Annotated in this window: 60 protein-coding genes (1 of these 60 cut by a window edge); 36 read left to right on the top strand and 24 right to left on the bottom strand. The window is 73.2% G+C overall.

The features are described 5' to 3' along the window. The 3 genes in view from EV383_RS17565 to EV383_RS17555 are tightly spaced (at most 1 nt apart) and all read left to right on the top strand, a layout consistent with a single transcriptional unit that may run on beyond the window. On the top strand, positions 1-282 hold the 3' portion of the coding sequence (locus EV383_RS17565; RefSeq protein WP_130290917.1) for an enoyl-CoA hydratase-related protein. It extends 525 nt beyond the left edge of the window; only the last 282 of its 807 coding nucleotides appear in the window; the start codon falls outside the window, past its left edge; the stop codon is at positions 280-282. Further along, the gene (locus EV383_RS17560) at positions 279-1,514 is read left to right on the top strand and encodes an acyl-CoA dehydrogenase family protein (protein WP_130290916.1); all 1,236 of its coding nucleotides are present in this window, start codon (positions 279-281) and stop codon (positions 1,512-1,514) included. Before EV383_RS17565 ends, EV383_RS17560 begins: the two co-directional genes overlap by 4 nt. Position 1,515: 1 nt before the next feature. Beyond that, positions 1,516-2,628, top strand: coding sequence for an acyl-CoA dehydrogenase family protein (locus EV383_RS17555; protein WP_130290915.1), 1,113 nt, complete (start codon positions 1,516-1,518; stop codon positions 2,626-2,628). Between the two features lie 94 nt (positions 2,629-2,722). Here EV383_RS17555 and EV383_RS17550 read toward each other — a convergent pair whose 3' ends face one another. Continuing rightward, positions 2,723-3,541 carry a class II aldolase/adducin family protein gene (locus tag EV383_RS17550; RefSeq protein WP_130290914.1) on the bottom strand — a complete coding sequence of 273 codons (819 nt, stop codon included), beginning with the start codon at positions 3,539-3,541 and terminating at the stop codon, positions 2,723-2,725. Positions 3,542-3,687: 146 nt separating this feature from the next. Between EV383_RS17550 and EV383_RS17545 the strand changes: the two genes are divergently transcribed. Continuing rightward, a complete protein-coding gene (locus EV383_RS17545) occupies positions 3,688-3,915 on the top strand; it encodes a hypothetical protein (RefSeq protein WP_130290913.1) in 228 nt (75 codons plus the stop codon). A 6-nt stretch (positions 3,916-3,921) separates the two neighbouring features. Here the strand turns inward: EV383_RS17545 and EV383_RS17540 are convergent, their stop codons facing one another. Both EV383_RS17540 and EV383_RS17535 read right to left on the bottom strand, forming a co-directional pair. Beyond that, the gene (locus tag EV383_RS17540) at positions 3,922-5,013 is read right to left on the bottom strand and encodes a methyltransferase domain-containing protein (RefSeq protein ID WP_130290912.1); all 1,092 of its coding nucleotides are present in this window, start codon (positions 5,011-5,013) and stop codon (positions 3,922-3,924) included. 151 nt (positions 5,014-5,164) lie between these two features. After that, positions 5,165-5,668 (bottom strand): MarR family winged helix-turn-helix transcriptional regulator, encoded by a 504-nt coding sequence (locus tag EV383_RS17535; RefSeq protein ID WP_130290911.1) that lies wholly within the window; start codon positions 5,666-5,668, stop codon positions 5,165-5,167. Between the two features lie 84 nt (positions 5,669-5,752). Here EV383_RS17535 and EV383_RS17530 point away from each other — a divergent pair, with 84 nt between their 5' ends. Beyond that, positions 5,753-7,579, top strand: coding sequence for an ABC transporter ATP-binding protein (locus tag EV383_RS17530; protein ID WP_130290910.1), 1,827 nt, complete (start codon positions 5,753-5,755; stop codon positions 7,577-7,579). Here the strand turns inward: EV383_RS17530 and EV383_RS17525 are convergent. Both EV383_RS17525 and EV383_RS17520 read right to left on the bottom strand, forming a co-directional pair. Further along, a complete protein-coding gene (locus EV383_RS17525) occupies positions 7,543-7,743 on the bottom strand; it encodes a hypothetical protein (RefSeq protein ID WP_130290909.1) in 201 nt (66 codons plus the stop codon). The two genes, EV383_RS17530 and EV383_RS17525, sit on opposite strands and share 37 nt — an antisense overlap. Next, positions 7,740-8,519: an IclR family transcriptional regulator gene (locus EV383_RS17520; protein WP_130290908.1), complete on the bottom strand. Its 780-nt coding sequence runs from the start codon at positions 8,517-8,519 to the stop codon at positions 7,740-7,742. Before EV383_RS17520 ends, EV383_RS17525 begins: the two co-directional genes overlap by 4 nt. Before the next feature lie 203 nt (positions 8,520-8,722). Between EV383_RS17520 and EV383_RS17515 the strand changes: the two genes are divergently transcribed. The 5 genes from EV383_RS17515 to EV383_RS17495 all read left to right on the top strand — a co-directional run bounded on the left by EV383_RS17515 (position 8,723) and on the right by EV383_RS17495 (position 14,960). Beyond that, positions 8,723-10,222, top strand: a complete 1,500-nt coding sequence (locus tag EV383_RS17515) for a long-chain-fatty-acid--CoA ligase (RefSeq protein WP_130290907.1) — start codon at positions 8,723-8,725, stop codon at positions 10,220-10,222. Between the two features lie 34 nt (positions 10,223-10,256). Then, the gene (locus EV383_RS17510; RefSeq protein WP_130290906.1) at positions 10,257-11,957 is read left to right on the top strand and encodes a PHA/PHB synthase family protein; all 1,701 of its coding nucleotides are present in this window, start codon (positions 10,257-10,259) and stop codon (positions 11,955-11,957) included. Next, entirely contained in the window at positions 11,954-12,826 is an 873-nt protein-coding gene (locus EV383_RS17505; protein WP_242623161.1) for an alpha/beta fold hydrolase, read from the top strand. The genes EV383_RS17510 and EV383_RS17505 overlap by 4 nt, the downstream gene beginning before the upstream one ends. After that, positions 12,823-14,025 (top strand): PucR family transcriptional regulator, encoded by a 1,203-nt coding sequence (locus EV383_RS17500; protein ID WP_130290905.1) that lies wholly within the window; start codon positions 12,823-12,825, stop codon positions 14,023-14,025. The genes EV383_RS17505 and EV383_RS17500 overlap by 4 nt, the downstream gene beginning before the upstream one ends. A gap of 71 nt (positions 14,026-14,096) precedes the next feature. Beyond that, positions 14,097-14,960 (top strand): NAD(P)-dependent oxidoreductase, encoded by an 864-nt coding sequence (locus EV383_RS17495; protein WP_130290904.1) that lies wholly within the window; start codon positions 14,097-14,099, stop codon positions 14,958-14,960. A 10-nt stretch (positions 14,961-14,970) separates the two neighbouring features. Here EV383_RS17495 and EV383_RS17490 read toward each other — a convergent pair whose 3' ends face one another. Both EV383_RS17490 and EV383_RS17485 read right to left on the bottom strand, forming a co-directional pair. Next, positions 14,971-15,372, bottom strand: coding sequence for a hypothetical protein (locus EV383_RS17490; protein ID WP_130290903.1), 402 nt, complete (start codon positions 15,370-15,372; stop codon positions 14,971-14,973). 108 nt (positions 15,373-15,480) lie between these two features. Then, positions 15,481-15,825 carry a hypothetical protein gene (locus tag EV383_RS17485; RefSeq protein ID WP_130290902.1) on the bottom strand — a complete coding sequence of 115 codons (345 nt, stop codon included), beginning with the start codon at positions 15,823-15,825 and terminating at the stop codon, positions 15,481-15,483. Between the two features lie 96 nt (positions 15,826-15,921). On the opposite strand from EV383_RS17485, the gene EV383_RS17480 reads away from it, so the two are divergent. Then, positions 15,922-16,719 carry a hypothetical protein gene (locus EV383_RS17480; RefSeq protein WP_130290901.1) on the top strand — a complete coding sequence of 266 codons (798 nt, stop codon included), beginning with the start codon at positions 15,922-15,924 and terminating at the stop codon, positions 16,717-16,719. A 57-nt stretch (positions 16,720-16,776) separates the two neighbouring features. On the opposite strand, the gene EV383_RS17475 is transcribed toward EV383_RS17480, so the two are convergent. From EV383_RS17475 to EV383_RS17460, 4 genes are read right to left on the bottom strand one after another with little or no spacing between them, the layout of a single operon-like run. Beyond that, a complete protein-coding gene (locus tag EV383_RS17475; protein WP_130290900.1) occupies positions 16,777-18,012 on the bottom strand; it encodes an acyl-CoA dehydrogenase family protein in 1,236 nt (411 codons plus the stop codon). After that, a complete protein-coding gene (locus EV383_RS17470) occupies positions 18,009-18,968 on the bottom strand; it encodes a 3-hydroxyacyl-CoA dehydrogenase NAD-binding domain-containing protein (RefSeq protein ID WP_130290899.1) in 960 nt (319 codons plus the stop codon). Before EV383_RS17470 ends, EV383_RS17475 begins: the two co-directional genes overlap by 4 nt. After that, positions 18,965-19,705: an acetoacetate decarboxylase gene (locus tag EV383_RS17465; protein WP_130290898.1), complete on the bottom strand. Its 741-nt coding sequence runs from the start codon at positions 19,703-19,705 to the stop codon at positions 18,965-18,967. The genes EV383_RS17470 and EV383_RS17465 overlap by 4 nt, the downstream gene beginning before the upstream one ends. Beyond that, the gene (locus EV383_RS17460; protein ID WP_130290897.1) at positions 19,702-20,913 is read right to left on the bottom strand and encodes a CaiB/BaiF CoA transferase family protein; all 1,212 of its coding nucleotides are present in this window, start codon (positions 20,911-20,913) and stop codon (positions 19,702-19,704) included. Before EV383_RS17460 ends, EV383_RS17465 begins: the two co-directional genes overlap by 4 nt. 125 nt (positions 20,914-21,038) lie before the next feature. Here EV383_RS17460 and EV383_RS17455 point away from each other — a divergent pair, with 125 nt between their 5' ends. After that, positions 21,039-21,719 (top strand): IclR family transcriptional regulator, encoded by a 681-nt coding sequence (locus EV383_RS17455; RefSeq protein ID WP_165438383.1) that lies wholly within the window; start codon positions 21,039-21,041, stop codon positions 21,717-21,719. 7 nt (positions 21,720-21,726) lie between these two features. Here the strand turns inward: EV383_RS17455 and EV383_RS17450 are convergent, their stop codons facing one another. Further along, complete coding sequence (locus tag EV383_RS17450) at positions 21,727-22,677, bottom strand: TIGR03557 family F420-dependent LLM class oxidoreductase (protein ID WP_130290895.1); 951 nt, start codon at positions 22,675-22,677, stop codon at positions 21,727-21,729. 131 nt (positions 22,678-22,808) lie between these two features. Here EV383_RS17450 and EV383_RS17445 point away from each other — a divergent pair, with 131 nt between their 5' ends. The 6 genes from EV383_RS17445 to EV383_RS17420 all read left to right on the top strand — a co-directional run bounded on the left by EV383_RS17445 (position 22,809) and on the right by EV383_RS17420 (position 27,449). After that, entirely contained in the window at positions 22,809-23,465 is a 657-nt protein-coding gene (locus EV383_RS17445; RefSeq protein WP_130290894.1) for an ANTAR domain-containing protein, read from the top strand. 61 nt (positions 23,466-23,526) lie between these two features. Continuing rightward, on the top strand, positions 23,527-24,561 hold the full coding sequence (locus tag EV383_RS17440) for a methylenetetrahydrofolate reductase (protein ID WP_165438382.1): 1,035 nt from the start codon (positions 23,527-23,529) through the stop codon (positions 24,559-24,561). 44 nt (positions 24,562-24,605) lie between these two features. Continuing rightward, positions 24,606-25,373: a class I SAM-dependent methyltransferase gene (locus tag EV383_RS17435; RefSeq protein ID WP_130290893.1), complete on the top strand. Its 768-nt coding sequence runs from the start codon at positions 24,606-24,608 to the stop codon at positions 25,371-25,373. A 46-nt stretch (positions 25,374-25,419) separates the two neighbouring features. Further along, positions 25,420-25,899 carry an SRPBCC family protein gene (locus EV383_RS17430; protein ID WP_207223565.1) on the top strand — a complete coding sequence of 160 codons (480 nt, stop codon included), beginning with the start codon at positions 25,420-25,422 and terminating at the stop codon, positions 25,897-25,899. Between the two features lie 124 nt (positions 25,900-26,023). Further along, a complete protein-coding gene (locus EV383_RS17425; RefSeq protein WP_130290891.1) occupies positions 26,024-26,320 on the top strand; it encodes a hypothetical protein in 297 nt (98 codons plus the stop codon). A 58-nt stretch (positions 26,321-26,378) separates the two neighbouring features. Further along, the gene (locus tag EV383_RS17420; protein ID WP_130290890.1) at positions 26,379-27,449 is read left to right on the top strand and encodes a maleylacetate reductase; all 1,071 of its coding nucleotides are present in this window, start codon (positions 26,379-26,381) and stop codon (positions 27,447-27,449) included. Positions 27,450-27,758: 309 nt separating this feature from the next. Here EV383_RS17420 and EV383_RS17415 read toward each other — a convergent pair whose 3' ends face one another. Beyond that, positions 27,759-28,235, bottom strand: coding sequence for a nucleoside deaminase (locus tag EV383_RS17415; RefSeq protein WP_130290889.1), 477 nt, complete (start codon positions 28,233-28,235; stop codon positions 27,759-27,761). A gap of 108 nt (positions 28,236-28,343) precedes the next feature. On the opposite strand from EV383_RS17415, the gene EV383_RS17410 reads away from it, so the two are divergent. Together EV383_RS17410 and EV383_RS17405 are read left to right on the top strand one after the other, a co-directional pair. After that, complete coding sequence (locus EV383_RS17410) at positions 28,344-28,577, top strand: hypothetical protein (RefSeq protein WP_130290888.1); 234 nt, start codon at positions 28,344-28,346, stop codon at positions 28,575-28,577. A gap of 22 nt (positions 28,578-28,599) precedes the next feature. Beyond that, positions 28,600-29,088: a MarR family winged helix-turn-helix transcriptional regulator gene (locus EV383_RS17405; RefSeq protein ID WP_130290887.1), complete on the top strand. Its 489-nt coding sequence runs from the start codon at positions 28,600-28,602 to the stop codon at positions 29,086-29,088. 24 nt (positions 29,089-29,112) lie between these two features. Here the strand turns inward: EV383_RS17405 and EV383_RS17400 are convergent, their stop codons facing one another. After that, positions 29,113-29,673, bottom strand: a complete 561-nt coding sequence (locus EV383_RS17400; protein WP_130290886.1) for a DUF6197 family protein — start codon at positions 29,671-29,673, stop codon at positions 29,113-29,115. Between the two features lie 139 nt (positions 29,674-29,812). Between EV383_RS17400 and EV383_RS17395 the strand changes: the two genes are divergently transcribed. From EV383_RS17395 to crcB (EV383_RS17375), 5 genes are read left to right on the top strand one after another with little or no spacing between them, the layout of a single operon-like run. After that, the gene (locus EV383_RS17395) at positions 29,813-30,292 is read left to right on the top strand and encodes a MarR family winged helix-turn-helix transcriptional regulator (protein ID WP_207223564.1); all 480 of its coding nucleotides are present in this window, start codon (positions 29,813-29,815) and stop codon (positions 30,290-30,292) included. Continuing rightward, positions 30,289-31,611: an MFS transporter gene (locus tag EV383_RS17390; RefSeq protein ID WP_130290885.1), complete on the top strand. Its 1,323-nt coding sequence runs from the start codon at positions 30,289-30,291 to the stop codon at positions 31,609-31,611. The genes EV383_RS17395 and EV383_RS17390 overlap by 4 nt, the downstream gene beginning before the upstream one ends. After that, positions 31,595-31,945 (top strand): cupin domain-containing protein, encoded by a 351-nt coding sequence (locus EV383_RS17385; protein WP_130290884.1) that lies wholly within the window; start codon positions 31,595-31,597, stop codon positions 31,943-31,945. Before EV383_RS17390 ends, EV383_RS17385 begins: the two co-directional genes overlap by 17 nt. A gap of 11 nt (positions 31,946-31,956) precedes the next feature. After that, complete coding sequence (gene crcB, locus EV383_RS17380) at positions 31,957-32,382, top strand: fluoride efflux transporter CrcB (protein ID WP_130290883.1); 426 nt, start codon at positions 31,957-31,959, stop codon at positions 32,380-32,382. Further along, on the top strand, positions 32,379-32,744 hold the full coding sequence (crcB, locus tag EV383_RS17375) for a fluoride efflux transporter CrcB (RefSeq protein ID WP_130290882.1): 366 nt from the start codon (positions 32,379-32,381) through the stop codon (positions 32,742-32,744). The genes crcB (EV383_RS17380) and crcB (EV383_RS17375) overlap by 4 nt, the downstream gene beginning before the upstream one ends. 3 nt (positions 32,745-32,747) lie before the next feature. Here the strand turns inward: crcB (EV383_RS17375) and EV383_RS17370 are convergent, their stop codons facing one another. Genes EV383_RS17370 through EV383_RS17360 form a run of 3 tightly spaced genes read right to left on the bottom strand, consistent with a single transcriptional unit; the run spans position 32,748 to position 35,075 of the window. Further along, entirely contained in the window at positions 32,748-33,713 is a 966-nt protein-coding gene (locus EV383_RS17370) for an NAD(P)-dependent oxidoreductase (protein WP_130290881.1), read from the bottom strand. A gap of 4 nt (positions 33,714-33,717) precedes the next feature. Further along, entirely contained in the window at positions 33,718-34,566 is an 849-nt protein-coding gene (locus EV383_RS17365; protein ID WP_130290880.1) for an alpha/beta fold hydrolase, read from the bottom strand. After that, entirely contained in the window at positions 34,563-35,075 is a 513-nt protein-coding gene (locus tag EV383_RS17360; RefSeq protein ID WP_130290879.1) for a mycothiol transferase, read from the bottom strand. Before EV383_RS17360 ends, EV383_RS17365 begins: the two co-directional genes overlap by 4 nt. A 206-nt stretch (positions 35,076-35,281) precedes the next feature. Here EV383_RS17360 and EV383_RS17355 point away from each other — a divergent pair, with 206 nt between their 5' ends. Continuing rightward, on the top strand, positions 35,282-37,552 hold the full coding sequence (locus EV383_RS17355; protein ID WP_130290878.1) for a molybdopterin-dependent oxidoreductase: 2,271 nt from the start codon (positions 35,282-35,284) through the stop codon (positions 37,550-37,552). Between the two features lie 111 nt (positions 37,553-37,663). Here EV383_RS17355 and EV383_RS17350 read toward each other — a convergent pair whose 3' ends face one another. The 3 genes from EV383_RS17350 to EV383_RS17340 form a co-directional block, all read right to left on the bottom strand. Beyond that, entirely contained in the window at positions 37,664-38,092 is a 429-nt protein-coding gene (locus EV383_RS17350) for a DoxX family protein (RefSeq protein WP_130290877.1), read from the bottom strand. An 86-nt stretch (positions 38,093-38,178) separates the two neighbouring features. Next, positions 38,179-39,567 carry a sugar porter family MFS transporter gene (locus tag EV383_RS17345; protein WP_130290876.1) on the bottom strand — a complete coding sequence of 463 codons (1,389 nt, stop codon included), beginning with the start codon at positions 39,565-39,567 and terminating at the stop codon, positions 38,179-38,181. 100 nt (positions 39,568-39,667) lie between these two features. Then, positions 39,668-40,255 carry an O-methyltransferase gene (locus tag EV383_RS17340; protein WP_130290875.1) on the bottom strand — a complete coding sequence of 196 codons (588 nt, stop codon included), beginning with the start codon at positions 40,253-40,255 and terminating at the stop codon, positions 39,668-39,670. 140 nt (positions 40,256-40,395) lie between these two features. Between EV383_RS17340 and EV383_RS17335 the strand changes: the two genes are divergently transcribed. Together EV383_RS17335 and EV383_RS17330 are read left to right on the top strand one after the other, a co-directional pair. Further along, positions 40,396-41,028, top strand: a complete 633-nt coding sequence (locus tag EV383_RS17335; RefSeq protein ID WP_130290874.1) for a TetR/AcrR family transcriptional regulator — start codon at positions 40,396-40,398, stop codon at positions 41,026-41,028. Continuing rightward, entirely contained in the window at positions 41,025-42,185 is a 1,161-nt protein-coding gene (locus tag EV383_RS17330; protein ID WP_130290873.1) for an acyltransferase family protein, read from the top strand. The genes EV383_RS17335 and EV383_RS17330 overlap by 4 nt, the downstream gene beginning before the upstream one ends. A 48-nt stretch (positions 42,186-42,233) precedes the next feature. Here the strand turns inward: EV383_RS17330 and EV383_RS17325 are convergent, their stop codons facing one another. Together EV383_RS17325 and EV383_RS17320 are read right to left on the bottom strand one after the other, a co-directional pair. Continuing rightward, complete coding sequence (locus EV383_RS17325) at positions 42,234-43,409, bottom strand: CaiB/BaiF CoA transferase family protein (protein ID WP_242623160.1); 1,176 nt, start codon at positions 43,407-43,409, stop codon at positions 42,234-42,236. A 109-nt stretch (positions 43,410-43,518) separates the two neighbouring features. After that, entirely contained in the window at positions 43,519-44,352 is an 834-nt protein-coding gene (locus EV383_RS17320) for a hydroxypyruvate isomerase family protein (protein WP_341273738.1), read from the bottom strand. A gap of 100 nt (positions 44,353-44,452) precedes the next feature. Here EV383_RS17320 and EV383_RS17315 point away from each other — a divergent pair, with 100 nt between their 5' ends. Beyond that, positions 44,453-44,653, top strand: coding sequence for a hypothetical protein (locus EV383_RS17315; protein WP_130290870.1), 201 nt, complete (start codon positions 44,453-44,455; stop codon positions 44,651-44,653). Positions 44,654-44,670: 17 nt separating this feature from the next. Here EV383_RS17315 and EV383_RS17310 read toward each other — a convergent pair whose 3' ends face one another. Then, on the bottom strand, positions 44,671-45,240 hold the full coding sequence (locus tag EV383_RS17310; protein ID WP_207223563.1) for a Chromate resistance protein ChrB: 570 nt from the start codon (positions 45,238-45,240) through the stop codon (positions 44,671-44,673). 515 nt (positions 45,241-45,755) lie between these two features. Between EV383_RS17310 and EV383_RS17305 the strand changes: the two genes are divergently transcribed. The 7 genes from EV383_RS17305 to EV383_RS17275 all read left to right on the top strand — a co-directional run bounded on the left by EV383_RS17305 (position 45,756) and on the right by EV383_RS17275 (position 54,173). After that, positions 45,756-47,216, top strand: coding sequence for a bifunctional type I 3-dehydroquinate dehydratase/shikimate dehydrogenase (locus EV383_RS17305; RefSeq protein WP_165438381.1), 1,461 nt, complete (start codon positions 45,756-45,758; stop codon positions 47,214-47,216). Positions 47,217-47,253: 37 nt separating this feature from the next. Beyond that, positions 47,254-48,474: an acyl-CoA dehydrogenase family protein gene (locus EV383_RS17300; RefSeq protein ID WP_207223562.1), complete on the top strand. Its 1,221-nt coding sequence runs from the start codon at positions 47,254-47,256 to the stop codon at positions 48,472-48,474. A 77-nt stretch (positions 48,475-48,551) separates the two neighbouring features. Then, on the top strand, positions 48,552-49,892 hold the full coding sequence (locus EV383_RS17295) for an MFS transporter (RefSeq protein WP_130290868.1): 1,341 nt from the start codon (positions 48,552-48,554) through the stop codon (positions 49,890-49,892). A 489-nt stretch (positions 49,893-50,381) separates the two neighbouring features. Further along, on the top strand, positions 50,382-51,245 hold the full coding sequence (locus EV383_RS17290) for an ABC transporter substrate-binding protein (RefSeq protein WP_165438380.1): 864 nt from the start codon (positions 50,382-50,384) through the stop codon (positions 51,243-51,245). 28 nt (positions 51,246-51,273) lie between these two features. After that, on the top strand, positions 51,274-52,269 hold the full coding sequence (locus EV383_RS17285) for a FecCD family ABC transporter permease (protein ID WP_130290866.1): 996 nt from the start codon (positions 51,274-51,276) through the stop codon (positions 52,267-52,269). A gap of 12 nt (positions 52,270-52,281) precedes the next feature. After that, the gene (locus tag EV383_RS17280) at positions 52,282-53,337 is read left to right on the top strand and encodes a FecCD family ABC transporter permease (protein ID WP_207223561.1); all 1,056 of its coding nucleotides are present in this window, start codon (positions 52,282-52,284) and stop codon (positions 53,335-53,337) included. A 38-nt stretch (positions 53,338-53,375) separates the two neighbouring features. Next, the gene (locus tag EV383_RS17275) at positions 53,376-54,173 is read left to right on the top strand and encodes an ABC transporter ATP-binding protein (protein WP_130290864.1); all 798 of its coding nucleotides are present in this window, start codon (positions 53,376-53,378) and stop codon (positions 54,171-54,173) included. A gap of 55 nt (positions 54,174-54,228) precedes the next feature. On the opposite strand, the gene EV383_RS17270 is transcribed toward EV383_RS17275, so the two are convergent. Continuing rightward, entirely contained in the window at positions 54,229-54,624 is a 396-nt protein-coding gene (locus EV383_RS17270) for a YchJ family protein (RefSeq protein ID WP_130290863.1), read from the bottom strand. Positions 54,625-54,663: the final 39 nt, after the last annotated feature.

The raw sequence follows: 54,663 nt of genomic DNA, 5'->3' as shown, positions 1-54,663 counted from the left end.
GTCACGTGGCTGGTCGGGGCCGACGAGGTCGACGCGTTCGTCGACGACGTCGCGGCCCGTCTGGCGGCCGGCCCGCCGATCGCGCTGGCCGAGACGAAGGCGCTGCTGGAGAGCGGCTCGTCGTCGACGATGCGCGAGGCGTTGACCGCGGAGGCGCGGGCACAGACGATCAACCGCGGGACGGACGCACCCGCGGCGTTCCGCGCGTTCGTCGATCGGACGGAACCGGACTTCACCGGCACCTGGGTCGCGAACGGTCAGGACGCACGGAGGGACGCATGACCACGACTGCCGAGGACCGGCTGCAGGACTACCGGCGGACCCTGCGGGGCTGGCTGGGCGAGCACGTACCGGCGAACCCGACCGGCGACGTCGAGGAGGCCAAGGCGTTCCAGGCCGCCCTCTACGACGCCGGCTACTCCGGGATCACCTGGCCGAAGGACTCCGGTGGGCAGGGTCTCGGGCAGGCCGAGCAGCAGATCTTCGCCGAGGAGGCCGCGGCGTTCGAGATGCCGGTGCGCCCCTTCCTGATCAGCATGGGGATGTGCGGGCCGACGATCGTCGACCTCGGCACCGACGAGCAGAAGCGCCGCTACCTGCCGCCGCTGCTGCGCGGCGAGGAGATCTGGTGCCAGCTGTTCTCCGAGCCCGGCGCCGGCTCCGACGTCGCCAGCCTGCAGTGCAAGGCCGTCCCCGACGGTGACGGCTGGGTCCTGACCGGGCAGAAGGTCTGGACGTCGAACGCGCAGTGGGCCGACTACGGCGCGATCCTCGCCCGCACCGATCCCGACCGGCCCAAGCACGGCGGCATCACGATGTTCGTCGTGGACATGCGCGCCCCCGGGGTGACCGTGCGCCCGCTCGTCGACATGACCGGCGGCGCCCCGTTCAACGAGGTCTACCTCGACGCCGTCCGGGTCGGCCCCGGGGACGTCCTGGGCGAGGTCAACGGTGGCTGGTCGGCCGCGGTGACCATGCTTGGCCACGAGCGCGTGACGATCTCCGGGCTGCGCCAGAAGCGCAGCAACGGACTGACCTTCGACTCCCTCGCCGAACTGGGCCGACGCCACGGCGCCGATCCCGTCGCCCGGGACCGTCTCGCGGACCTCTACGCCCACCAGCGCGTCCTCGAGCTGTTCAACGCCCGGATGCGTCAGGAGACCGTCGCCGGTGCCGCCCCCGGGTCACGGGGATCGGTCGGCAAGCTCGCCGGGGCGATGCTGCTGCGCCGCGCGGTGGACACCGCCGGGCACCTGGCCGGCGCGAACATGGTGGCCTGGGAGGACGGCGACGCGGGAGCAGAGAGCGTCGAGCTGGGCATCAACTCCACCCCGGCGTCGAACATCGCCGGCGGGACGAACGAGATCCAGCGCGGCATCATCGGCGACCGGATCCTGGGCCTGCCGCGCGAGCCGCAGGTCGACCGGGGCGTCGCGTTCCGCGAGCTCAAGGTCGGCACCCAGACATCGGCAGCAGGGGCGACTGCCGAGCAGGCGGAGAAGGGCGTGAGCTGACGTGGACCTGGTCCTGACCTCCGAGCAGGCGGAGCTGCGCGCCGCGGTGCGCGACCTGCTCACCGACCACGCCGACTCGGCGAAGGTCCGCAAGGCCATGGACGGCGACACCGGGTACGACGCCGACCTGTGGCGCCGTCTCGGCACCGACCTCGGCGTCCTGGGTCTGGCCGTCCCGGAGGAGCTGGGCGGCGCCGGCGCCGGGCACGTCGAGCGGTCGGTGCTGGCCGCCGAGCTCGGGCGCGCGCTCGTCCCGTCGCCGTTCCTCGCCTCGGCCGTGTTCGCCCTGGACACGTTGCTGGCCCTGCCCGCCCAGCCGGCCCGTGACGAGCTGGTCCCGGCGCTGGCGTCGGGGGAGCGGATCGCCACGCTCGCCGTCGCCGAGGACGGGTCCGGTGTGTTCGACCCGGGCGCGGCCGCGACCCGGGCGACGCGCTCCGGCGACGGCTGGACGCTCGACGGCCGCAAGACCCCGGTGCTGTCCGGGGAGGCCGCCGACGTGCTCGTCGTGCACGCCGTCACCGACGACGGCCCGGCGCTTTTCCTGGTCGACGGCACCGCCGAGGGGCTGACGCGGACCCGTCTGGCCTCGATCGACCCGACCCGGCGCCTGGCCCGGATCGACCTCGCCGGCACCCCCGCGACCCGCCTCGACGGCGACGCGGCCGCGGCGCTGTCCGCGGCCGGGGACCGGGGCGCGGTCGCGCTGGCCGCGGAGCAGACCGCGGGGATCCGGCGGGCGATGGAGCTGACCGTCGAGTACGCGAAGGTCCGCGTGCAGTTCGGACGCCCGATCGGCTCCTACCAGGCTGTCAAGCACGGGTGCGCGGACATGTACGCGGCGTGGGAGCAGTCCGAGTCGGCCGTGCGCTACGCCGCCTGGGCCGCCGACCACGACGCCGACGCCCTCCCGCTGGCCGCCGCGGTCGCCGCCGTCTACGTCGGGCCGCGGTACTTCGAGGTCGCGACCGGGATGGTCCAGTACCACGGCGGCGTCGGCTACACGTGGGAGCACGACGCGCACCTGTTCTACAAGCGCGCCAAGTCCGACGAGCTCCTCCTGGGCACTCCCGGCGCCCAACGGGCCCACCTGGCCGACCTGCTGAACATCTGACACGTCCTCGCAACGGAAACGGTGCCCTCGCACGCGTCATGTCGCGTGCGAGGGCACCGTTTCGGGTGCGGGACGACCCCGCGGGGGCGGACCGTCAGTCGAACAGGTCCGGGTCGGTCCGGACGATCTCGTCCCACAGCGGCTGGAAGGAGAACCAGCCGGCGAACGGGCTACCGGTCTGCTCGCGGGTGAAGTCGGCGTTCGCGTGGTCGATCAGCGTCGGCGTGCCGGCGGCCTCGGCGAGGAGCTGGGCCTGGCAGTTGCGCTCGGTCATGATGAACCACCACGCGGCCTCGGCGACCGTGTCACCGACGGTGAAGATGCCGTGGTTCTGGTGGAACGCCATCCGGTAGTCGCCCAGGCCCTTGGCCAGCGCGGCACCGGACTCCCGGTCGACGACGACCGCGCCCGCGCCGTCGGCGACGACGGTGTGGTTGTTGTAGAGCGCGCACGCGTCCTGGGTGATCGGGTCGAGCGTGCGGCCCAGCGACGACCAGGCCTTGCCGTGCACCGAGTGCGCGTGGCAGGCGGCGACGACGTCGGGACGGGCCTCGTGCACCGCGGAGTGGATGACGAACCCGGCCCGGTTCACCGGCTTGTTCCCGTGCCGGACGATCCCCTCGTGGTCGACCAGGAGCAGGTCGGACACGCGGATGTGACGGAACGACATGCCGAACGGGTTGACCCAGAACAGGTCCGGGTCCTCCGGGTCGCGGACGGTGATGTGCCCGGCGATCCCCTCGCCGAAGCCGAACTTGCCGAAGATCCGGAACGCGCCCGCGAGCTGCTGCTTGCGGTGCAGGCGCTCCTCGGCGCCGGTCTGGAAGGTGGGCGGCTTCGGCAGGGAGATCCCCTCCTGCGTCGGCTCGAAGGACGGCATGGAGGACTGCTCGGGCTTCGTGGGTGCGGCCATCATTCGACCGTGCGCCGCAGCGCCTTCGTCGTCAAGTGGAGAAGTTCGGCGAACCTTCCGGGCGCGGAGGGCGAATACTGGGGAGACGGCGGGCGCGCCGCCGGTCCTCGGCGGCGCACGGACCACCGTGGGCGTGAGGTACGGACATGAGCACCGAGACGAACACCGGATGGTTCGCCGGCGACCTGACGGGCGAGCAGCGGCCCCTGTGGTGGGGCGCGGTCTGCGCGAGCGGGCTGGTCGCGGTCGGGTCACCCACCGCGCTGCAGGTGCTCTGGCTGGTCGTGGTCGCGGCGAGTGCCGCGGCCGGGCCCCGGGCGTCGAAGGCGCTCCGCGAGGCCCGTGAGCAGCAGCAACGCCGTCAGGCCGGCTGACCGGAGCTACGGCCGTCGCGTGACGTAGATCAGGTTCAGACCCTGCCCGGGTGCCGGGTGCGCGACGACGTCGCCGAACCCGGCCTCGCCCAGCATCTGCCGCGCCAGAGACTCGCCCCACGCCGCGCCCAGCCCCGCGCCGCCGGAGGCGAGCGACACCGTCATGCAGTGCAGCGTGCTGATCGAGTAGATCCACGGCGCGAACGGGTTGCCGACGTTCTCGGCCAGATCGCTCGACGCCGCCATGTCGATCATGATGAACGAGCCGCCCGGAGCCAGCGCGTCGTGCACCCCGCGCAGGACGGCGGCCGGGTCGGCCTGGTCGTGCACGGCGTCGATCGCGAACACGACGTCGAACGGCCGCTCGGGCTTCAGTGAGGAGGCGTCGGCGACCTCGAACGTCACGTTCTCCAGCGCGTCGGACTCGGCGCGGGCCCGCTCGACCGCGTCCGACGACAGGTCGTAGCCGACGAACGTCGACGCCGGGAACGCGGCACCCAGCAGGGCCAGGGCGTGCCCGGTACCGCAGCCGACGTCGGCGACCCGCACGCCGGCCGTCAGGCGCTCGGTGAGGTCCGGGACCAGGGGCAGCCAGGCGTCGATCAGCAGCTCGTCGAGCGGACGACGGTTGAGCTCGTCCATCACGCCGGTGAAATGCGGGGCGAACTTCTCGTACGGGACCCCGCCGCCGCTGCGGAACGCCTCCTCGACGCCGTCGAGGTTGCGCCCGAGCAGGGTGACCATCGCGGCCATCGGGCCCATGTTCTTCGACCCGCCGCCGGTCAGGGCGGCCGCGTGCTCGGGCGGGAGCGTGTAGGCCGAACCGTCGTAGGTCATGATCTCGGCCGTCACCATGGCGCCCAGCCACTCCCGGACGTAGCGCTCGTCGAGCCCCACGCGGGCGGCGAGCTCGGGGGAGGTGGCGGGTCCCTGTGCGGCGGCGGTGAACAGGCCCAGCCGATGCCCGAGATCGACCATGTAGGTCAGGGCGCCCTGGGTGTACATGCCGAACAGCTGACGGGCGAACGCGCGGACCTTCTTCCGGTCCGGGACGGCGGTGTCGGGAACGGCGCTGTCGGGGGACTCGGTGCCGGTCATCCGCCGATCCTGCCCCACCGGCACTCGTGCCGACAGGCGTGAACGAGCCGGCTGCCCGGTCGGCGCCTACGACGGCCCCGGCGCGCCGAGTGATCGATCAGTGTGGTCGGATCCGTGCCACCGGTGGCACGGATCGTCCCTCACATATCGATCATGGACGGTTCGTGGGCCGGGCCGGGCAGGACGGCGGGTCCTCCGGGGCGTCGCGCAGGACGTGCAGGATGCGGATCAGCTCGGCCCGGTCACCGGCGCCGAGACGGCCGAAGAAGTCCTCCGCCTCGGCGGCACGCGCGGCCCGGATCGCACCGGCCACCTCGGCACCGGCGGCGGTGAGCCGGACGATCGTGGCGCGCCGGTCCGCCGGGTCGGGGGAGCGTTCGACCAGGTCGCGGGACTCGAGGTCGTCGACGACCTCGGTCGCCGAGCGCGGTGCGATCCGCAGGTGCCGGGCCAGCTCGCCGGGACGCATGTCGCCGTGGCGGGCCAGGACGCCGATCGCCCGCGACTGCGACGGCGACACGTCGTAGGGCGCCAGCGCCTCCTTCGAGACGTGCCGCAGGGTCCGCGCGACCGACCAGAAGGCCTCGGTCAGCGTCTCCCCGGAATTCCGGGTCTCCCCGCGACCCCGGGTTTCCTCACGATCCTCACCCCGCACGGGAACAAACTATCAAGAACTACGGTTGTCACCTCATGATGAGGTTACCTCAGCAATCTTGAGTCCACCGAGAGGACCACCACCTTGGCCACCGATACCCCCACCGTCACCCCGCCCGGACGTCCGGGCCGTCCCGGGACGAAGAACTCCGCCGCCGACAAGGCCGCCGCCCGTGACGTCTCCCTGCGCCGCATCGGCGCCCTGTTCGCCCCGCACCGGGGCCCGCTCGCCGTCGTCATCGCGATCATCGTCGCGTCGTCGATCGTCGGGATGGCCTCGCCGTTCCTGCTGCGCGAGGTCATCGACGTCGCGCTGCCCGACCGGAACGTCACCCTGCTCGCCTGGCTCGCCGGCGGGATGGTCGCCGTCGCCGCCGTGACCGCCGCCCTCGGCGTCGTCCAGACCTGGATCAGCACCCGGGTCGGCCAGGAGATCATGCACGGCCTGCGCACCGGCGTGTTCGCCCACCTGCAGCGCCAGTCGATGGCCTTCTTCACCCGGACCCGCACCGGCGAGGTGCAGTCCCGGATCACCAACGACATCGGTGGCATGCAGTCCGTCGTCACCTCGACCGCCACGTCGGTCGCCTCCAACCTCACCACCGCCGTCGCCACCGCGGTCGCGATGCTCGCCCTGTCCTGGCAGCTGACGCTGATCTCGCTCATCGTCATGCCGCCCGCGGTCGTCATCACCCGCAAGGTGGCCGCGATGCGCCGCGCCGTCACCGCACGCCAGCAGCGCGAGCTGGCCGACCTCAACGTCACCGTCGAGGAGAGCCTGTCGATCTCCGGGGTGCTGCTGTCGAAGACGATGGGCAGCGGCCCCGCCCTCACCCGCCGGTTCACCGACTCCTCGGCCCGCCTGGTCGACCTGGAGCTGCGCTCGCAGCTGGCCGGGCGCTGGAGCATGGCCGCGATGCAGGTCATCTTCGCCGCGATCCCGGCCGTGATCTACCTGGCCGCCGGCCTGCCGTTCACCGCGGGCGCCATGAGCATCGGCACGCTGGTCGCGTTCACGGCCCTGCAGGCGGGCCTGTTCCGCCCGATCATGGGCCTGCTCGGGGTCGGCGTCTCGCTGATCGCCTCGCTCGCCCTGTTCGCCCGGATCTTCGAGTACCTGGACCTGACCGTCGACGTCGACGAGCCGCAGCACCCGGCCGCGGTCGACCCGGCGACGGTCCGCGGGCACGTGCGGTTCTCCGACGTCACGTTCGCCTACCCGGGCAGCGACTCGGCCGCCGTCGCCGGGGTGGACCTCGACGTCCCGGCCGGCACCACGCTGGCCCTGGTCGGCGAGACCGGTTCCGGCAAGTCGACGCTGGCCTCGCTCGTCGCGCGGCTCTACGACCCGACCGGCGGCCGCGTGACGATCGACGGCGTCGACGTCCGCGACATCGCCCTGGGTGACCTGTCCTCGATCGTCGGGGTGGTCAGCCAGGAGACCTACCTGCTGCACACCACCGTCCGGGAGAACCTGCGCTACGCCCGCCCCGACGCCACCGACGCCGAGATCGAGAACGCCGCCCGCGCCGCGCAGGTGCACGACATGATCGCCGCCCTGCCCGACGGCTACGACACGCTCGTCGGGTCGCGCGGGCACCGGTTCTCCGGCGGGGAGCAACAGCGGATCGCGATCGCCCGCACGCTGCTGCGGGACCCGAGGGTGCTGGTCCTCGACGAGGCCACCAGCGCCCTGGACACCGAGACCGAGCGCGCCGTACAGCACGCGTTCGACGCTCTGTCGCGCGGCCGCACGACGATCACCATCGCGCACCGGCTGTCCACGATCCGCGACGCGGACGCGATCGCGGTCGTCGACCACGGCCGGATCGCCGAGACCGGGACCCACGACACCCTGGTGGCGAACGCCGGCCGCTACGCCGCCCTCGCCACCGCGACGGTGAGCAGGTAGGCGGTCACCGCGACGTCGACCGACACCGGTGCCACACCCAGGTCCGCCGCGATCGCCGGTGCGGCCGGGGCGATCACCGTCGCGTCCATGATCTCCATGAAGAACGCGCCGGCCACCAGCAGGGCGAGAGCGGGGCGGACGGTGCCGGGGGAGCCCGTGGTCACGGAGCTCCCAGCGCGCGGGAGATGGCGCGCGCCGTCGTCCGGACGGGGGTGGCGAGCTGCTGGGACGGGACCGACCCGGCGTGCACGACCAGCGACACCGCCGCGACGACGGCACCGGCGCGGTCGTGCACGGGGGCGGCCACCGACAACGCGTCGTCGGTGACCTGGCGGTCGCTGACCGCGAAGCCCCGCGTACGGGTGTCGGCGAGCATCGCCCGCAGCCGGACGGGGTCGGTGACGGTGAACGGGGTCAGTGCCTCGACCGGACCGGCCAGCACCTCCTCCTGTACCTCCGGCGGCGCGTGGGCGAGCAGGACCAGCCCGACGCCGGTGCTGGTCAGGGCGAACCGGCCGCCGACCCGGGTCAGCACCGGGACCGCGCCGGTCCCGGCGATCCGCTCGACGAACACCAGCTCGGCGCCCTCCCGGACGGCCAGCTGCACGTTCTCCCGGCTGACCTGGCACAGGTCCTCCAGGAACGGCAGCGCACGGTCCCGCAGTGCCTGGCTGCGCGGGGCCAGGGAGCCGATCTCCCAGAGGCGCAACCCGATCCGGTAGCTCCCGTCGTCGGCGCGTTCGAGGGCGCCCCACTCCATCAGCGCGCCGAGCAGCCGGTGCACCGTGGAGACCGGGATCCCGGTGTGCCGGGCGATCTCGCTGAGCGTCATCGCCGGGCGGGAGGCGTCGAAGGCGCCGAGGATCTGCAGGCCACGGCCCAGGACCGGGCCCGTGGACGTGCCGTCGCCGCGCGTCGGGCGCTTCGCCGCCTCGGGCATCGAGCGTGCTCCCCTCGTCGGTCCTATCCTCTCCCGGGTGCCCGCGCGCACCGCACGCGGCCGCGTCCCGTGGTCGTTGTCGCCACGGACAACGGTTGCTGTCGCGCTCCACGTCGACAAACCGTGTGATAGGCGACACGATGCGCGGAACCGACGTTCACATGTGACCCCGACGTCCACAATTGACGGAGACAGAGCAGCGCATGAACCTTGCCAGCATCCTGGTCGGCACCGCCGCCGACCACGGCGACCGGATCGCCCTGCGGGTCGACGACGAGACCGTCGACTACGCCTCGTTCCTGGAGCGGGCCCGCACCGCCGCCGGGGTCATCCGCGGCCTCGGCGCCCAGCCCGGCGACCGGGTGGGTCTCGTCTCGCCCAACCTGCCGGCGTTCCCGGTGGTGTTCTACGGCGCGCTGCTGGCCGGCTGCGTCGTCGTGCCGATGAACCCGTTGCTCACCGCCCGCGAGATCGACTACTACCTCGCCGACTCCGGTGCCGTCGCCGTCGTCGCGGTGGACGCGGTGGCCGACGCGTCCCGCGAGGCCGCGGAGAAGGCCGGGATCCCGGCGCTGGTCGTCGGTGCCGACGGCGTGCCGGTCGACGAGGGCACCGCCAACGACCCGCTGGAGTCCGAGGTCGAGCGCGACGGCTCCGACCTGGCCGTCATCCTCTACACCTCGGGCACCACAGGGCAGCCCAAGGGCGCGATGCTCAGCCACGACAACCTGGTCACCAACGCCGCGACGTCGGCCGAGACGCTGATCGAGGCCACCCCGGACGACGTCGTCATGGGATGTCTGCCGCTGTTCCACGTGTTCGGGCTGACCTGCGGGCTGAACGCGTCCGTGCGGGCCGGTGCCTCGCTGGCGCTGCTGCCGCGGTTCGACGCCAAGAAGGCGCTCGAGACGATCGCGAAGCACAAGGTGACCGTGTTCGAGGGCGTGCCGACGATGTATGTCGGGATGCTCGGCGTCGACGGCGAGTACGACACCTCCAGTCTGCGGACCTGCCTCTCCGGCGGCGCGGCGATGCCGGTCGAGGTCATGCGCGGGTTCGAGGAGCGCTACGGCTGCCAGGTGCTGGAGGGCTACGGCCTGTCCGAGACCTCCCCGGTGGCCTCGTTCAACCAGCCCGGCCAGGAGCGCAAGCCCGGCTCGATCGGCACGCCCGTGCGCGGCATGGAGATCCGCCTGCTCTCCGACGAGGGCGAGGACGTCGCGGTCGGGGAGATCGGCGAGATCGCGATCCGCGGCGAGGGCGTCATGTCCGGATACCACGGGCGGCCCGAGGCCACCGAGGAGTCGATCCCGGACGGCTGGTTCCGCAGCGGTGACCTGGCCAAGATCGACGAGGACGGCTACATCTTCATCGTCGACCGCAAGAAGCAGATGATCATCCGCGGTGGCTACAACGTCTACCCGCGCGAGATCGAGGAGGTGTTCTACGAGTACCCCGCCGTCGCCGAGGTCGCGGTGGTCGGGCTGGAGCACTCCCAGCTGGGCCAGGAGGTCGGCGCCGCCGTCGCGGTGAAGCCGGGCGAGTCCTTCGACGCCGAGAAGATCCGCGCCTTCGTCAAGGAGCGGGTCGCGGCCTACAAGTACCCGCGTCACATCTGGCAGGTCGACGCCCTGCCCAAGGGCCCGACCGGCAAGGTCCAGCACCGCGACGTCGTCGTCCCGGACGACGTGGTCGTCGAATGAACCTCCTCGACGCACTCTCTCCCGCGGAGGGGACATGAGCACCACCCACCACGACGACCACGACCACGCCGCCGCGGTCGGGGCGCCGCTGGACCTGCTGCTGACCGACGCCGTCCGCGGCCCGCTGCAGCGGTTCCTGCCGAGCGCGTCCACGCTGAGGTTCGCGGCCGGTCTCGCCCAGCACCCGAGAGCGGTCGTCGGACGCGTCCGCGGGCTGGTCGGCGAGCTCGGCGAGGTCGCGCTGGGCACGTCGCAGGCCGCTCCGGACACGAAGGACCGGCGCTTCTCCGACGAGGCCTGGAACGACAACCCGCTGCTGCGCCGGGCGCTGCAGTCCTACCTGGCGCTGTCCCGGACGGCGGAGGCGTTGATCGCCGACGCCGAGCTGGGGGAGACCGACGAGCTGCGGGTGCGCGCCGCCGTCGGCAACGCCTCCGACGCGCTCGCGCCGAGCAACAACCCGCTGTTCAACCCGCGTGCGCTGCGCGCGGTCGTGGACACCGGCGGCGGGAACTTCGTGCAGGGGCTCCGGAACCTGACCCGGGACCTGGCCAGCGCACCCCGGGTGCCGACGATGGTGGAGGCCGACGCGTTCGAGGTCGGCGAGACCGTCGCCGCCACCCCGGGCACGGTCGTCGCCCGGACCCCGGTGTTCGAGCTGATCCAGTACACGCCGACCACGAAGACGGTCCGCGAGGTGCCGCTGCTGATCGTCCCGCCGACGATCAACAAGTACTACGTCGTGGACATCTCGCCCGGCCGCAGCCTGGTGGAGTACCTGGTCGGCCAGGGCCACCAGGTGTTCGCGATCTCCTGGCGCAACCCGGACGTGCGCCACGCCGCGTGGGACTTCGACACCTACGGCGAGGCGATCCTGGCCGCGATGGCCTCCACCCGGCGGATCACCGGCGCCCCGAGGACCGCGATGATGGCGCTGTGCTCGGGCGGGATCCTGAGCTCCATGGTGATCGCGCACCTCGCGGCCCGCGGCGAGCTCGACACCGTGGCCGCGTCGGTGCTGTCGGTGGCCGTGCTCGACCAGGAGGACGCCGGGCTGCCCGGTGCGCTGCTCACCCCGGCCGCCGCCGAGGCCGCCGTCGCGGCGTCGAAGGCCAAGGGCTACCTCGACGGCCGGTCGCTGGCCGAGGTGTTCGCGTGGCTGCGGCCCAACGACCTGATCTGGAACTACTGGGTCGAGAGCTACCTGCTCGGGCGCTCGCCGAAGCCGTTCGACGTGCTGTTCTGGAACGCCGACTCCACCCGGATGACGGCCGGTCTGCACGCCGACTTCATCGACGTCGCCCAGCGCAACGCCCTCGCCGACCCGGGGGCGGCGACCATGCTCGGCTCGCCGATCGACCTCGGCGCGATCGACGTGGACTCCTACATCACCGCCGGCGAGACCGACCACCTGTGCCCGTGGCAGAACTGCTACGCCACCACCGGGCTCTACGGCGGGGAGTCGCGTTTCGTGCTCTCCACCAGCGGACACATCGCCTCGATCGTCAACCCGCCGGGCAACAAGAAGGCGCGGTTCCGCACGGCGGACAAGCACCCGCCGACGGCCGAGGAGTGGCTCGCGGAGTCCGAGGCCACCGAGGGCTCGTGGTGGCCGGACCTCAGCGCGTGGCTGCACGCCCGCACCGGCGACGAGCGCGACGCGCCGCAGGCGGCCGGGGGAGCCGAGGACCCGCCGCTGGATCCCGCACCGGGACGATACGTGCACGCCTCGTGACCGCCCGGAACGCGCTGCCGGGCCGGGCCGGGACGCCCGGCCGGGACGAGGTGACCCGCATCTTCTCGGTGCGCGGTCGCCGCCTCTCGGTGACCCACCGTCCCGGCCGGCGGGGACGGGTGCCGCTGCTGCTGTGCAGCGGCATCGGTTCCGGTTCCGTCCTGTTCGACCCGCTGCTGGCCGAGCTGGACCCGGACCGCCCGGTGATCCGGTTCGACGCCCCGGGCGTCGGCGCCTCGCCGACGCCGCGGGTGCCCTACCGGTACGCGACGCTGGCGGCCACCGTCGCCTCGGTCGTCGGGCGTCTCGGCTACGACCGGGCCGACGTCCTGGGGATCTCCTGGGGCGGCGGCCTGGCCCAGCAGATGGCGCTGCAGCACCCGCGCCTGACCCGGAAGCTGGTGCTCGTGGCGACCGCGACCGGGTCGGTGATGGTGCCGGCGAAGCCCCGGACACTGGCCACGATGCTCACCCCGCGCCGGCACCGCGATCCCGGCTTCGCGGTGTCGGTGGCCGGTGACCTCTACGGCGGCACCGCCCGGACGGACCCGCACGGCACGGTGGCCGCGCTGCACCCCGAGGGCTCCGGCTCGACGTCGCAGCGCGGGTACCTCTACCAGCTGTTCGCGATCAGCGGCTGGACGAGCCTGCCGCTGCTGCCGCTGATCCGCCGGCCGGTGCTGGTGATCTCCGGCGACGACGACCCGCTGATCCCGGCCGTCAATGCGACGCTGATGGCGCGGCTGATGCCGCGGGCGCAGCTGCACCTGCACCCCGGTGGACATCTGGCCCTGCTGACCGACGCGGCCGAGCTGGCGCCGGTGATCGAGACGTTCCTGAACGGGAACGGCGGGACGGGGACCGGGTGAGCGCCCCGGCCGCCGCGGACCTCGCCCGCCTGGTCGACGCCGTCGCCGACCGGGTCCCGGCGCTGATCTCCGACCACGTGGACACGATCGTCCGCGACATCGAGATCTACCGGCACGACGACGTCGTGCCCCGGGCGGACCTGCGCCGCTCGGTGCAGCACAACATCAGCTACATGGTCGCCGCGATCCGCGACCCGTCCACGGCCGGGGACGAGTCCGCGCCACGGGAGACCGGACGCCGGCGCGCGGAGCAGGGCGTCCCACTGCCCGAGGTCCTCCGGGCCTTCCGCACCGGGTTCATCGCGCTGTGGGAGCTGCTCGCCGACGGTGCCCGACGCGAGGGGGACCCGGCCGTGCTCGACACCCTGGTCGCGGCGGCCGGGGTGATCTGGCAGCTCAGCGACGAATACTCGATCGCGGTGACCGAGGCCTACCGCGCCGCGACGGCGGACCTGCTCGTGGCCCGTGAGCAGCGGCGGTCGGCGCTGGCCGAGGCGCTGTTCACCGGCGAGCCCGGCCCGGAGGCCGGCCCCTGGGAGGTGGCCCAGCTGCTCGGCCTGCCCGCCGAGGGCGGCTTCGCGGTCGTCGTCGCCGAGACGCCCGGGATGGCGGAGGAGGGTCTGCCGCACGTCGAGCGGCGCCTCGCCGAGCGCGGCGTCGCCTCGGCCTGGCGGCTCAGTGCGCCGCTGCAGACGGGCGTCGTCTCGCTGCGCCACCACGAGCTCGACGACGTGGTCGCCGTCCTGGGGCACGGGATCCGCGGCCGCGCCGGCGTCAGCCCCGTACAGCCGTCCCTGCGTGACGCACCTCGTGCGCTGCGCCTGGCCCGGATCGCGATGACCGGCCTCCCCGCGGGGCGGGCGGAGGTCGCGGTGTTCGACCCCGGACCGGTGGCCGCGCTGGTCGCGCTGGACCCGGACGAGTCCCGCCGGGTCGTCGACGCCGTGTTCGGTGCGGTGTTCGATCTGCCGGCCGAGGACCGGACGACGCTGCTCGACACCGCCCGGGCCTGGTTCGACCACGGCGGCTCCGCCGACCGGACCGCCGCGGCGCTGTTCTGCCACGCCAACACGGTGCGCTACCGGCTCCGGCGGCTGCAGGAGCTGACCGGGCGCTCGTTCACCGAGCCCCGCGACGTCGCCGAGCTCGCCGCCGCGTTGCAGGCCCTGCGGCTGGGGCGGTCTCCCGGACGTCGGTGACACCACGGCATGGACCGGTCCGCCCGCGGGTAACCCGGCGTCGATCGGACGTCGAGAGATCGGGAGTGGGCATGAGCCCCACGGTGGCGGTGCTGGGTACGGGGATCATGGGATCGGGCATGGTGCGCAGCCTGCTGCGCGCCGGGCTCGAGGTGACGGTGTGGAACCGCAGCACGGACAAGGCGAAGGCCCTGGCCGACGACGGTGCGACCGTCGCGGACTCGGCCGCGGCCGCCGTGCGCGGCGCGGACGTCGTGCTGACCATGCTGTTCGACGCGGACGCCGTCGCCGACACCATGGGTCCCGTGCTGCCCGAGATGGGCCCGGATGCGGTGTGGGCGCAGTGCAGCACCGTCGGCGTCGACGGGACCGACCGGCTGGCGGGCCTGGCCGCCGAGCACGGGGTCGCGTTCCTGGACACCCCCGTCGTCGGGACGAAGCAGCCGGCCGAGAAGGGCGAGCTGGTGGTGCTGGTGTCCGGGCCGCCGGACGCCGCGGACCAGGCGGCGCCGGTGTTCGAGGCGATCGGCTCGCAGACCCGGCGGGTCGGCGACGACCCGGGCTCGGCGAGCCGGCTCAAGCTGGTGGTCAACGCGTGGCTGGCCACGGTCGTCAACGGCGTCGCGCAGTCGGTGGCACTGGCCGGGGACCTGGGACTGGACCCGCAGCTGTTCCTCGACGCCATCTCCGGGCAGGCCCTGGACTCGCCGTACGCGCAGCTCAAGGGCTCGGGCATGGTCGACGGGGACTTCGCGCCGTCGTTCGCCCTGGACGGTGTGCTCAAGGACGCGGGTCTGATCCGGGAGGCGGCCGGGACGGCCGGTACCGGCACCGGCCTGCTGGACGCGATGATCGAGAAGCTGCGTCAGGCCTCGTCCGACGGGCACGGCGAGCAGGACGCCGCCGCGGTCGTGGAGGCCTACCGGGCCCGGTGAGCCCCGGTCCTCAGTCGCGGGCGCTGCTGAACGACCAGGCCAGGATCCACACGGCGCCCACGGTCAGCAGCATCGCGCCCGGGATGTGGATCCCGAGGCTGTCGCGTGCGCCGTAGTAGGCCTGCACGAACGAGGCGACGAACACCAGCGACGCCAGGACCGCGGGCCACAGGGCCCCGCCGAGCGGGCGGAACCAGGCGATCGCGGCGATCGCGACGACGCCGGTGAACACGTGCAGGGTGATCGCGCCGGTCGCGTGGATGTCCTCCGGCCCGCCGCCGGGGAACATCTCGCCGGCCGTCACGAACTGGACGGCCAGGTTCAGCACCGTGAGCACGGAGGCCACCTGCAGCGTCCGCAGGACCGTCACCGCCCGGGACGTGCGGGCGACGGGGGTAGCGCTGTGCGTCATGGGGCTCCTCGCCTCACCTCGACCGGAACGTCCGGGTCGGGGCATTGTCGGCCGGTCGGCGTGTGATCGGGGTGTGCCCGCGGCGGGGAGCCGGGCCGCGGAGGGTGATCAGGCGAGTGTGCGGTGGCGGGCCGGATCCGGCGCGATGAGGAAGTCCGTGTCCGGGCACAACGGGCGTCCGAGGCCGGCCAGCACCGGACGGGCGGGGTCGAGCACGGCGAAGTGCTCGGAGAGCCAGTCCTGGGCGGCGGCGCGGTAGCCGCCGGGGTCCGACGGGTGCGACCGCCCGTGCCACCCGCACTCGCACGCGGGCGCGTAGGCGAGGAGGCCCGGGGTGCCCCCGTGGCGGACGTCGGTCCAGATGTCGGTGTAGGACCCGTCGGCGGACAGGCCGGCGACGTACCCCTCGTGGTCGTCCGAGCCGGGGATGTCCGCGACTCCGATGTAGAGCATGGGGTGATCATCCGCCCCTTCCGTGATCACGCAACTATCCGTTCGGGTGACGGGCCGCGGCAGTCGGTGGGCGGCGGCCGTGCGACCGTCGGCGGTATGGCCTTCGATGACGCGGACGCGGTCCTGACGGCGACGACGGATGTGGCGCGGGAGGTGTTCGGCGACCGGCTGGCCGCGGTGTACGCGCTCGGCAGCCTCGCCCACGGCGGCTTCGCGCCACTGGTCAGCGACGTGGACGTGGCCCTGGTGCTGACCGAGGTCGGCCCGCGGACCTCCGAGCAGGTCGCGGCCGTGACGGCGGCGGTGCGCGAGAGGGAGCCGGGGACGCTGTCCGGGCGCCTGTCGGTGTTCTGGGCCGACCTCGACGGCGTCCGGCACGGGCCGGGCCCGTACGGACGGCTCCCCGCCGTCGACCGCCTGGACCTGATCGACGCCGGGCGGCTGCTGCACGGCCGCGACGTCACCGCCTGCGCGGTCCCGCCGGACGGGGCGACCCTGGTCCGGGAGGGTGCGGAGTTCGCCGCGACGCGGTTCGACGACGCCTACCAGGACACGTTGCGGGACCCGGCGGGACTCGTCGCGGGCGGGGCCCGGACCGTCACCAAGGCGGTGCTGTTCCCGGTGCGGTTCCTCTACACGCTGCACACGCACCGGATCGGGCTCAACGCCGACGCCGTGGCGCACTACGACGGCCCGCACCTGCCCCTGGTCCGCGCCGCCGCGGACTGGCGCGGGCACGGCCTCGGCGATCACGGGTCGGCGACGGAGCTGCTCACCGCGCACCTCACCGGCCTGCACACCGAGTTCCTCGACGCCTACGCCGAGGCGATGGACCGCGCGGGCGAGGCAGGTCTCGCCGGGCGGCTGCGGGAGAGCCGCGCCCGGCTGGGGTGACCTCGGACCCGTGCGCGGATATCGCTGCCCTGGCAGCGATATCCGCGCACGGGTGCGTCAGCGCTTCTTGGCGGGGGCGCGCCCGACGAACGCGCCGATGCCGGTGATGGCCCGGCCCACGACCAGGGTGTTGATCTCCTTGGTGCCCTCGTAGGAGTAGAGCGCCTCGGCGTCGTTGAAGAACCGGGTGACCTTGTTCTCCAGCAGCACCCCGTTGCCGCCGAGCACCTCGCGGGCCCGCGCGGCGGCGTCGCGCAGGGCGATCGTGCACTCGCGCTTGGCCAGGGCGGCCTGCTCGTCGGTGAACCGGTCGGTGTCCTGGAGCTGGGCGACCCGCACGGCCATCCCGAGCGAGGACGTCAGGTGCCCGAGGATCGTGACCAGGTGGTCCTGGATCAGCTGGTAGGACGCGATCGGGGCGCCGAACTGCTCGCGCTCGAGCGCGTAGTCGCGGGCCAGCTCGTAGACGCCCATCATCGCGCCGACGGCGTTCCAGGCGACGCCTCCGCGGGTGACCCGCAGGACCCGGTTGGTGTCCTTGAACGAGTTCGCGTTCTGCAGGCGGTTCGCCTCCGGCACCCGGGCGTCGACGAAGGTCAGGTCCGCGTTCTGCACGGTGCGCAGCGCGAGCTTGCCCTCCATCTTCGTTGCGGTGAAGCCGGGCGTGTCCTTCTCCAGGACGAAGCCGAGCACGGCACCGTCGCCGCCGTCGGTCACGTCACGGGCCCAGACGATCGTCAGATCGGCGAACGTGCCGTTGCCGATCCAGCGCTTGGCGCCGTTGAGGACCCAGGTGTCACCGTCGCGGCGCGCGGTGGTCTCCAGACCGCCCGCGACGTCGGAGCCGCCGTGCGGCTCGGACAGGGCGAACGCGCCGATCAGCTCCATCCGGCGCATCGCCGGCAGCCAGCGCTCCTTCTGCTCCTCGGACCCGCACAGGTCGATCGAGGACAGCGCCAGGCCGGTGTGCACGCCGAAGAACGTGGCCATCGACGGGTCGATCCGGGACAGCTCCAGGCTGATGAACGAGGTCAGGAGCTTGGAGTAGGAGCGGCGGTCGGGCCACTCGCGGCCCAGGCCGACGATGTCGAGGTCGGCGAACGCCGGGATCAGGTCGTGCGGGAACGTGGTCGAGGCCCAGTTCTCGTCCGCGACCGGGGCGATCTTCTCCTCGGCGAAGCGGCGGACCCGGCCGAGGATCTCCTGCTCCTCGGGGTCCAGGAGCTCGAGGTAGCCGTAGAAGTCGCCGGGCAACGGCTCCAGGACGGTGGTCGGACCGGTCGTGCTGCTCATCGTGTGGCCTCCGAGTTCATCTGCTCTGCAGTCTGCTCGCCCGCGATCCCGGCGGCCTGCCGTGCGCTCAGCACGGCGGTCTCGGCGCGGTCGCGGGCGGTGGTCAGGGCGGCGTAGTCGTCGCCGTAGGCCTGTTCGGTCGCGCTGCTCAGGGCGTCGACGGTGCCGGCGTCGAGGGAGGGGTTCCCCAGATCGGCCCAGCGGCGCGCCATCCCCGGCCCGAGGTGCTCGAGCATGTGACGCAGCCCGCCTGGGCCGCCGCCGAGGTGGAAGCTCAGGAACGGGCCGCCGGTCGCCCAGCGCGGCCCGAGCGAGCCGGTGACGACGCGGTCGAGCTCGGCGGGGGAGACCACGCCGTCGCGCACCAGCGACACGGCCTCGCGGAACAGCGCCGACTGCAGACGGTTCGCCACGAACCCGGAGACCTCCCGGTGCAGCTCCACCGGGTCCTTGCCGGCCGAGCGCAGGAACTCCGCGGCGACGTCCAGGGACGCGCGCGAGGTCCGGTCGCCGGCGACGATCTCGACCAGCGGCAGCAGGTGCGGCGGGTTGAACGGGTGCGCGACGAGCAGCCGGGCCGCGACGGCGTCGTCGAGGTCCCGGGCGATGTCGGTGGGCATCAGACCGGATGTCGAGGTCAGCAGCGGTGTCGTGGCCGGGGCGGCGGCGCCGATCCTGGCGAACAGCGAGCGTTTGAGGTCCAGATCCTCCGGGCCCTGCTCCTGCACGATCTCCGCATCGGCGACGGCGGTCTCCAGATCCGGCTCGCAGCGCACCCGGGCCAGCAGGGCGTCCGGGTCGGCGCGCAGCGACGGCGCGAACTGGCGCACGCCGGTCGCGACGGCCTCGGCCAGGTCCTTCCGCGGGTCGGTGACGGTGACGTCGTGGCCGTGGAAGGCCAGCAGCGTGGTCCAGGAGACGCCGATCGTGCCGGCGCCCACCTCGGTGATCCTCATGACCGGTCCTCCAGGTAGTCGTGCACCGTCTCGGCCGGCGCCAGCGTCAGGTCGGTCAGCACGTGCGATGCGGAGACGATCTCGCGTACCGGCAGGTCCGCCAGGGGCGCGAGGACGTGGTCGAACAACTGCAGCCGGGCCGGTCCCGACCAGGCCTGCTTCACGGTCAGGTCGCTGATCTGCGTGCGCACCAGGCGGGCGAGCGACGGCCGGCCCGGACCGGGGACGAGCTTGACCATCCACGTCGGCACGCCGATCTGCTCGGCGGCGAGCGCCGGGTCGAGCGGTGCGTTCTTGTAGGCCATCGTCGCCGTGGCGACCGGCAGCTCGCCCAGGCGCAGCGTCCCGACCAGGGCCCCGTCGTCGACGCGCAGTCGCGGAGTGCCGAACGACTTCGGGTAGGCGCTCTGCTCGCGCCCGGCGAAGATCGCCGGGGCGTTGTCGAGCCACATGCCGTGCAGGTACTCGCCCCGCTCGCCGTCGAACGACACGGCCAGCGCCTGCCCGCACTCGGTGTAGGGGCCGAACCCGTCGACGTCGCCCATGTGCATGACCTCGAACCGCACGAGCGGCTCGTCGACGGTCAGCGGCTCGGGGACGGCGGCGCGGAACGCGTCGGCGTCGGTGCGGTAGACGATGTTGAGGTACTCGCGTTCGAGGAACCGGTGCGACCCGGCCGGGAATGCGGGCGCGGTCAGCGGCGTGGTGCCCGCGGCGAGGATGTCCGAGACCTTCACGACGCCGCCCCCGAGACCACGACACCGGAGGAGACCAGCGCGTCGATCTGCTCGGGCGAGCGTCCCAGCTCGCGCAGCAGCGCGACGCTGTCCTGTCCCAGCGACGGGCACGGCGAGCGCATCCCGGCGGGGGTCCCGGAGAGCTTCACCGGGAAGCCGATCGAGCGGTAGCGGCCCTCGGTGGGGTGCTCGGACTCGGTCAGCACGCCGCCCTCGGTGACGTAGGGGTCGTTCTCCGCCTCGTCGATCGCGAGCACCGGGGCGAACGGGATCGAGTGGTCGGCGCAGAGCCGGGCCCAGTCGTCGGTCGTACGGTCCGGGGACATCTCGGCGATCAGGGCGTAGAGGTCCTCCTGGTGCGCGGACAGGGCGGCGCCGTCGGCGAAGCGGGGGTCGGTCGCCAGGTCCTCGCGCCCGGCGGCGCGGAAGAAGTCGGCGATGTTCGCCGGGGTGTAGGGCAGGATGCAGGCCCAGCCGTCCTTCGTCTCGACGGCCTGGTGCCCGGCGGCCATCGACCGGTTGAAGCCGGTCGGGCCCTCCTCCGGGACGAACGTGTGCCCGGACAGGTGCTCGACCAGGTTGAACGCGAGCATCGTGTCGTTCATCGGCACCTCGACGACCTGGCCCCGCCCGGTCGCCTTCTGGTGGATGACGGCGGCCAGCACCGAGTAGACGATGGTGAGCGCGCAGACCTTGTCGGCCAGGATCGTCGGAGCGTAGGACGGCGTCCCGGTGGCCCGGCGCATCAGGTCGACCATGCCGGACGAGGCCTGCACGATCTCGTCGTAGGCGGCGCGGTCGGCGAGCTCGGAGTCCGAGCGGAAGCCCTGCGCGCGGCAGTACACGAGCCGCGGGTTGTGCGCGGTCAGCGTCTCGCCGTCGAGCCCGAGGCGGTCCAGCGCTCCCGGGCGCATGTTCGTCACCAGCACGTCGGCGGTGGCGACCAGGTCCAGGAACGCGGCGCGGCCGTCGGCCGACTTGAGGTCGAGCGCGAGGCTGCGCTTGTTCCGGTTGACGTTCAGCGCCAGCGCACCCATGCCCGGGTTCCGCTGGGGGTGCGTGCGCCGCACCATGTCCCCGCCCGGGGACTCGACCTTGATCACGTCGGCTCCCAGGTCGCCGAGGATCTGGGTCGCGTACGGGCCCATCACCACCGAGGCGAGGTCGATCACGCGGACGCCGGCCAGGGCGCCTGTCCCGTTGTCCATCCCGGACCTCCCGCTGTCGTTCTCTCCTGTGGTCACAACGTTAGGCATGCAAACAAACCTACGCAATGTGAGATAGAGTTACCCATATGGATAGGCCGCACGCGCATCACCGGACCATCGATCGGGTGGCATCGCTGCTCGACGTCGTGGTGGGCCGGCCGGAGGGAGTGACGCTGACCGGGCTGGCCCACGCGGTGGACGCCCCGGTGTCGTCGGTGCAGAAGCTGGTCGACGGGCTCACGGCCATCGGGTTCCTCGACGAGCGGGACCGCCGGTACTCGCTCGGCCCCGCGCCGTACGTCCTGGCGCTGCGGGCCGGCCTGCCGCCGGTGCAGTCGGTGCGCCACGCCGGCCTCGCGGCGCTGAGCGAGCGTCTCGGCGTCCCGGTGCTGCTCGCGGTGCGGGTCGGGGACGACGCCGTCTACGTCGACTGGGCGGGCGCCGACGAGGCGTTCGACGTCGCGATCTCCTCCCAGGTCCGACGCCCGCTGCTCGACACCGCGGCCGGGCGTGTCCTGTTCGCACACCTGCCGGAGGCCGCGCGCCGCGAGATCGCGCTCACCGCCCACCCGGGGGACCCGGCCGCCGTCGTCGGCGTGCTGGACGGCGCGGCCACCACCCGGGAGCGGGGCGCCGAGACCGGGGACAGCGGGCCGTTGCTGCCCGGCGCGACCGCCGTCGCGGTGCCGGTGTACCGGGACGGCCGGGTCGTCGCCGCGGTGTCGGCCGCCGACCGCCACGGCGTGCTGGACGGGCGGGTGGAGGCCACCGCGTCGACGCTGCGCGACGCGGTGAGCGACGACTGAGCAGGGCTCAGCGCAGGGCCGGGAGCACCTTCTCCTGCCACAGGCGGAAGAACTCCTCGTGGTGCCCGCCGATCTGCTGGACGTAGACCTCGTCGACGCCCGCGTCGAGGTAGGCCTGCGCGGCCGCCCGATGGGGCTCGGGGTCGGGTCCGCACGCGAACTGCTCGGCCGCGGCCGACAGCGGGATCGTGGCGGCGGCCGCCTCGAAGTCCTGTGGCCGGGGGAGGATCTGCGCGAGCTGCCCGCCCATCATGTCGTTGGGCCACGTCCGGTGCGCGGTCTCGATCCCCTCCTGCTCGGTCTCGGCCCAGCACACCTTCAGTGCGGCCTGGGCCGGGCCCCTGCCGCCGGCGCCGCGGTAGGTCCGGATCATCTCGTCGTCCGGGGCGACGGTGCAGTAGCCGTCGCCGATCCGGGCGGCCAGCTCGGTGGCCTGCGGCCCGAACCCGGAGACGTAGATCGGGATCGGCTCGTCCGGGACGGTGTAGATCCGGGCGTCGTGCACCTCGTAGTGCTTGCCGTGGAAGCTGACCTGACGGCCGGTGTGCAGCAGACGGATGAGCGCCACCGCCTCCTCCAGCATCTCCAGGCGGACGCCGATCGAGGGCCAGGGGTCGCCGAGGATGTGCTCGTTGAGCGCCTCGCCGCTGCCCACGCCGAGGACGAACCGGCCCTCGAGCTGCACCGCGGCCGTCGCGGCGGCCTGGGCGATGATCGCCGGGTGGATCCGCACGGTCGGGCAGACCACCGCCGTCGTCACCGGGATCGACACGGCCTCCGACAGCGCCCCGATCACCGACCAGACGAAGGGGCTCTGCCCCTGCGCGTCGACCCAGGGGTGGAAGTGGTCGGAGATCCAGAGGCGCTCGAACCCGGCCGCCTCGGCCATCCGGGCCTGTCGGACCAGGTCACGCGGTCCGTACTCCTCGCAGGACAGGAAGTACCCGAAGCTCGTCATGTCCGCGAGGTACCCGTACCGGGCGTCGTGAACCGTGGATCAGGTTCTTGTACGCTCCTGCGCACCGCACGCCCGGACGTGTGCGGCACGTCGGACCGAGAGGCGGGGCCGGGGCACCGGCCGGGGAGTGCGTGATCGAGGGGGACTCGATGGACGACCACGACGACCGGCTGCGACTCGGCCTGCGGGAGATCCTCGACAACGCCGTCCGCGACGTGCCGGGCGCCGACGGGGCCGTGGTCACCGTGCTGCGCGACGACGCCGTCACGACCGGCCGTCCCCGCCTCGAGCGACTCGTCGGGGGCTGGGCGTGCGACGAGGGGCCGTGCGTGGACGCGATGCTGGCCCGGCGCACGACGACGATCCTGCTCGACGACGTCGAGACCGAGGCGGCGGAGCGCTGGCCGGACTACGCCGGGACGGCAGGGCGCAGCGGGGTGCGCAGCGTCCTGTCGTTCGTGATGGCGCCCCCGGGCGCGGCGCCGGCCGCCGTGTCCTTCCACGCCGGCCGGTCGGGGGTGCTGGGCGATCCGAGCCGCACCGTCGGCATGGTGTTCGTGCTGCAGGCCGCGGTGGCGCTCTACGGCGGGCAGCAGGTCGGCCGGCTGATCGAGATCCTGGGCACGCGGGACGTGATCGGGCAGGCGACCGGGATCCTGATGGAGCGGTTCGGCCTCGACGACGAGCAGGCCTACGCGATGCTGGTCAGCAGCGCGCAGGACACCGACACGTCGCTGCTCGACATCGCCACGTGGCTGACCGGCCAGGGCAAGCCGCCGCTCTCCTGAGGGACTCCGGGCGGTTTCCGGCCCGCCGCCCGCCGGGTACCTGACGACGATGCGCCCCCCGATGCCGTCCACCACCGCACGCGACGACCCGGCGGCGACGGTCGGCTGCCCCAAGCACATGACCTACGGGCCCTGCGGCGGTGTGCGCGCCGACCTGGGGTGTGAGGTCGCCCCGGTGCCGTGCCCGTTCGCCACCGCGCCGGGCCCGGTGCCCTGGGCCGGGCCGCCGGCCCCGCCGCGCCCCGAACCCGACCTGTTCGTCCGTACCCGCGGGCGGCCGGTGGTGCTGACCGACCTCTCCGTCCCGCCCTACGACGCCGCGACGTTGCAGCGGACCGTCTCCGTCCTCGCGGGCGCCTGTGACGCGATCCTGGTCGGCGAGCACCACGACGAGCCCGACTTCCCGCCGACGATGCTCGCCGCACTCGTCGGTGAGGCCGGCGGGCACCCGTGGATCACCCTGACCTGCCGCGACCGCAACCGCGTCGTCCTGGAGCAGGAGGTCGCCGGCCTGGCCGCGATCGGGACCGACGGCGTGTTCTGCGCGACCGGCGACGGGCGGGCCCCCGGCGTGCGCCCGGACGTCACGCCGGTGTTCGACCTCGACGGCACCCGTCTCACCGCACTCGCCGCCGCGGCCGGGCTCGCCGTCGCCGTCCCGGAGGCGCCGGACGCCCCGCCCCGCGGGAACCGTCCCGGCCGGCTGGCCCAGAAGCAGCGGGCGGGCGCCCAGCTGGCGGTGCTCAACCACGCCGGGTCGGCCGAGCACGTCGCGGCGTTCGCCGCCGCGGTGCGGGACGAGGGAGGGTCCCTGCCGATCGTCGCCGGGGTCGCCGTCTACACCGACGAGGCCTCGGCGCGGCGGCTACAGGCCTACCCGGGCCTCGAGCTGGACCCGGACCGGGTCTCCGACGTGCTGACCGCCGCGGACCCGGTGGAGGCGGGGATCGCCGCTGCGGTGGCCGAGGCCCGCGAGCTGATCGCCGTCGAAGGGGTGGCCGGAGTGAACCTCTCCGGTCGCGGCACGTCGGCCGGGCTCGCCGAGTCGACCGCGATCAAGGCCGAGATCGGCCGTCGGATCCGTTCCGGGACGTGACCGCCGGCGAGGATGGACCGGTCCCGACCGGGTAGCCGCGTCGGATGGGTACGAACGGTGAGACGCCGATGGAAGCGGAGTTCGACACGGTCGCGCGCTGGACCGAGGGCGTCGTGCAGGATCTCGGCCCCGAGTACGCGATCCCGGCCGGTTGCCGCGGCAGCGCCAGCCCGGCGGGCCTGGACTGGCTGCTGAGCACGTGCGGGATCGGCGCGGGGACCCGTCTGGTCGACGTCGGGGGCGGGGTCGGGGGACCGGCGGGCTACGCCGTCGAGCACACCGGCGCGTCCCCGGTCGTCGCGGACCCGATGGTCGGCGCGTGCCGCTCGGCGTCGCGGCTGTTCGGGCTGCCGGCCGTGGTCGCCGACGGCGGGCGCCTCCCGTTCACCGACGGCGCGGCCGACGCGGTCTGGTGCCTGGGCGTGGTCTGCACGATGGACGACAAGGACGCGCTGCTCACCGAGATCCACCGCGTGCTGCGCGCCGACGGCCCGCTCGGGCTGCTCGTCGTCGTCGGGGACGAGGAACGGCCCGCCGGGGCACCGGAGGGCAACACGTTCCCGACGTCGGACTCGCTGCGGGAGCTGCTCCGCGACAACGGGTTCGACCTGCGGGCCGAGGTCGACGTCGACGACCTGCCGGAACCCCCGGCCGACTGGACCCGGCGCACCGAGGAGTTCGGCGAGGCGCTGGAACGGGCGCACGGCGACGACCCCCGGTTCGTCGAGGCGAAGGACCAGTCGCAACGGCTGGCGACGCTGGCCGAGGACGGGCACGTCGTCGTCCGGCTGCTCCACGCCGTCCGGCAGTGATCATCCCGCCCGGCCGGGACGGTGTCCCGGTGGCAGGATCGGTCCCGTGAGCGACGAACGGATAGAGGTCAGGCGCACCATCACCGCGGACCCGGCGACGATCTTCCGCGTGCTGCGGGACCCGGACGGTCACGTGGCCATCGACAGCTCGGGCATGCTGATGGCCGCGACCGGCGAGCCGGTGACCGCCGTCGGTGACGAGTTCGTGGTGCACATGGACCGGGAGTCCCTCGGCGACCGGCCGATGGGCCGCTACGACGTGACCGTGAAGATCACCGCCTACGAGCCGGACCGCGAGATCGCCTGGACGATCATCGGGGTGTCCCGGCCGATCATCGGGCACGTCTACGGCTACCGCCTCGAGCCCTCCGCCGACGGCACGGTCGTCACCTCCTACTACGACTGGTCCGACATCCACCCGGAGTGGCGGGAGAAGAACGTCTTCCCGATCATCTCGGAGCAGGCGCTCAAGGCGACCCTCGGGATCCTCGCGCGGACGGTGCAGGACAAGGACATCCCGGCCTGATACCCAGAATTGGGTATCTCCGACCTCCGGCCCGAACCGCCCTCCTCCCGTCGCCCGATCACCTGGGGTCACTGCACGGCGACTCTGGGAAGGCACGGGTGATGGGCATGGCGGAGGCGGAGTCGTGATCGGGTACCGGCGGATCGCACAGACGGTCCCGGCGCCCGGCGTGTACGACGACGGCCCGGTCTTCCTGCGGGTGAACCGGCGCGCGGCGGGCGCGCGGTGGCCGGTCCCGGGTTTCGAGCGCGAGGTCAACGACCACGAGCTGGAGAACGACGCGACCTACGACTGGGTCCGCGTGCCGCAGAACAGCCGGGCCGCGTTCGTCTACCTCGACCGGCTCGTGCAGGAGTTCCGGGTCCCGCTGCGCGCCGTGGCGGTCGTGCGGTTCCGCCGGTCCGAGGCGGGCCGGGACTGAGTACTACGGTCGTCGCCGGGCGACGACCGCGGTGGACGCCGCCCGGCGGGGGTGGGGCGTGGAGCATCGGTTCGAGTACCAGGGACGGCCGGGCCGTGTGGTGTTCGGCGCCGGCCGCCGGGCCGAGCTGGGGGCCGAGGCCGAGCGGCTCGGTCTGCGCCGGGTCCTGGTCGTCACCACGCCCGGCCGGGCGGACCTGGCCGCCGAGACGGCGGCGACGCTGGGGGACCGGCTGGCCGGGCTGCACCCGCACGCGGTGATGCACGTCCCGTCCGACGTCGCGGCACACGCCGTCGCCACGGCCCGCGAGCTCGGCGCGGACGGCTGCGTCGCGGTCGGCGGGGGATCGGCCGTCGGCCTGGGCAAGATCGTCGCGCGGGACACCGGCATCCCGCTGCTGGCCGTGCCCACCACGTACTCCGGCTCGGAGGCCACGCCGATCTGGGGGATGACCACCGACGGGGTCAAACGCACCGGGCACGACCCCCGGGTGCTGCCGGTGACGGTGGTCTACGACCCCGAGCTGACGCTGTCGATGCCGGTCCGTCTGACCGCCGAGAGCGGGCTGAACGCGCTGGCGCACGCGGCCGAGACCCTCTACGCGCCGGACGTCTCGCCGGTGACCTCGCTGGTCGCGGCCGGAGCGGCCCGGTCGCTGGTCACCGGCCTGCCGAAGGTCCTGGCCGACCCGGCCTCGGTGGACGCCCGGGCGGAGGTCATGCAGGGGGCCTGGCTCGCCGGCTGGTGCCTGGCGTCGGCGACGATGTCGCTGCACCACAAGCTCTGCCACACCCTCGGCGGGACGTTCGACCTGCCGCACGCGCCCACCCACGCCAACGTCCTGGCGCACGTGCTGGCGTTCAACCTGCCCGCCGCCCCGGCCGCCGACGCCGCCCTGCGCGAGGCGCTGGGGACCGACGACGTCCCGGCGCGGGTGCACGCGCTGGTGGCGGAGCTGGGAGCGGCGCGGTCGCTCGCCGACCTCGGTCTGCCCGCGGACGGCGTCGAGCGCGTCGTCGAGCTCGCCACGGCCGACCCCTACGCGAACCCGCGCCCGGTGACGCCCGAGGGCGTCCGGGCCATCCTGGCCGCGGCATTCACCGGCGCATCTCCGGTCCCGCACTCCTGAGGTCTCCCCATCGGCGGACGGGCCGCGTGGTCGCGGACCGGCAACGTTCTCGAAATTCACCCCGTCGGGCCACGTAAAAGGGTTACCGTAGCGAGAATCACGTCGGCCGTTGGTCGACCTGGGTGATCCTCGTCCACAACGTGTGTTGTCGCCACAAGTGCGGGAACTCACCTGTCACAAGACCATGCGACGGACCGGGTGCTGGGGAGCCACCGTGTCCGTCGGTACCGGGGCCCGGGGATCGACCGCTTCGGGGGCGGCCGATACCCGGGCCCCTTCATCCGTACCGGCCCCGGCGGGGCCTGAGGCTCACCGCCCGCCGTGGAACCTCCGGTGCAGCTCCCGGATCTCCGGCTCCAGGTCGGGGTCGGGCCCCTCGACCGGCACCGCCGGGGCGACGTCGTTGACCGGCAGGGCCCGGACCCGCCCGGCTCCGACACCCCACTCCTGCAGCCACTGCGCGTGCCGGCGCGCCGACGCGACGTGGACGATGCGCCCGAGCCCGGCCCACGCGTGCGCCGCCGAGCACATCGGGCAGTGCTCGCCGGAGGTGTAGACCGTCGCACCCGCCCGCTCGGCGGGCGGCAGGTGCTCCGCCGCCCACCGGGCCAGCTCGAACTCCGGGTGGCGGGTCGCGTCGACGGAGGCGACCCGGTTGCGCTCCTCGGCCAGCACGTCACCGGCGGCGGAGACCAGGACGGAGCCGAACGGCTCGTCGCCCGCGTCCAGGGCCTCGGCGGCCAGCTCGACGCAGCGGCGCAGGTGGGAGCGGTCGTGCTCGTCCATGGGGCTCCTCGGCTCAGGGGTGGTCGATCGGGGATGTCGCGGGTCGGGTGTGGCGGGCCGGGGCACGGGTACCCCGTGTGACCCGACCCGCTTCGAGAAGGAGAACCCATGCTGGACCGTCTGCGCGAGAAGCTCGGCCACGACACGGCCGAGGACGTCGAGAAGAACCCCACCCTGGCCAACAGCCGGCCGACCGGGGGAGCCGACACGCAGGAGGGTGACAGCGCTTCGACCACCGGCAGTGGCGAGACCGGCGAGTACGTCGGGCGCGTCGCCGGGCAGCCGACCTTCGACGAGGAGTCCGGCGCCGAGGTCCGTGCCGAGCGGGGGGAGACGAACTGAGGGGTGCGCCTAGTCTGGGGTGATGGACACCGTCGGCCCCAGGGCTCCCTTCACCCTGGACGAGCAGCTCTGCTTCGCGTTGCACTCCGCGTCGCGGGCGATGACCGGTTGCTACCGGCCCCTGCTCGACACCCTCGGCCTGACCTACAGCCAGTACGCGCTGCTGCTGGTGCTCTGGGAGAACGGCGCGGTGACCCAGGGAGATCTGGGGGACCGGCTGTTCCTGGACAGCGGCACCCTGTCGCCGCTGCTGCGGCGGCTGGAGACGCGTGGCCTGGTGGCGCGACACCGCCGTCCCGAGGACGAGCGGACGGTCGAGGTCTCGGTGACCGCCGAGGGCGCGGCCCTGCGCGACCGGGCCGCGGCCGTGCAGTCGCGGGTGCAGGACGCCACCGGCCTCACCGCCGACGAGCTGGCCCGGATGCGCGACGACCTGCACCTGCTGGCCGCTCGCCTGCGCCGCGCCGAGACCGGTCCGCTGCCCGTCGAGGAGGGCCCCGACGTCGCCTGACGTCCGGGCCCGTCCGGCCCCGGCTCAGCGGACGGACGGGGCCCGGACGTCGTCGAGGATCGTGCGGCTGATCGCACGGTCGAGCAGTCCCAGTACCTCGTCGCGGGTGCGGCCGGGCGCGTCGTTCCAGCGGACGAGCTCGCGCATCCGGGCCCGCCGCACGATCGGCGGCACCGCGCCGGTCTCCTCGGCGCGGCGCCCGCGGAGCTCCCGCAGGGCGTCCCACACCCGGTCGATCGCCGGGCCCGAGTCCCGGTCGAGCTGGGTGAACGCACCACCGGAGTGCCCGGCCACCGCGACCGCGGCCACCAGGCACGCGCCCTCGAGCATGTCCGGCGTCGGCAACGGGCCGAGCAGCTTGCGCCACAGCGGGCGCGGTGCCGTCTCGTACCAGCCGTTCTGCAGCCAGCCCCGCTCGACCACGGCGCGCGCGGCCTCGAGCACGATCCGGATCCGTGCATGGTCCGACGGCGGCCCGGTCACCGACAGCGGCGCAGCCACCGGTGGGGACGATGACGGTGCGTCCTGGACGGCGGGCCCCGGCCGGGTGCGTGCGGTGCGGCGGTCGACGGTCGTCTCGCTCATGGCTGCGCTCCTCGGTGTGACCTCTCCGAGTGTGACCCGCGCGACCCGGATCCGCCCAGTGCGGAAACGGCGGGGGACCTCCGGATGCGCCCGGTGGCCCGGTGTATGCTTGCCGGCAGGCAAAGAACGGGGGATCGACGTGCCCGACGTCTTCGACCACGACGACCTGGCCCGGCTGCGGATCGCGCTGGCCCGGATCGGGCGCACCGTCGACCGTCAGGTCCGCGGCGACGCCATGACCCGCACGCAGGTCTCGGTGCTGGGCACCGTGTCCCGGCTCGGGCCGATCGCGATGGGGGAGCTCGCCGAGATCGAGGGCGTCAACCCGACCATGCTGTCCCGGATCGTCGGCAAGCTGGAGAACGGGGGCCTGCTCGCCCGCGAGACCGACCCGGGAGATCGGCGGGTCGTCCGGGTCGCCGCCACCGAGCACGGGCTGCGGACCCAGGAGCACCTGCGGTCCGAACGGACCCGCGTCCTCGGCGAGCACCTGCGCCGGATGCCGGAGAGCCACGGACGCGACCTGCTCGACGCCCTGCCCGCGATCGAGGCCCTGGCCGACGTCCTCGGCCCCCGCCCGGTCCGCGACACCGCACTCGCCGACGAGCAGGCTCGATGAGGGCGGTGCTGCACGACCGCGTCGTCACGCCGCTGCGCACCTTGCGCGGGCAGACGTTCGCCTCGCTGGCCAACCCGAACTACCGCCGCTACATCACCGGCCAGGCCACGTCGCTGGTCGGGACGTGGATGCAGACCGTCGCCCAGTCCTGGCTGGTCTACCAGCTGACCGGGTCGCCGGCCGTGCTCGGCACGGTGATCGCCGTCCAGACGCTGCCGATGCTGGTGCTCGGACCCTACGGCGGCGTCGTCGCCGACCGGCTGGACAAGCGCAAGCTGATGATCGGCCTGCAGACGATGATGGGTGTGCAGGCGCTGCTGCTCGGCGTCCTCACCGTGACCGGGACGGTGCGGCTCTGGCACGTGTTCGTCCTCGCCGGGCTGCTCGGGCTCAACAACTGCTTCGAGAACCCGGCCCGGCAGGCGTTCGTGCTGGAGATGGTGGGCCCGGACGACCTGCGCAACGCCGTGAGCCTGAACTCGGTGCTGGCCAGCTCGGCCCGCGCCGTCGGGCCCGCGGTGGCCGGGATCGTGATCGCCACCGGCGGGATCGGGTTCTGCTTCCTGCTCAACGCGGCGAGCTTCGTGGCCGTGGTGGTCTCGCTGCTGCGCCTGGACGTCTCGAAGCTGAACCCGACCGAACCCGCGTCGCGCAAACCGGGGCAGCTGCGGGAGGGCTTCGCCTACGTGCGGCGGACCCCGGCGCTGGCCGTCCCGCTGCTGATGATGGCGCTGGTCGGGTGTCTGGCCTACGAGTTCCAGGTCGTGCTGCCGGTGGTGGCGTCGGAGACCTTCGGCGGGGACGGCAGCACCTACGGCTTCCTCACCGCGGCGATGGGCGCCGGTGCCGTCGCCGGGGGACTGGTCGTGGCCGCGCGCGGCCGGACCGGGATCAAGGCCATGGTGTGGACGTCGACGGCGTTCGGCGTGGTCCTCGCCGCAGCGGCGGCCGCACCGACGCTCTGGGCCGCGCTCGTGGCGATGGCGCTGGTCGGGGCCGTGAGCGTGGCGTTCCTGTCGCAGGGCAACAGCACGCTGCAGCTCGCCGCCGCCCCGCACATGCGGGGACGGGTGATGGCGTTGTGGGCCGTAGCGTTCCTGGGGTCGACGCCGATCGGCGGCCCGATCGCCGGATGGGTCAGCGAGCACTTCGGCGGGCGCGGTGGCCTGGCCCTGGGCGCGGTCGCCTGTCTGGTCGCCGCGGGCCTGGGGGCTTTGACGATCCGTCGCGGGGCGGTCGCGGCCGACCCCGCCGTTCCTCCCACCCCCGACGCCGAGCCGGCGTCCCCGGAGGCCCGGATGCATGATCGTCGGCCATGAGCCTGTCCCGTCCCTACCCGCCGGTCCGCCGCCGCACTTCCACCGCTCGATCTCGGAGTCGTTCTACGTGCTCACCGGCACGATCCGGATCTACGACGGCACCCGCTGGGTGGACTGCGCACCGGGCGACTTCGTGCACGTCCCGGAGGGCGGGATCCACGGCTTCCGCAACGAGTCCGGGGCTCCCGCGTCGATGCTGCTGCACTTCGCGCCCGGCGCGCCCCGCGAGGAGTACTTCGAGGTCCTCGCCGACGCGGCCCGCCGCGAAGAGATGGAACGCGAGGGCCGGGCCGAGTTCATGGTCCGTCACGACACGTTCTGGGTCGGCGAATAGGATCTCCGCCGATGGAGGGGGAACGAGGTCGCGGGCACGCCCCTCCCCGCCGCTCCGCCCTGCTGGGCGTGATCGCACTGGGCGGGGTGATCGGCGCGGAGGCCCGCTACGGGCTGGGCCTTGCCTGGCCGCACACCCCGGACCGGTTCCCCTGGTCGACCCTGGTGATCAACGTGTCCGGCTGCCTGCTGATGGGTGTGCTGATGGTGGTGATCACCGAGAAGGTCGCGCCGCACCCGCTCGTCCGGCCGCTGCTGGGGGTCGGCGTGCTCGGCGGGTACACGACGTTCTCCACCTACGCCGTCGAGGCGGTGCAGGCCGTCGACGCCGGGCGGGCCTGGGTCGCGCTCGGCTACGTCGTGGCGACGCCGGTGCTCGCCGTCCTCGCGGTCGCGGCCGGTGCCGCGGCGGCCCGGTCGCTGGTGCGTGCCTCGTGACGGTCCTCTGGGTGGCGCTCGGTGCCGCGGTCGGCGCACCGCTGCGGTACCTGACCGACCGGGCCGTGCAGTCGCGGCACGGAACGGCGTTCCCGTGGGGGACGTTCACGGTGAACGTCGTCGGGTCGTTCGTGCTGGGGGTGGTCGTCGCGGCCGCCGCGGTGTTCGGGCCGGTGACCCAGGCCGTCGTCGGGACCGGTTTCTGCGGCGCGCTGACCACCTACAGCACGTTCTCCTCCGAGACGCTGTCGCTCACCGAGCGCGGGAAGGCGCGGGTCGCGCTCGCGTACGTGCTGCTCAGCGTGGTGGCCGGTCTGGTCGCGGCGGTCGCGGGGTTCCTCCTGGGGCGGCTGCTGCTCTGAACGTCAGCGCGGCGACGGTGGGCGGTTCACCGCCCAGTACGGCTCCTCGCCGGCCGCCCAGCGCTCCAGGTTCTGGGCGAAGAGCTCCCCGCTGCGCCGGAACATCGTCGTGGTGACCCCGCCGACGTGCGGGGTGGCGACCACCCGCGGGTGGCTCAGCAGGGGGCTCGACGGGTCGGCGGGCTCGCGGGCGTGCACGTCGAGCCCGGCCGCCCCGACCTGGCCGGACTCCAGCGCGGCCAGCAGCGCGTCCTCGTCGACGACGCTCCCGCGGGCGACGTTGACGAACACCGCGCCCGGCTTGCAGGCGGCGAACGCGGCGGCGTCGAACAGTCCCCGGGTGTCCTCGCTCCCCATCGCCGCGCAGACCACGACGTCGGCCTCGGCGAGCACCTCGTACAGCGTGTCCGCACCGGTCACCCGCTCGACCTCGGGCGGCCCGCCCTTGTCCGGCCGCGCCCGGACGCCGACGAGCCGGGTGCCGAACCCGGCCAGCCGTGCGGTGACCGCGGTGCCGATCGCGCCGAGGCCGACCACCGCTGTCGTCGCGCCGAGGAGCGAGCGCCCGGCCGGGCCGTTCCAGCCGTCGCGCTCGCGCAGCGTGGCTCGGGCCTCGTCGAGGCGGCGCATCCCGGCCAGGACGTGCAGCACCGCGAGCTCCGCGACGCTCTCCGCGTTCGCCGTCAGGTGCGACGGCAGCCGGCACACCCACACCCCGGCCTCGGTCGCGGTGTCCACGGCGATGTTCTCCACCCCGACGCCGTACTGCTGGATCAGCCCGAACCGGCCGCGCTCGACGATCTCGGCGCTGATCGGCACGCCGAACGGGGTCAGCACGTCCGCCCCGTCCAGGCTGTCGGCGAGCAGGCGCGGGCGGGTGGTGGCGATGTCCCAGCCGGGGATCAGGTCCGACAGACCGGTCCACGGGATCCCGCGGCTGAACTCCCGGGCGGCGAACAGGACGCGCAACGGCCTACTCCTGGCTCGGTCGGGCCCAGCGCCCGGCGGCGACCTGGGCGTGGAACTGCTCGACGAGGGCGTTGAACAGCGCCGGCTCCTCGAGGTTGGTCAGGTGCCCGGAACGCGGCAGCACCGCGAGTCCGGCGCGGGGGAGGGTGCGGCGCAGCATGACGTCGACGTCGAGGATCCCGTCGTCCCCGTCCCCGGCGACGATCAGGGTGGGGACGTCCATCCGCGCCAGGTCGTCGCGCAGGTCGTAGAGCGACGGCCGCGACGCCTGCACACCGGCCATGGTCAGCCCGGCGCCGGTCGGGTCGTGCTCGGCCAGGACCGCCAGGTGCTCGGCGTAGCCGGCCGGGTCCTTGTCCTTCAGGAAGAGACGTCCGGGCCCGGCGCCGTAGTCGGCCGCGACGGCGGCGGATCCCTCGTCGGCGTAGCGCCGGGACAGCTCCCGCGACTCCGCCCGGAACGCCGCGTCCTGGTCCGGGTGCGCGCCGTACCCGCATCCCGCGACCACCAGCGACCGAGTGCGGTCCGGGTGGCGCAGTCCCAGGTGCAGCGTGGCGAACCCGCCCATCGAGTTCCCGACGACGTGCGCGGAGCTCTCCCCGGCGGCGTCGAGCACGCACAGGGCGTCGGCGACGGCGCGCTCCTGCGAGTAGGCGTCCGGGTCGGTCGGGACGTCCGAGGACGGGTAGCCGCGGGCGTCGTAGACCAGGCAGCGGTAGCGACGGGAGAAGTGCGCGACCTGCGGGCGCCAGGAGCGGTGGTCGCCGCCGAACTCGTGGAGCAGCAGCAACGGCTCGCCCTCGCCGTGGGACTCCCAGTGCAGCTCGACGCCGTCGTCGGTGCGTGCCCTCATGCCCCGAACAGTCCGCGCAGGTAGGCGGCCTGCCCGATGTGCTGCATGTCGTCGCCGACGACGCTGACCAGCCGGGCGCCCAGGCTGACGCCCTCGCCCCAGGTGGGCGGCAGGATCCGGTCCAGCTCGTCGTCGGTGACGCCGTCGAGCAGTCGCAGGGTCTGCTCGGTGACGGCGTCGTGGTACTGGATCAGCAACACACCCTCGACGCGGACGGCGTCGACCTCGGTGGAGGTGTGACCGTAGCCGGTGGCGTCGTCGGTGAACGGGAGCCCGAAGCGGGCGGCCCAGCCGGTCGGCCACACCTGCTCGGTGCCGAACGCCTCGGCCAGGTGGTCGTCCTGCACCCGGCTGAGGTGCCAGACCGTCCAGGCGATCGAGTTGCCCGGACCGTCGGCCCCGTCCGGGCGGCGGGCCAGGGTCGCCTCGTCGAGGCCCTCGACGGCCGACGTCACGTCCTCACGGATCCGGCCGAACGCGTCGGCCAGCAGCTCTGCCGCAGTCGTCATCGGTGCTCCCTCCCTCGGCGCCACACCCGCGTGCGGCGGCCCCGGGGCCACCCTAGATCCGGACCCCGACAGCGGCAGCCCGCCATGATCGCCGGACCTCCTCCCGCAGTGGGGCGGCGCAGGTCACTGCCCGGAGCGGCGACGGCGAACTACCGTGGATCCCCCGGACCGAACCTCCGGACCGCGGTGACGAGGAAGGGAGCCCCGTGACGGACCTGACCCACAGCTCGCACTGGGGTGTGTTCCGCGCCCGGTGGGACGACGGCGACCTGCAGGTCCGTCCGCATCCGGGCGACCCGGACCCGTCGCCGGTGCTGGGCAACATCCCGGCCGCGCTGACGCACCCCGCGCGGGTCGCGGCCCCGTCGGTGCGGCGCGGGTGGTGGGAGGACGGCCCCGGACCCGACGACCGGCGCGGGCACGACGACTACCTCGAGGTCGGCTGGGACGAGCTGCTCGACCGGCTGGCCGCCGAGCTGACCCGCGTCCGGGAGACCCACGGCGACGCCGCGGTCTACGGCGGTTCCTACGGCTGGGCCAGCGCGGGGCGGTTCCACCACGCGCAGGGGCAGCTGCACCGGTTCCTGGCCGTCACCGGCGGCTACACCCGCTCGGTCAACACCTACTCCGGTGGTGCGGCGGAGGTGCTGATCCCGCACGTCCTCGGCGGGTTCGACGCCGTCACCCGCTACGCCGTGAGCTGGGACTCCGTCGCCGCGCACACCGACACCGTTCTCGCGTTCGGGGGGATGGCGCTGAAGAACTCCACCGTCGCCGCGGGCGGGGTCAGCCGGCACGTCGAGCGCGGCGCGATGGGCGCGGCGAAGGCCCGGGGGGCACGGTTCGTGCTCGTCAGCCCGTTGCGCCCGGACCTGCCCGACGAGGTCGACGCACAGTGGCTGCCGATCGAGCCCGGCACCGACACCGCGCTGATGCTGGCCCTGATGCACACGGTCGTCGCCGCCGGCGGCCACGACCGGGAGTTCCTCCGCACGCACTGCGTCGGCTGGCCGGAGCTGGAGCGGTACCTGTTCGCCGGCCCGGTCAAGGACGCCGACTGGGCGGCCGGGATCACCGGCATCGACGCGGCGACGATCCGCGAGCTGGCCGGGCGGATCGGCACCGGACGCACCCTGGTCACGGTCGCCCAGTCGCTGCAGCGCTCCGAGCACGGCGAGCAGCCGGTGTGGGCCGGCGCTGCGCTGGCCGCGGTGCTCGGGCAGGTCGGCCTGCCCGGTGGCGGGTTCTGCTACGGGCTCGGGTCGCTCGGCCACTACGGGCGCGTGCGCAACGCCGTCCCGGTCCCGACGATGACCCGCACCCCGAACCCGGTCGGCGAGTTCATCCCGGTCGCCCGGGTCGCCGACATGCTGCTGCACCCCGGCGAGGCCTACGAGTACAACGGCGAGCACCGCGTCTACCCGCACGTGCGGCTCGCGTACTGGTTGGGCGGCAACCCGTTCCACCACCACCAGGACCTCAACCGGCTGCGCCGCGCGGTGGCCCGGCTGGACACGTTCGTCGTGCACGACCCCGTCTGGACGGCGACGGCGCGACACGCCGACGTCGTGCTGCCGTCGACGACGACGCTGGAGCGCGAGGACATCGGCGCGTCCGGTTCGGACCCGCTCCTGGTCGCGATGAAGCCGCTCAGCCCGCCACGCGGTCAGGCCCGCGACGACTACGAGATCCTCTCCGCGCTGGCCGGGCGGCTCGGGCACGGGGACGCGTTCACACACGGGCGGACGACGCGGGAGTGGCTGGAGCACCTGTACCTGCGCACGCAGAAGGCGCTGGCCGACCGCGGTCACCCCGCCCCGGACTTCGACGAGTTCTGGGAGGCCGGCGAGCTGGAGCTCCCGTCCGGACCGGACGACGGGGGAGTGCTCGCGAAGTTCCGCGCGGATCCCGTCGGACACCCGCTGGCGACCCCCTCCGGGAAGGTCGAGGTGGGCTCGTCGACGATCGCCGGGTTCGGCTACGACGACTGCCCCGGCCATCCCGCCTGGCTGGAGCCCATCGAGCGGCCCGACGCACGGCACCCGTTGTGGATGGTGGCGAACCAGCCCGCGACCCGCCTGCACTCGCAGCTGGACTTCGGCGCGCACAGCGCCGGGGCCAAGGGCGCGGGCGGTCAGGAGATCGTGCGGGTGCACCCCGTCGACGCGGCGGCCCGCGGGATCGCCGACGGCGACGTGGTCCGCCTGCACAACGACCGCGGCGCCGCCCTGGCCCAGGCCCGGGTCACCGACGAGGTCCGCGCCGGCGTCGTCCAGCTGCCGACCGGCGCCTGGTGGGACCCCGAGCCCGACGGCACCTGCCGGCACGGCAACCCGAACGTCCTGACCCGCGACGCCGGGACGTCACGACTCTCGCAGGGCTGCAGCGGCCAGCTCAGCGCTGTCGAGCTGGAGCGCTGCCCGCACACCGCACCGACCGTCCGGGCCCACGAGCCCCCGCCGCTGAGCCCCGTCTGACCGCCGCCCCTCCGGCGGGCGCCACTTCGCACACAGAACGGTGTCGTCGCACAGGTTGGAACCTGTGCGAGGACACCGTTTCCTGTGCGAGGTGCGCTGGACAGGACGTGGTCAGCGGCGGGTGCGGACCCACGCGGCGAGCTGGACCGTGGAGTGCCGGCGGCCGTAGGCGACCAGGGCGGCGATGACGCCGATGACGGCGGGCAGGACCGCCAGGGCGGCACCCATGAAGACGACGGTGACGGTCACCGCACCGATCATCAGCGCCACGGTGCAGAGGGCCGCGAGCCCGGTCAGGCGCGGGACCAGGAGGCCGATCGCGCCGGCGATCTCGAGCAGGCCGATGACCAGCGTCCCGGTCGGGCTGAACCCGATGGCGGCGAAGCCCTCCACGGCCATCGGGTCGAGCGTGACCTTGGGGATGCTCGCGAACAGCAGCGCCGCGGCGACGAGGACCTGGCCGACCCACAGGGCGACCGAGGCGGTGCGGCCCGGACGGCGGCCGGCGGTGGTGGACGAGGTGGCGGCGATGGCGGTCATGGTGTCTCCCGGTGCTCGGATGCTTCTGCGTCTGCAGGGGAGACGCACCGCAACCGGGAAACTCATCGGCCGCGACGGGAGAAACCTCAGCGGGTGGCGGGAGCGGGACCGGTGAGGTCGCGCTCGATCTCCTCCAGGCTGCGGCCCTTCGTCTCCGGCAACAGCTTCGTCGCGAACAGGTAGGCCAGGGCCGTCATGATCGCGAAGAACAGGAAGTTGTAGCCCGCTCCGAAGATGTCGAGCAGGCTCGGGAACAGCAGCGCGACGATCATGTTGAACAGCCAGTTGAACGTCACGCAGATGCCGACCGCACCGGCGCGGACCCGCAGCGGGAACAGCTCCGGCAGCAGCACCCACTGCACCGGTCCCCACGAGATCGAGAACGACGCGATGTAGACGATGATCCCGGCCAGGGTGAGCCCGAGCAGGACCGGGCCCTGGGTCAGGCCGACCAGGTTGGTGACCGTCAGCAGGATCATCGCCGCGCACATGCCGAGTGCACCCCAGCGCAGCAGCGGACGGCGCCCGGCCTTGTCGATCAGGAACATGCCGGGGATCGTCATCAGCATGTTGACGGCGCCGATCCCGACGTTGGCCAGGATCGCGTTCTTGTCGCCGAAGCCGACGTTGGTGAGCAGCGTCGGGGCGTAGTAGATGATCGTGTTGATCCCGACGAAGTTCTGGAAGAACACCAGCAGCATGCCGACGACGAAGATCGGCCGCAGGCGTCCGCGGGTCAGCGCCCCGAGCTTCACCTTCTCGGTGTTCTCGGCCTCCGAGCGGACGCTCTCGTGGATCTCGGCCAGCTCGGAGCGGGCGGCCTCCTCGCTGCCGCGCAGCTTGACCAGGATCTTCTTCGCGTCGGCCTCGCCGCCGGACTTGTGCCCGGCCAGCCAACGGGGGCTCTCCGGCTGGGTGTAGATCCCGATCGCGAGCACCACCGCGGGGATGACGCCGATGCCGATCATCCAGCGCCAGGCGCGGGCGTCGGCGAAGGCGAAGTCGGTGACGTAGGCCAGGAAGATGCCGACGGTGACGAGCAGCTGCATCAGCGACGTCAGCCGTCCGCGGATCTCCTTGGGCGCGAGCTCGGAGAGGTACATCGGGACGACCACCGAGATGATCCCGACGCCGATGCCCATCACGAACCGGAACCCGACGAGCAGCTCGGCGTTGACCGCGAGGGCCGACCCGAGCGTGCCGACGATGAACACGATGCCGCCGGCGAAGATCAGCAGCCGCCGTCCCAGGGTGTCGGCGAGGCGGCCGGACAGGCCCGCGCCGAGCATCGCCCCCACCAGCAGCCCGGACACGACCATGCCCTGGACCAGCGGTGAGAGCGGGATGTCGTCCGGGATGTAGAGCAGGGCACCGGAGATGACGCCGGTGTCGTACCCCCAGAGGATCCCGCCGAGGGCTCCGAAGAACCAGATCCAGATGTTGCGCCCGCGTGCCGGCGCGTCGGTGCCCGCCATGTCGCCCCCCGCTGTGTCCCACCGCTGCCGTGCCGGCCCCGGTGGGGGTGATCCTCTGCCCGACCGTTGCACCCGGCAACTCGGTGTGCCGCCGGACGGGTCAGCGGCTGCGCAGCGCCAGCAGCTCGCCCTTGCCGACGGCGACGGTCGTCGAGGTCAGCCCGGGGTGCTCGTCGATCAGCGCCGCCAGCGGGGCGACCTCGTCGGCGTGCGAGAAGGCGTTGTCGACGACGAGGACCCCGCCCGGGCGCAGCACCCGCACGGGGTGCGGCCACCAGCCCGGGTACTCGGTCCGCTCGGCGTCGAGGAACAGCAGGTCGACGCTCTGTTCGTCCAGCCCGGCCAGGGCCGCGCCGCCGTCGCCGGTGCCGAACGTGACGTGGGCGTCCAGGCCGGCCCGGACGAGGTTGGCCAGGGCGGCGTCCTGGACGTCCGGGTCGGCGTCGACGCTGCTCAGGTGCCCGCCGGTGCTGCGGACGGCATCGGCGAGCCAGAGCGTGGACACCCCGTGCGAGGTGCCGATCTCGACGACGTCGCGCGCTCCGGACGACTGCACGAGGAACCAGAGCAGACGTCCGGCGTCGGGTTCCAGGACGCGCCACCGCCGCAGGCGGTCGGGCTCGTCCGCGTCGTGCGCCGCCGCCCGCGCGACGACGTCGTCGATCACCGCGGTCACGGTCTCGTCCATGGGCCCCTCCCTGGTACTCCGCGGTGCCGGGACACCACACGTTCCAGGGACCTTGGCGGGAGGCCGGCTCCGGCGCCACCCCGGCGCCGCCGCGGCCATCGGATTGACGGTGATCTGGCCAAGCAGATAGTTTTCTGGCCATGCGGTCAGAAAATGAGCCAGGCGGCCGGAAAGAGCCGTCGTTCATCGAGCAGGCGCGGCGTCGGCAGATCGTCGCCGCGGCGATCGACACCGTCGCCGAGCAGGGGTTCGGGGCGGCGTCACTGGCCGCGATCGCGCGTACGGCGGGCGTCTCCAAGGGCGTCATCTCCTACCACTTCTCCGGCAAGGAGGAGCTGATGGAGGCGTGCGTGGAGGGGATCTACACCGGCATCGCGGAGCGGGTCGTACCCAAGCTGGAGGGGCTCGCCCCGCTGGAGATGATCCGCGAGCACGTCCTCGCCGTCGCGCACGAGGGGCTCACCCATCGCGACGAGATGCTGGCCGTCGGGGAGATCGTCACGCACCTGCGCCGCAAGGACGGCTCGCTCCGGTACGGCGTCGCCGACAACGAGGTGCTCTACCAGGGGTACGAGCACATGTACGCCCTCGGACGGTCCGAGGGCGTGCTGCGCGAGTTCGACCACCGGGTGATGGCCGTGACGCTGCAGGCCTCGCTCGACGCGATGTTCGGCTACTGGGTCGCGCACCCGGGGTCGGACCTGATGGCCCACGCCGAGCAGCTGGCCGACCTCGTCGTCGCCGCCGTACGGAATCCGGGGGGATCCGCATGACCACCACCGCACCACGACCGTCCGCGACCGCACCCGAGTCCGGGGCTCGGCCGGCCTCCACGGCCGGTCGACTGGCCTGGCTGGACAACGTCCGGGTCGGGCTGACCGTGCTCGTCCTGGCCCACCACGCCGCGGTGACCTACTCCCACATCCCGCTGTGGCCTTACCACGAGCCGCCCCGTGACGGCAGCGCGATCGCTCTCGACGCCCTGGTCGGCACGAACCAGATGTGGTTCATGGGGCTGTTCTTCCTGATCTCGGGCTTCTTCGTGCCGGACGGGGTGGACCGGCACGGGGTCGCCGGGTTCGTCCGTGGACGGCTGTTGCGGCTCGGGGTGCCGTTCCTGGTGTTCCTCGTGGTGCTCGCACCGGTCTTCCGCTATCCGGGCTACGCGGCGTCGCCGAGCGCGGCGGAGATGAGCTTCCCGGCCTACCTGGTCGCCTTCCCCGACCCGGGCCCGCTCTGGTTCGTCGCCGTGCTGCTCGTGTTCTCGCTGGTCTACGCGACCGTGCGCGCACTGCGCGGCCGGCGGGACGTGGCGGACCGGCCGGGCCGCACTCCGGGCGTGCTGGTGGTCCTCGGACTCGGTCTCGCGCTCGGGGTCGTGACCTGGGTGTGGCGGATCGGGACGCCGGACGGTACCTACTGGGCTGCGGTGGGGCTGCCGTCGCCGTCGTACCTGCCGCAGTACGCCGCGGCCTTCACGCTCGGCGTCCTGGCGGCGCGGAGGCAGTGGCTGCAGACGCTGCGGGTCCGGACCGCCTGGGCCTGCGTCCCGGTCCTGGTGGTCGCGCTGGGGGTGACGCTGGCCGGGGTGGTCGTGATCGGGCCGGCGGCCGCAGGCGGAGGGACACCCGAGTCGCTGGTGACCTCGGTGTCGGGCTCGCTGGTCGCCGCGAGCGCGATGACGATCGTGCTGGTGCTGTTCCGGACAGTGCTCGACCGGTCCGGGCGGGTCCCGCGGTTCCTGTCCGCACAGGCGTTCGCCGTCTACGTCCTGCACGCGCCGGTGCTCGTGTGGCTCGGTGTCGCGCTCGCCGGCCTCGACGCGCCGGCCGTGGTGAAGGCGTTCGTCCTGCTGCTCGCCGGAGCGGCCGTCACGTGGTCACTGGCCTGGGCGCTGCGCCGGATCCCCGGCGTCGCCCGGGTGTTCTGAGCCCCCCGGCCGGGCGGGACGAGGGGTCCGCCCGGCCGACACGCGCGCTCAGCCCGCGAGCCAGGCCCGGACCTCGTCGGAGTCGGCGCCGAGCGTCGGGGGCGAGCGCCGGTAGGTCGGCGGCGTGCCGGAGTACTCGACGGGGTTGCGGACGGTCGGGATCGCGGCGTCGTCACCCGCCCGCACGACCGGTTCCAGCCCGAGCTCCTCGGCCAGCGCGACGCCCTGGTCGATCGAGTTGATCGGCCCGCACGGAACGCCGGCGGCGGTGATGGCGTCGAACCACTCCTTCGCGCTGCGGGTCGCGAGACGGGCCAGCAGCCGTTCCCGGATCTCGGTGCGGTTCTCCAACCGCCCGCCCATCGTGGCGAAGCGCGGGTCCTCGGCCATGGCGGGGTCGCCGAGCACGGTGCACAGCTTGCGGAACTGGCCGTCGTTGGCGGCGATGACGATCAGCTCGCCGTCGCCGGTCGGCATCGGCTCGTAGGGGAAGACGCTGGGGTGCGCGTTGCCCATCCGGGACGGCACGACCCCGGCCGCGACGAACGCCTCGGTCTGGTTGACCAGGCACGACATCGCCGTCGAGAGCAGGTTCGTCTCCAGCAGCTGGCCCTCGCCGGTGGCGTCGCGGTGGCGCAGAGCGGCGGTGACGGCGACCGCGGCGTGCAGGCCGGTGAGGACGTCGAACATCGCGGCGCCGACCCGGAACGGCTTGCCGTCGGCGTCACCGGTCAGGCTCATCAGCCCGGACGTGGCCTGGGCCAGCAGGTCGTAGCCGGGCAGGTGTGCGCCCCCGCGGGTGCCGAACCCGCTGATCGAGCAGTAGACGACGCCGGGGTTGCCCGCGGAGACCGTGCCGTGGTCGAGCCCGAACTTCGTCATGCCGCCGGGCTTCATGTTCTCGATCAGGACGTCGGCGCGGGCCGCCAGCTTCTGTGCGACGTCGCGGTCGCCGTCGTCGGCGAGGTCCAGGACGATCGAGCGCTTGTTGCGGTTGATCGACAGGTAGTACGTGGCGACGTCGTCGAGGACGGGCGGGCGCCAGGTGCGGGTGTCGTCGCCACTGGGGCTCTCGACCTTGATCACGGTGGCGCCGAGGTCGGCGAGGACCATCGTCGCGTAGGGACCGGCCAGGACGCGGGAGAAGTCGGCGACGAGGACGCCGTCGAGCGGGCCGCCGTTCGGGGCGTCGCCGAGACCGGCCGCGGGGGAGTCGTTCTGCACGCCCCAGACGCTAGCCCGGGAGATCCGGATACGGCGCTTGCGATCACCGCCCGGTGCCTCGTGAGTGGGATGTCGTCGCCCTGGCAGCGACATCCGCGCACGGGCGGCGTCAGCCGCTCTCCCGGGGGAGCCAGGCCAGGCTCGTCGCGGTGTCGCCCTCGGGGGCGTACTCGGCGGCGATCCAGCCGTCGTAGCCGTGACGGCGCAGGGAGTCCAGGTGCTCGGCGAACGGGATCGCGCCGGTCCCGGGCTGGTGGCGGCCGGGGTGGTCGGCGACCTGGACGTGGCCGATCCGGTCGCCGAAGGCGTCCAGCACGCCCGCGACGTCGTCGCCGTTCGCGGTGAGATGGAAGAGGTCGGCCAGCAGCAACGGCTCGGGCGCCCCGGCGGCGGCGACCCGGTCGGCGACGTCGAGGGCGTCGGTCGCGGTGCGCAGGGGATAGGTGGGCACGCCGCTGAGCGGCTCCAGCCAGGCGCGGGCGCCGATGACCGCCAGTGTCTCGGCGATGCGGGTCAGGTTGGCCACGGCCAGCTCGTCCTGCTCGGCCGGGTCGACGCCGTCGATCCGGTTGCCGTACAGAGCGTTGCAGCCGTGCACGCGCAGGCGTGCGCCGATGCTCGCGGCGACGGCGAGGCCGTCGGCGAGCTCGGCCTCGCGGCCGGGCACCGAGATCAGCCCGCGGTCCCCGGCGGCCATGTCCCCGGCCGGGAGGTTCAGCCCGACCAGCGCGACGCCCGCGTCGGTGACGGCGGAGACGAACGCCTCGACGGCGGCGTCGGCCGGGACCGAGTGCGCGAACGGCCACCAGAACTCGACGGCGTCGAAGCCGGCCGCGCGCGCCGCCGCGGGCCGCGCCAGGAGCGGGACCTCGGTGAACAGCATCGAGCAGTTGGCCGCCCAGCGGTGGGCGGCGGTTCCGTACGGGTCAGCGTCGCCGGTCACGCGCGGCATTCTGCCGGTTCGCATCCCCGTGGCAGGAAGTTGTCGAAGGGCGTCCTTCCTGCCTGTTCCTGCCGGTGGGCCGGCTCGGCACGATCTCCCCATGGCACAGGACAGCACCGTCGCCCGGATCCTCCGCCGCCTCCGCCGCGAGATCGCGGACATGCGCCGGGCACACGACGTGATGTGGGAGAACCTGACCCGCCTCGACCCGGACCCGAGCCCCTACCTGCACTGGGAGCCCAGCGCGACCGGATGGCGCCTCTACGGGGCCCTGCCGCCCCCCGACCGGCACGGCACATAGCCGGCCAGGGATCGACCTCAACGGCCGTCCTGGGCCAGGTAGACCTTCTCGGCGAACGTATCGAGCGCTGCGACGCAGTTCTGCAGCGCCTCCTCGGCCGCGGGCCGTCGGCGGGCCCCGAGCGAGTCCCGGAGGCGGACCTTGTCGAACCAGCCCCGGAGCTTCGTGAGGTCCTCGTCGTTCTCCTCCAGTTCGGCGTAGGTGAACTTCTCGGCGGCGGCCTCCTTGTCGATCTCGGCCCGGAACCCACGGCAGCGGTCGAGGATCTCCTCGTACTCCTCGTCGCGTGCGGCGTTGTAGGTCGCGACGACCTCACCCTCGCCGGCCAGGGCCTCGCACCGCATCAGGTGGGCCGTGCCGCCCAGCTCGGTGATGTCCTTGCGCAGCGAGCGGAGCGCACGCTCGTGGACCGTCGGCTCGGGCAGCACCGCGACCGAGTTCTGCAGGTAGACCGCGCCGATGCTCTTCAACCTCCGCCACACACCCGCGCGCAACCGGCTCGGCTCGCGCGGGACCCGGTAGACGAGCAGCAGCCAGGCCGAGGGTGAGGTCTCGTCGTCGGAGGCGTGGTTGATCACCTGCTGCACCCTGCCACCCCGTGAGCGGTCACGTCATCGACCACCGACGTCGACCACCGACGTCACGGGGCGCCCGTCCCCGAGCAGCCCGGCTGCTGCTCCCGGGTCGAATGGATGCACCGTGAGAGCAAAAACGCGTGCGATGTGACGCACCAGAACTAACCACGGTGAGAAATGACGGATGACCGGTGGAGATCAGTGCGTCCGGCCCGCCTGTTCGGTCATCGGTGATGACGCGGTAGCGAATCCCAGCCCGTTTACCGGGGCCGCCCGGTGATCACGGATCGACCTCCGTTCGTCCTCCGGAGATCGAGGGATACGGATATGTCGATTAGCGTCTCGCCGGCAGAAAGATGACGGGATCGACACGGCAGTGCCTGTCGACGATTCGTCATTCGTTTCAGCCTGTTCCGGGCGCGCTGACGCATGCCTCGGCCCGATTCCGCACCATCCACGACCGGGAGACGACTGTGATACGTGTCGGTAGTTCGGACAGGCAACAGGGCTGCGCCGCCGTCACCGCCGTGCTCAGCACCCCGCTCTCCGACTCCGGCACCGAACTGGACGCGCTGCGGGACGAGGTGGATCTGGTCGAGGTCCGGGCGGATCTCCTGGGGGAGATCGACCCGGCCCGGCTGCGGCGCCGTTTCGGCGGCCGTGTCGTGTACTGCCTGCGCAGCCGTGACCGCGGTGGCCGGTTCGAGGGCCCGGCGCACGTGCGGCACGCCCGCCTGCTCGCCGCGGCCGAGCGCTACGACATGGTCGACCTGGAAGACGACCACGACCTGGTCCCGGAGCTGCTCACCCGGATACCGGCGCACCGGCGACGCATCTCCTGGCACGGAGCCGCCGCCGATCACGGCACGCTCCACCGGCGGTTCGGCTCCATGGCCGCCACGGGAGCCGCGCTCTACCTGCTCACCAGCGCCGTGTCGCGGGCCGAGCAGGCGTTGGCGCCGCTGCGGTTCCTCCACGACCTCGGACGGTGCGACGTGACGGCGTTCGGCACCGGGGCGGCCGGGGTCTGGAGCCGCCTGCTGGCCCCCTGGCTCGGTGCACCCGTGGTGTTCGGCGGGCTGGACGGCGGGGACCCCGACGTGCCCACCGTCGACCAGCTGCTGGGTGACTACGGGTTTCCCCGGCTGCGACCGCTGGACACCGTGAACGGCATCGTCGGTCGCTCGGTCCTGGCGTCGAAGTCGCCGCGCGCGCACAACGCCGGCTACCGCGCACTCGGCATCCCCGCTCTCTACCTGCCGTTCCAGGTGGAGGACTTCGGGGCCTTCTGGGACGAGGTCGCGGAGTCGGGCCTGACCGCACTCGGCATCCCGATGCGCGCGGCCACCGTGGTGTCCCCGCACAAGGAGGCGGCCCTGGCCAGGGCCGGCACGGCGAGTCCGGCGGCACGTGGGTGCGGGGCCGCGAACTCGCTCGTGCGGCAGGGGAGCTCCTGGCGGGCCGACACGTCCAACAGCCCCGCGATCAGGAGGGCGCTGGCCGGTGTCGACGAGCCGGTCTCCGGCCGCAGGGCCGCGGTGATCGGCTGCGGCGGTGCCGGCCGCGCCGCCGCCCTCGCGCTCGCCGGGTGCGGCGCCGAGCCGGTGCTGGTCAACCGCGACCGCCACCGCGGCCGGTCGGTCGCCGCGAGGCTCGGGCTCGAGTTCGTTCCCCTCGACGAGTTCCGCGCGGACGGATACTCGCTCCTCGTACACGCGACGCCGATGACCGATCGGGCACCCTTCCGGCCGGTCGAGCTGCCCGACGACGCCGTCGTCGTGGACATGGTCTACGCCCCCACCGAGACCGCGGTCAGCAGCGAGGCCCGCGAACGCGGACTCGCCGTCGTCGACGGCTGGGACGTGCTCCTCGCCGACGCCGGGTGCCAGTTCCACCTCATGACCGGACGGCACATCCCGACCGAGCAGACCCGTGCGCTGCTGCAGGCCGGGCGGACGCTGCGGGGCGGCGACGTCCTCTCCCACTGACAGACCTGCATCACCGACGACTGGAAGGGATCACCGAGTGAGCATCGACGCCACCCCGGAGACGATGTGGCTGCAGACCCTCGCGCCCCGGCACCGGGAACTGCTCGCACGCGTCGGCGACGTCGCCGAGGCCTGCGCCCGACGAGCGGACGCCTACGACCGTGCGGCGGCGTTCCCGAGCGAGGACTTCGACGACCTGGCGGCTGCCGGCCTGAACGCGGCCAGCGTTCCCGTCGGGTACGGGGGTCTGGGGCTCGGCCCGCTCCACGGCGACACGCTGCCGCTGTGGCTGATGACCACGGAGCTGGCCAAGGCCGACCTGTCCCTCGGCCGGTGCTGGGAGGGACACACCAACTCGGTCGTGCTCATCGACGCGCTGGCCTCCGAACGGCAGCGGGCCCGCTGGTTCGAGGGCATCGTGCACGGCGGGGAGAAGTGGGTCGCGTGGAGCGGTGAGCCGCAGGCGCGCAAGCCGGGCGAGCGCACCGCGTTCGGCACGAGCATCACCGCGGCCGACGGGGGATGGGTCCTGCAGGGCACCAAGGCCTTCGCCACCAGCGCGACCGGCGCCGACCGGGCCATCCTCCTGGTCAACACCGCCGGGCCGGGCGGCGCCCGGCACGCGGACGGCCCGGCCGAGGGACTGCTCCTGCTGGCGTGCGACCTCTCCGACCCCTCGATCACCGTCGACGAGTCGTGGTGGGACCCGATCGGCATGCGCGCCACCGCCAGCCACGTGGTGACGTTCGACCGGACCTTCCTCTCCGAGGAGGACGTGATCGGCGAACCGGGTGCCTACCTGCGCCAGGGCTGGCAGAGCGCCTTCACCCCGCACTACGCGGCCAGCTTCCTCGGCGCCGCCGAAGGCGCCTTCGACTACGCGCTCGAGTACCTGCTCCGGCAGGACAAGACCGCGGACCCCTACGTCCAGCAGCGCGTCGGGAGCATGCAGGTCAACATCGACACCGCGCACCTCTGGCTGGCCCACGTCGCCCGGCTCTGGGACAGCGGGCAACGGCGTGAGGCCCACAGCGCCGGCAACCGCGCCCGCCACCTCGTCGAGCACCTCGCGCTGGAGACCGTGGACCACTGTGTCCGCGCCTGTGGGGCCCGCAGCCTCGTCCGGCCCAGCCCCGTGGAGCGGATCCTGCGCGACCTGACCTTCTACGCGCGCCACGACAACGACGACCACGTCCTGGCGACGATCGGCCGGGCGGCGCTCGGACACACCCACGACTCCTCGTTCTTCAAGCCCTGACCGTCCCGCCGTCCCCCGCCCGATCGAACACCGCGCGTGCCCGGCACAGCCGCACGTCGACCCCGACAGGAGGCCCCGTGTCGATCGCTTCCGACCGGCCGGACCCGGCAGGGACGCGATACGAACCCCGCAACAGCCCCCGTGGCTACCGCGGGCGCGTGATCGGCTCGGCGTCGGTGGCCCTCGCCCTGACCGCACCGGGCCAGACCGCGGCGGTCTCGGTGTTCGTCGACCCGCTGATCACCTCCCTCGAGGTGTCCCGGTGGTCGGTGGCCACGGCCTACGCGATCGGCTCGCTGGCCGGGGCGTTCGCGATGCCCTGGCTGGGACGGATGCTCGACCGCCACGGGCCCCGCCGCGTCATGGCCGTCATCGGAGGCTGCTTCGGGGTGGTCCTGCTGGTGGCCGGCACCGTCACCGAGATCGTCGGGCTGACCGCGGCCTTCGTGGGCATCCGCATCGGCGGCCAGGGCGCCCTGAGCCTCGCGGCCACCACCGCCGTCGCGGTCTACGTGCACCGGCGCAGGGGACTCGCGATCGGCGTCGTCACGGCGGTGGGCACCTCCGTGATCTCGCTGGCTCCGCTGGGGCTCGAGCACCTGATCAGCGAGCTCGGGTGGCGCACGGTGTGGCAGCTGCAGGGGTGGGTCGTTCTCGCGCTGACGGTGCCGGCCGCTCTGCTGGTCCTGCCACGACGGGTGCGCACCGGCGTCGACGGCAGGACGGACATCGGGACGGACGTCGGGACGGGGACGGGCCCGCCCGGGGACGCGACGCACGGTGGGCCGGACCCGGGGGCGTCCGCCGGAGCCGGCGGACCGGCTGCCGACCGGACCCTGCGGGAAGCCGGACGGACCTCGGTCTTCTGGGTCGTCATCGCGGGAACCGGGGTGTGCAGCCTGGTCACCACCGGCCTGATGTTCCACCAGGTGTCCGTACTGGGGGAGCGTGGCCTGAGCGTCGCCGAGGCGGCGGCCAACTTCGTTCCGCAGCTGGTCGCCGGGCTGCTCGTCAGCTTCCTGTTCGGCTGGCTGGCCGACCACGTCGGCGACCGCACACTGATCGTCGCCGTCATGGTCGTCCTCGCCCTCACCACCATCGGTGCCGGATGGCTGCGCCCGGGCTGGACCGCCGTCGTCTACGGCCTGGCGCTCGGAGCCTGCACCGGCGGGATCCGCACCCTCAAGGGAGTCGTGTTCGACGAGGGTTTCGGAACCGCTCACCTCGCCACCCTGCGGGGCACCGTGCACGCGGCGATCATCGGCGCCTCCGCGCTGGGGCCCCTCCTCCTCGCCCTGGGCAGGGAATGGTCGAGCTCGTACCGGCCGACGCTGCTGGCCCTGTGCCTGTTGCCCGCGGTGGTGGTCGTAGCGGTGTACCTGACCAGGCCGGACCGGCCACGGCGCGGACGGGCGTGACCGGGTGCGGCGCCCCGGCGGGTATCGAGCGACCCGGGGGGATCGGGCGCCCCCCGGTGAACGGAAAGCCGTCTCGGAACGGTATTGCCCCATTGCGATCGCATCAGCGAAGATCGGCTCCAGGCACAGATCACAACGAGCCGCACCGCGGTCGTTCCGTATCGCCCGAAAAGCATGGGCGTCGTCGGGTCACAGAATCGAATGCTCGACACGGTGCTCACCGGTCGCAGATCTGCTCCGTCCTCACGGACCGGCTCGGCACCGGACGACGACGTCGACAATCCTGTCCAGAACGGAGTTCGCTCAACGATGAGTAGTCGAATGGGAAACCGCGGGGGACGTGGGCTCGGAACGGTCTCCTTACTGGCGGCCGTCGTCCTGCTGATCGCCGCGTGCGGCGGCGGCGGCGGCGGAGGCGGAGGCGGAGGCGGAGGCGGAGGCGGAGGCGATGCGGCCGGGGCCACCCGATCGGTCACGCACGACAAGGGCGTGACGACGGTGGCCGGCAGGCCGCAGCGCGTCGTCGCGCTCGAGTTCCCCTACGTGGACATGCTGGCCGCACTGGGCGTGCGCCCGGTCGGTGTGGTCGACGACGGAGATCCGGAGAACCTGATCCCGCAGGTGCGGGAGAAGCTGGGCGACTACCGGTCGGTCGGGACCCGGGCGGAGCCCGACCTGGAGAAGATCGCGAGCCTCGAGCCCGATCTGATCATCGCCGACAACGATCGGCACGCGGCGATCTACGACCAGCTCAGTGCGATCGCCCCCACGGTCGTGTTCACCGCCCGGTACTCCGGCTACCAGGGGACCCTGGACGTGGCCCGGAAGGTCGCGGACGCCCTGGGCCGGACCGACGCGGCGAACACGGAGATCGCCCGCATCAACGGACGGCTCGACGAGCTGGCCAAGACGGTCCCCCCGGGCGACAAGCGTGAGGCCCTGGCCATCATCCCCCGCGAACGCGGAACCCTCCAGGTCCTGGGGAAGGGGTCCTACGTGCCCGACATCCTGGAGCGGGTGGGGATTCCCTACGCACCGGAAGGGGCGACGTTCCCCGCCGACTCCGACGCCGCCTCGATCGGACTGGAGGGCCTGGCCGAGATCGACCCGGACGTCCTGTTCGTGATGACCGACGCGAAGACCACGACGAACGACTGGGTCGCATCGCCGGTCTGGCAGAACCTGCGAGCCGTGCGGGCCGGCACCGTCTACCCCGTCGACCGCGCACTGTGGACGCGTTCGCGCGGCCTGGTCTCGATGGAGCTGGTCGCGGAGCAGGTCCCCGCGAAGATGTACGGCGCGGCTCCGGCGACCAGCGGGGCTCCGGCGACCAGCGGGGCTCCGGCGAACTGACCGACCCGGATCAGGCAGGTTCCTCCCCATGTTGCGATCGCGGTACGCGCTGCTCCTCGGGCTGGTGGTGTGTTCGGCGGTACTGGCCGTGGCACTGCTGGCCAGCGTGAACTTCGGGACGATCCGGATCGGGGTGACGGACGTCGTGCGAGCCTTCGTCGACTACGACGGCTCGCGCGACGACCTGGTCATCCGCACGATCCGGGTCCCGAGGGCACTCGGCGCGGTGCTGGTAGGAGCCTGCCTGGCCGTGGCCGGTGCGATCATGCAGGGGCTCACGCGCAACCCGTTGGCGGATCCGGGCATCCTCGGGATCAACGCCGGAGCGGCGTTCGCCGTGGTGACCGGGGTGTTCGTGTTCGGGACGCCGTCGTCGACCTACGCCCTCGTCGCCTTCGCCGGAGCGGCCGTCGCGGCCGCCCTGGTGTACGGGATCGGTTCGGTGGGGCGCGGGGAGATGGGGCCGATGCGTCTGGCCATCGTCGGGGCGGCGGTGGCGGCGCTCCTGTCGTCGTTCACGACGGCGATGCTGATCCTGAGCCAGCAGACCCTGGACACGATCCGGTTCTGGCTGGCCGGGTCGCTGCTCGGCCGCGACCTGGAGCTACTGCACCAGATCGCGCCGTACGCCTGCGCCGGACTCCTGCTCGCGCTGGCGCTGAGCCGTCGGATCACGGCACTGATGCTCGGTGACGACGTGGCCACCGGTCTGGGGCAGAGGACCGGGTGGACGAAGTCCCTCGCCGCGCTCGCGGTGGTGCTGCTGGCGGGCAGCGCCGTCGCCGTCGCGGGTCCGGTGGGTTTCATCGGGCTCGTCGTGCCGCACGCCGTGCGCTTCGTCGTCGGCCTGGACTACCGCTGGATCCTGCCCTACTCCGCCGTCGTCGGAGGGATCGTGCTCCTGGCTGCCGACATCGTCTCGCGTGTCGCGCTGCGGCCGCAGGAGATCCCGGTCGGCGTGACCACCGCCCTCATCGGCGCGCCGTTCTTCATCTGGCTGGCGCGTTCCCGGGTACGACAGTAGATGGGTCGCCTGATGTCCCTCCTCTCCCGCCCGGCCACCGGTGAGGCCACGCTCCGAGCCGGACCGGTCTCGGTGAAGCTGAGCCTGCGCGCGATCGTGATCTTCGGCGTGCTGTGCCTGGTCGTGTTCGCCGGCGTGGTGCTCAACGTCGCCTACGGCTCCTACCCGGTGCCGCCGCCGGCGGTCCTGCGCACGGTGCTCGGCCTCGGGGACGACACCGGTCAGGCCTTCGTCGTCAACACCCTCCGCCTGCCCCGTGCGCTGGTCGCCGTGGCGGTGGGGGCCGCACTGGCCGTGAGCGGCGCGATCCTGCAGGGACTCACGCGCAACGCACTCGCCGCGCCCGACATCGTCGGTGTCAACGCCGGGGCGTCGCTGGCGGCGGTGAGCCTGATCGTGGCCGTGCCGTCGGCGTCGGCGGCATATCTGCAGCCGGCGGCTCTGGGCGGTGCCTTCGCCGTGGCCGCGTTGCTGTACGTGCTGGCGTGGCGGGGGGACGGCTCGCCGGTCAGGCTCGTGCTCGTCGGTATCGGGCTCGGCGCGATCGCCGGCGCCGGCACCACCTTCATGATCACCTTCGGTGAGGTGCAGCAGGTCTCCCTCGCCCTGATCTGGCTCACCGGGAGCGTCTACGGCCGGGGCTGGGACGACCTGTACGCGTTCCTGCCGTGGTTGCTGGTCTTCCTCCCGCTGTCGTTGTTCCTCGCCCGGCGCCTCAACGCACTGAACCTCGGCGACGACGTCGCACACGTCATCGGGGTGCCGGTCCGCAGGACGCGTGCACTGCTCCTGCTCACGAGCGTCGCGCTCGCCGGGACCGCGGTGGCCACCGCCGGGACGATCGGCTTCGTCGCACTGATGGCTCCGCACATCGCCCGCCAGATGGTCGGCTCGTCGCACGGCCGCCTCATCCCGGTGGCCGCGGCGACGGGAGCGGCGATCGTCGTCGGCGCCGACCTCGTCGGGCGAGCCGTCCTCCCGCAGGTGGAGATCCCGGCCGGGATCGTCACCGCGATCCTCGGCGCGCCCTTCTTCATCTACCTGCTCTACCGGAGCAGGAGAACCTAGAGTTCGCCATCCATGATCATCGAGAGGACGCGGGAGCTGTGAGCAAGCTCAGGACCGAGCGGATCGGACTCGCCTACGACGACACCACCGTCCTGGCCGATCTCTCGGTGGAGGTGCCCCGGGGCCGGATCACCTCGATCGTCGGTCCGAACGGCTGCGGGAAGTCCACGCTGCTGCGTGCGATGGCCCGCCTGCTGAAGCCCCGGACCGGCGCCGTCTATCTCGACGGCGAGGCCATCGCCGACCTCGCGACCCGCGACGTCGCGAAGAGACTGGGTGTGCTGCCCCAGGACCCGCGGGCCCCGGAGGGACTGACCGTCCGCGAACTGGCCGCACAGGGTCGTTACCCGCACCAGAGCTTCCTGCGGCAGTGGTCGAAGTCCGACGAGCGGGCCGTCACCCGCGCACTGGAGATCACCGGCGTGGACGGGTTCGCCGACCGGTCGTTAAACACGTTGTCCGGTGGGCAGCGCCAACGTGCCTGGATCTCCATGGCCCTGGCGCAGGAGACCGACACGCTGTTGCTGGACGAGCCCACCACGTTTCTCGACATGGCCCACCAGCTCGAGGTGCTCGAACTGCTCGCCCGGCTGAACCGCGAGGAGGAACAGACCTCGGTCATGGTGCTGCACGACCTCAACAGTGCCGCGCGCTACTCGCACCACATGATCGCCCTCTGCGCGGGCGAGGTCCACACCGCCGGACCGCCCCACGAGGTCGTGACCTCGCGCGTGATCAGGGACGTCTTCGGCGTCGAGGCCGACATCGTCCACGACCCGCGGACCGGCAGCCCCCAATGTCTGCCCTACCGACTGCTCAGGGATGCCGAGGACTGAACCCGGCGACGCCCCGGAGGACGACTCGGCCGCCGCCCGACGCTGCGGGCCCTTACTAGGGCAGACGTCCGGGAACGCCGTCGAGGTAGAGCCAGCGGCCCTTCTCACGGACGAACCGGCTGCGCTCCTGCTGGCTGCCCGATCCGGAGCCGTCGCGGTGGTGCGCCCGGAACTCGACGATCCCCTCGCGTTCGAACATCGTCCCGCCGGAGCGGTCCAGGATCTCCAGGCGCACCCAGCGCCGGGCCGGGTCCGGCTCGAGCCTGCGCGGGCGGGTGTCGGGGTGCCAGGTGCGCAGCAGGTGCTCGACGTCGCCGCGGGCGAACGCGGTGAACCGCGACCGCATCAGCGCCTCCGCGGTGGGCGGTGCGGCGCCGTCCGGGCCGAGGTAGCGCCCGCAGCAGGCCTCGAACGGCTCGGGCAGACTGCAGGGGCAGGGGCGGGGAGGCATCGGGGCGAGTATGCCCGGTGTGACCTCGCCCGCCGCGAC

The sequence above is a fragment of the Pseudonocardia sediminis genome (genome assembly GCF_004217185.1).
GTDB lineage: Bacteria > Actinomycetota > Actinomycetes > Mycobacteriales > Pseudonocardiaceae > Pseudonocardia > Pseudonocardia sediminis.
Note: the sequence above shows the minus strand (reverse complement) of the source record. Positions and strands in the feature narration are given on the sequence as shown.

Bases quoted from the DNA above. Each gene is read 5' to 3' on its own strand.
- EV383_RS17480 (WP_130290901.1), top strand. From the start codon at position 15,922: ATGGCCTTCGATGACGCGGACGCGGTCCTGACGGCGACGACGGATGTG.
- EV383_RS17280 (WP_207223561.1), top strand. From the start codon at position 52,282: ATGTCCCTCCTCTCCCGCCCGGCCACCGGTGAGGCCACGCTCCGAGCC.
- EV383_RS17385 (WP_130290884.1), top strand. From the start codon at position 31,595: ATGATCGTCGGCCATGAGCCTGTCCCGTCCCTACCCGCCGGTCCGCCG.
- EV383_RS17545 (WP_130290913.1), top strand. From the start codon at position 3,688: ATGAGCACCGAGACGAACACCGGATGGTTCGCCGGCGACCTGACGGGC.
- EV383_RS17270 (WP_130290863.1), bottom strand. From the start codon at position 54,624: ATGCCTCCCCGCCCCTGCCCCTGCAGTCTGCCCGAGCCGTTCGAGGCC.
- crcB (WP_130290883.1), top strand. From the start codon at position 31,957: ATGGAGGGGGAACGAGGTCGCGGGCACGCCCCTCCCCGCCGCTCCGCC.
- EV383_RS17330 (WP_130290873.1), top strand. From the start codon at position 41,025: ATGACCACCACCGCACCACGACCGTCCGCGACCGCACCCGAGTCCGGG.
- EV383_RS17340 (WP_130290875.1), bottom strand. From the start codon at position 40,255: ATGGACGAGACCGTGACCGCGGTGATCGACGACGTCGTCGCGCGGGCG.
- EV383_RS17485 (WP_130290902.1), bottom strand. From the start codon at position 15,825: ATGCTCTACATCGGAGTCGCGGACATCCCCGGCTCGGACGACCACGAG.
- EV383_RS17540 (WP_130290912.1), bottom strand. From the start codon at position 5,013: ATGACCGGCACCGAGTCCCCCGACAGCGCCGTTCCCGACACCGCCGTC.
- EV383_RS17520 (WP_130290908.1), bottom strand. From the start codon at position 8,519: ATGCCCGAGGCGGCGAAGCGCCCGACGCGCGGCGACGGCACGTCCACG.
- EV383_RS17460 (WP_130290897.1), bottom strand. From the start codon at position 20,913: ATGGACAACGGGACAGGCGCCCTGGCCGGCGTCCGCGTGATCGACCTC.
- EV383_RS17450 (WP_130290895.1), bottom strand. From the start codon at position 22,677: ATGACGAGCTTCGGGTACTTCCTGTCCTGCGAGGAGTACGGACCGCGT.
- EV383_RS17515 (WP_130290907.1), top strand. From the start codon at position 8,723: ATGAACCTTGCCAGCATCCTGGTCGGCACCGCCGCCGACCACGGCGAC.
- EV383_RS17440 (WP_165438382.1), top strand. From the start codon at position 23,527: ATGCCGTCCACCACCGCACGCGACGACCCGGCGGCGACGGTCGGCTGC.
- EV383_RS17400 (WP_130290886.1), bottom strand. From the start codon at position 29,673: ATGAGCGAGACGACCGTCGACCGCCGCACCGCACGCACCCGGCCGGGG.
- EV383_RS17365 (WP_130290880.1), bottom strand. From the start codon at position 34,566: ATGAGGGCACGCACCGACGACGGCGTCGAGCTGCACTGGGAGTCCCAC.
- EV383_RS17350 (WP_130290877.1), bottom strand. From the start codon at position 38,092: ATGACCGCCATCGCCGCCACCTCGTCCACCACCGCCGGCCGCCGTCCG.
- EV383_RS17475 (WP_130290900.1), bottom strand. From the start codon at position 18,012: ATGAGCAGCACGACCGGTCCGACCACCGTCCTGGAGCCGTTGCCCGGC.
- EV383_RS17405 (WP_130290887.1), top strand. From the start codon at position 28,600: ATGGACACCGTCGGCCCCAGGGCTCCCTTCACCCTGGACGAGCAGCTC.
- EV383_RS17360 (WP_130290879.1), bottom strand. From the start codon at position 35,075: ATGACGACTGCGGCAGAGCTGCTGGCCGACGCGTTCGGCCGGATCCGT.
- EV383_RS17415 (WP_130290889.1), bottom strand. From the start codon at position 28,235: ATGGACGAGCACGACCGCTCCCACCTGCGCCGCTGCGTCGAGCTGGCC.
- EV383_RS17410 (WP_130290888.1), top strand. From the start codon at position 28,344: ATGCTGGACCGTCTGCGCGAGAAGCTCGGCCACGACACGGCCGAGGAC.
- EV383_RS17510 (WP_130290906.1), top strand. From the start codon at position 10,257: ATGAGCACCACCCACCACGACGACCACGACCACGCCGCCGCGGTCGGG.
- EV383_RS17435 (WP_130290893.1), top strand. From the start codon at position 24,606: ATGGGTACGAACGGTGAGACGCCGATGGAAGCGGAGTTCGACACGGTC.
- EV383_RS17470 (WP_130290899.1), bottom strand. From the start codon at position 18,968: ATGAGGATCACCGAGGTGGGCGCCGGCACGATCGGCGTCTCCTGGACC.
- EV383_RS17335 (WP_130290874.1), top strand. From the start codon at position 40,396: ATGCGGTCAGAAAATGAGCCAGGCGGCCGGAAAGAGCCGTCGTTCATC.
- EV383_RS17285 (WP_130290866.1), top strand. From the start codon at position 51,274: ATGTTGCGATCGCGGTACGCGCTGCTCCTCGGGCTGGTGGTGTGTTCG.
- EV383_RS17315 (WP_130290870.1), top strand. From the start codon at position 44,453: ATGGCACAGGACAGCACCGTCGCCCGGATCCTCCGCCGCCTCCGCCGC.
- EV383_RS17390 (WP_130290885.1), top strand. From the start codon at position 30,289: ATGAGGGCGGTGCTGCACGACCGCGTCGTCACGCCGCTGCGCACCTTG.
- EV383_RS17495 (WP_130290904.1), top strand. From the start codon at position 14,097: ATGAGCCCCACGGTGGCGGTGCTGGGTACGGGGATCATGGGATCGGGC.
- EV383_RS17345 (WP_130290876.1), bottom strand. From the start codon at position 39,567: ATGGCGGGCACCGACGCGCCGGCACGCGGGCGCAACATCTGGATCTGG.
- EV383_RS17550 (WP_130290914.1), bottom strand. From the start codon at position 3,541: ATGGCCGCACCCACGAAGCCCGAGCAGTCCTCCATGCCGTCCTTCGAG.
- EV383_RS17490 (WP_130290903.1), bottom strand. From the start codon at position 15,372: ATGACGCACAGCGCTACCCCCGTCGCCCGCACGTCCCGGGCGGTGACG.
- EV383_RS17560 (WP_130290916.1), top strand. From the start codon at position 279: ATGACCACGACTGCCGAGGACCGGCTGCAGGACTACCGGCGGACCCTG.